This window comes from Delftia sp. CH05 (assembly GCF_009827015.1).
GTDB lineage: Bacteria > Pseudomonadota > Gammaproteobacteria > Burkholderiales > Burkholderiaceae_C > Comamonas > Comamonas tsuruhatensis.
The window spans coordinates 1-56,618 of sequence record NZ_WUMG01000028.1 but is presented as its reverse complement, the minus strand read 5'-3'; the positions used below and the strand labels follow the sequence as shown (position 1 = coordinate 56,618).

General features: G+C 68.1%; 49 protein-coding genes and 1 tRNA gene. 37 read left to right on the top strand and 13 right to left on the bottom strand.

All coding sequences use genetic code 11. The features are described 5' to 3' along the window. Positions 1–131: 131 nt before the first annotated feature. Positions 132–1,043, bottom strand: coding sequence for a DMT family transporter (locus tag GRX31_RS19955; protein ID WP_160854397.1), 912 nt, complete (start codon positions 1,041–1,043; stop codon positions 132–134). A 14-nt stretch (positions 1,044–1,057) separates the two neighbouring features. Here GRX31_RS19955 and GRX31_RS19950 point away from each other — a divergent pair, with 14 nt between their 5' ends. The 22 genes from GRX31_RS19950 (at position 1,058) to GRX31_RS19845 (ending at position 19,557) form a co-directional block, all read left to right on the top strand. Beyond that, positions 1,058–1,627, top strand: coding sequence for a helix-turn-helix domain-containing protein (locus GRX31_RS19950; RefSeq protein WP_026062195.1), 570 nt, complete (start codon positions 1,058–1,060; stop codon positions 1,625–1,627). A 452-nt stretch (positions 1,628–2,079) separates the two neighbouring features. Then, positions 2,080–2,901: a beta-ketoacyl synthase chain length factor gene (locus GRX31_RS19945; protein WP_160854395.1), complete on the top strand. Its 822-nt coding sequence runs from the start codon at positions 2,080–2,082 to the stop codon at positions 2,899–2,901. Then, positions 2,894–3,664 (top strand): lysophospholipid acyltransferase family protein, encoded by a 771-nt coding sequence (locus GRX31_RS19940; RefSeq protein ID WP_160854393.1) that lies wholly within the window; start codon positions 2,894–2,896, stop codon positions 3,662–3,664. The genes GRX31_RS19945 and GRX31_RS19940 overlap by 8 nt, the downstream gene beginning before the upstream one ends. After that, positions 3,657–3,917 (top strand): phosphopantetheine-binding protein, encoded by a 261-nt coding sequence (locus tag GRX31_RS19935; RefSeq protein WP_088165059.1) that lies wholly within the window; start codon positions 3,657–3,659, stop codon positions 3,915–3,917. Before GRX31_RS19940 ends, GRX31_RS19935 begins: the two co-directional genes overlap by 8 nt. 38 nt (positions 3,918–3,955) lie before the next feature. After that, positions 3,956–4,216 carry an acyl carrier protein gene (locus tag GRX31_RS19930; RefSeq protein WP_017406831.1) on the top strand — a complete coding sequence of 87 codons (261 nt, stop codon included), beginning with the start codon at positions 3,956–3,958 and terminating at the stop codon, positions 4,214–4,216. A gap of 14 nt (positions 4,217–4,230) precedes the next feature. Further along, a complete protein-coding gene (locus GRX31_RS19925; protein WP_160854392.1) occupies positions 4,231–4,782 on the top strand; it encodes a hypothetical protein in 552 nt (183 codons plus the stop codon). A gap of 7 nt (positions 4,783–4,789) precedes the next feature. After that, on the top strand, positions 4,790–6,556 hold the full coding sequence (locus tag GRX31_RS19920; RefSeq protein ID WP_160854391.1) for an ApeI family dehydratase: 1,767 nt from the start codon (positions 4,790–4,792) through the stop codon (positions 6,554–6,556). Beyond that, positions 6,553–7,317, top strand: a complete 765-nt coding sequence (locus tag GRX31_RS19915; RefSeq protein ID WP_074923619.1) for a glycosyltransferase family 2 protein — start codon at positions 6,553–6,555, stop codon at positions 7,315–7,317. The genes GRX31_RS19920 and GRX31_RS19915 overlap by 4 nt, the downstream gene beginning before the upstream one ends. Further along, entirely contained in the window at positions 7,314–8,291 is a 978-nt protein-coding gene (locus GRX31_RS19910; RefSeq protein WP_160854390.1) for an LpxL/LpxP family acyltransferase, read from the top strand. The genes GRX31_RS19915 and GRX31_RS19910 overlap by 4 nt, the downstream gene beginning before the upstream one ends. 23 nt (positions 8,292–8,314) lie before the next feature. Further along, on the top strand, positions 8,315–8,755 hold the full coding sequence (locus GRX31_RS19905; protein ID WP_017406826.1) for an acyl-CoA thioesterase: 441 nt from the start codon (positions 8,315–8,317) through the stop codon (positions 8,753–8,755). Beyond that, positions 8,752–9,456, top strand: coding sequence for an outer membrane lipoprotein carrier protein LolA (locus tag GRX31_RS19900; RefSeq protein WP_237426733.1), 705 nt, complete (start codon positions 8,752–8,754; stop codon positions 9,454–9,456). Before GRX31_RS19905 ends, GRX31_RS19900 begins: the two co-directional genes overlap by 4 nt. A 9-nt stretch (positions 9,457–9,465) precedes the next feature. Beyond that, a complete protein-coding gene (locus GRX31_RS19895; RefSeq protein WP_202396652.1) occupies positions 9,466–11,841 on the top strand; it encodes an MMPL family transporter in 2,376 nt (791 codons plus the stop codon). 14 nt (positions 11,842–11,855) lie between these two features. Beyond that, a complete protein-coding gene (locus tag GRX31_RS19890; RefSeq protein WP_046239891.1) occupies positions 11,856–13,106 on the top strand; it encodes an NAD(P)/FAD-dependent oxidoreductase in 1,251 nt (416 codons plus the stop codon). A 65-nt stretch (positions 13,107–13,171) separates the two neighbouring features. Continuing rightward, positions 13,172–13,768, top strand: coding sequence for a DUF3261 domain-containing protein (locus tag GRX31_RS19885; protein WP_160854389.1), 597 nt, complete (start codon positions 13,172–13,174; stop codon positions 13,766–13,768). Continuing rightward, positions 13,765–14,976: a beta-ketoacyl-ACP synthase gene (locus tag GRX31_RS19880; RefSeq protein WP_160854388.1), complete on the top strand. Its 1,212-nt coding sequence runs from the start codon at positions 13,765–13,767 to the stop codon at positions 14,974–14,976. The genes GRX31_RS19885 and GRX31_RS19880 overlap by 4 nt, the downstream gene beginning before the upstream one ends. 12 nt (positions 14,977–14,988) lie before the next feature. Continuing rightward, a complete protein-coding gene (locus tag GRX31_RS19875) occupies positions 14,989–15,468 on the top strand; it encodes an ApeP family dehydratase (protein WP_061287592.1) in 480 nt (159 codons plus the stop codon). Continuing rightward, positions 15,465–16,208, top strand: a complete 744-nt coding sequence (locus GRX31_RS19870; RefSeq protein ID WP_160854387.1) for a 3-ketoacyl-ACP reductase FabG2 — start codon at positions 15,465–15,467, stop codon at positions 16,206–16,208. Before GRX31_RS19875 ends, GRX31_RS19870 begins: the two co-directional genes overlap by 4 nt. Further along, positions 16,205–17,464: a beta-ketoacyl-ACP synthase gene (locus tag GRX31_RS19865; protein WP_160854386.1), complete on the top strand. Its 1,260-nt coding sequence runs from the start codon at positions 16,205–16,207 to the stop codon at positions 17,462–17,464. Before GRX31_RS19870 ends, GRX31_RS19865 begins: the two co-directional genes overlap by 4 nt. Further along, positions 17,461–17,856, top strand: coding sequence for a hypothetical protein (locus tag GRX31_RS19860; RefSeq protein WP_160854385.1), 396 nt, complete (start codon positions 17,461–17,463; stop codon positions 17,854–17,856). The genes GRX31_RS19865 and GRX31_RS19860 overlap by 4 nt, the downstream gene beginning before the upstream one ends. A gap of 47 nt (positions 17,857–17,903) precedes the next feature. Beyond that, on the top strand, positions 17,904–18,338 hold the full coding sequence (locus tag GRX31_RS19855) for an excinuclease ATPase subunit (RefSeq protein WP_337193955.1): 435 nt from the start codon (positions 17,904–17,906) through the stop codon (positions 18,336–18,338). Position 18,339: 1 nt separating this feature from the next. After that, positions 18,340–19,092 (top strand): 4'-phosphopantetheinyl transferase family protein, encoded by a 753-nt coding sequence (locus GRX31_RS19850; protein WP_160854384.1) that lies wholly within the window; start codon positions 18,340–18,342, stop codon positions 19,090–19,092. A 168-nt stretch (positions 19,093–19,260) separates the two neighbouring features. Beyond that, on the top strand, positions 19,261–19,557 hold the full coding sequence (locus GRX31_RS19845; RefSeq protein ID WP_202396651.1) for an addiction module antidote protein: 297 nt from the start codon (positions 19,261–19,263) through the stop codon (positions 19,555–19,557). Between the two features lie 74 nt (positions 19,558–19,631). Here GRX31_RS19845 and GRX31_RS19840 read toward each other — a convergent pair. The 6 genes from GRX31_RS19840 to GRX31_RS19815 all read right to left on the bottom strand — a co-directional run bounded on the left by GRX31_RS19840 (position 19,632) and on the right by GRX31_RS19815 (position 29,814). Then, positions 19,632–19,707, bottom strand: a tRNA-Thr gene (locus GRX31_RS19840). Positions 19,708–19,733: 26 nt separating this feature from the next. Further along, the gene (locus GRX31_RS19835; RefSeq protein WP_012205101.1) at positions 19,734–20,741 is read right to left on the bottom strand and encodes a class 1 fructose-bisphosphatase; all 1,008 of its coding nucleotides are present in this window, start codon (positions 20,739–20,741) and stop codon (positions 19,734–19,736) included. 198 nt (positions 20,742–20,939) lie between these two features. Continuing rightward, a complete protein-coding gene (gene pepN, locus GRX31_RS19830) occupies positions 20,940–23,666 on the bottom strand; it encodes an aminopeptidase N (protein ID WP_160854382.1) in 2,727 nt (908 codons plus the stop codon). A gap of 78 nt (positions 23,667–23,744) precedes the next feature. Next, positions 23,745–24,849, bottom strand: a protein-coding gene (gene prfB / locus GRX31_RS19825; protein WP_126312227.1) for a peptide chain release factor 2 whose coding sequence is annotated in 2 segments (ribosomal slippage) — positions 23,745–24,767 and positions 24,769–24,849 — 1,104 coding nt in all. Because the reading frame shifts where the segments join, the coding sequence is not laid out codon by codon here. A 292-nt stretch (positions 24,850–25,141) separates the two neighbouring features. Next, the gene (locus GRX31_RS19820; RefSeq protein WP_016450622.1) at positions 25,142–26,992 is read right to left on the bottom strand and encodes a methyl-accepting chemotaxis protein; all 1,851 of its coding nucleotides are present in this window, start codon (positions 26,990–26,992) and stop codon (positions 25,142–25,144) included. A gap of 233 nt (positions 26,993–27,225) precedes the next feature. Further along, positions 27,226–29,814: a sensor domain-containing protein gene (locus GRX31_RS19815; protein ID WP_047327589.1), complete on the bottom strand. Its 2,589-nt coding sequence runs from the start codon at positions 29,812–29,814 to the stop codon at positions 27,226–27,228. Between the two features lie 227 nt (positions 29,815–30,041). On the opposite strand from GRX31_RS19815, the gene GRX31_RS19810 reads away from it, so the two are divergent. The 6 genes from GRX31_RS19810 to fhuE all read left to right on the top strand — a co-directional run bounded on the left by GRX31_RS19810 (position 30,042) and on the right by fhuE (position 38,364). Next, positions 30,042–30,554, top strand: a complete 513-nt coding sequence (locus GRX31_RS19810; protein ID WP_016452940.1) for a sigma-70 family RNA polymerase sigma factor — start codon at positions 30,042–30,044, stop codon at positions 30,552–30,554. Beyond that, positions 30,533–31,537, top strand: a complete 1,005-nt coding sequence (locus GRX31_RS19805; RefSeq protein ID WP_160854380.1) for a FecR domain-containing protein — start codon at positions 30,533–30,535, stop codon at positions 31,535–31,537. Before GRX31_RS19810 ends, GRX31_RS19805 begins: the two co-directional genes overlap by 22 nt. An 89-nt stretch (positions 31,538–31,626) precedes the next feature. Next, positions 31,627–34,107, top strand: coding sequence for a TonB-dependent siderophore receptor (locus GRX31_RS19800; protein WP_160854378.1), 2,481 nt, complete (start codon positions 31,627–31,629; stop codon positions 34,105–34,107). A 126-nt stretch (positions 34,108–34,233) separates the two neighbouring features. Continuing rightward, a complete protein-coding gene (locus GRX31_RS19795; RefSeq protein WP_043791465.1) occupies positions 34,234–34,716 on the top strand; it encodes a sigma-70 family RNA polymerase sigma factor in 483 nt (160 codons plus the stop codon). A 5-nt stretch (positions 34,717–34,721) separates the two neighbouring features. After that, a complete protein-coding gene (locus tag GRX31_RS19790; protein ID WP_160854376.1) occupies positions 34,722–35,705 on the top strand; it encodes a FecR domain-containing protein in 984 nt (327 codons plus the stop codon). Between the two features lie 124 nt (positions 35,706–35,829). Continuing rightward, positions 35,830–38,364, top strand: a complete 2,535-nt coding sequence (gene fhuE, locus GRX31_RS19785; protein WP_160854374.1) for a ferric-rhodotorulic acid/ferric-coprogen receptor FhuE — start codon at positions 35,830–35,832, stop codon at positions 38,362–38,364. A 128-nt stretch (positions 38,365–38,492) separates the two neighbouring features. Here the strand turns inward: fhuE and GRX31_RS19780 are convergent, their stop codons facing one another. Next, positions 38,493–38,750 (bottom strand): hypothetical protein, encoded by a 258-nt coding sequence (locus GRX31_RS19780; protein WP_046986446.1) that lies wholly within the window; start codon positions 38,748–38,750, stop codon positions 38,493–38,495. A gap of 3 nt (positions 38,751–38,753) precedes the next feature. Beyond that, the gene (locus GRX31_RS19775; RefSeq protein WP_160854372.1) at positions 38,754–39,125 is read right to left on the bottom strand and encodes a hypothetical protein; all 372 of its coding nucleotides are present in this window, start codon (positions 39,123–39,125) and stop codon (positions 38,754–38,756) included. A 493-nt stretch (positions 39,126–39,618) separates the two neighbouring features. Between GRX31_RS19775 and GRX31_RS19770 the strand changes: the two genes are divergently transcribed. The 8 genes from GRX31_RS19770 to GRX31_RS19735 all read left to right on the top strand — a co-directional run bounded on the left by GRX31_RS19770 (position 39,619) and on the right by GRX31_RS19735 (position 50,986). Beyond that, the gene (locus GRX31_RS19770) at positions 39,619–40,974 is read left to right on the top strand and encodes a sigma-70 family RNA polymerase sigma factor (RefSeq protein WP_160854370.1); all 1,356 of its coding nucleotides are present in this window, start codon (positions 39,619–39,621) and stop codon (positions 40,972–40,974) included. Between the two features lie 132 nt (positions 40,975–41,106). Then, a complete protein-coding gene (locus GRX31_RS19765; protein ID WP_160854368.1) occupies positions 41,107–43,602 on the top strand; it encodes a TonB-dependent siderophore receptor in 2,496 nt (831 codons plus the stop codon). A gap of 204 nt (positions 43,603–43,806) precedes the next feature. Further along, entirely contained in the window at positions 43,807–44,142 is a 336-nt protein-coding gene (locus tag GRX31_RS19760; protein ID WP_049801421.1) for a DUF3649 domain-containing protein, read from the top strand. 1 nt (position 44,143) lies between these two features. After that, entirely contained in the window at positions 44,144–45,859 is a 1,716-nt protein-coding gene (locus GRX31_RS19755) for a PepSY-associated TM helix domain-containing protein (protein ID WP_160854366.1), read from the top strand. Further along, the gene (locus GRX31_RS19750; protein WP_034392642.1) at positions 45,856–46,233 is read left to right on the top strand and encodes a DUF3325 domain-containing protein; all 378 of its coding nucleotides are present in this window, start codon (positions 45,856–45,858) and stop codon (positions 46,231–46,233) included. Before GRX31_RS19755 ends, GRX31_RS19750 begins: the two co-directional genes overlap by 4 nt. A gap of 49 nt (positions 46,234–46,282) precedes the next feature. Continuing rightward, on the top strand, positions 46,283–47,515 hold the full coding sequence (locus tag GRX31_RS19745; RefSeq protein WP_160854364.1) for an efflux RND transporter periplasmic adaptor subunit: 1,233 nt from the start codon (positions 46,283–46,285) through the stop codon (positions 47,513–47,515). Then, positions 47,515–49,527 (top strand): ABC transporter permease, encoded by a 2,013-nt coding sequence (locus GRX31_RS19740; RefSeq protein WP_160854362.1) that lies wholly within the window; start codon positions 47,515–47,517, stop codon positions 49,525–49,527. Before GRX31_RS19745 ends, GRX31_RS19740 begins: the two co-directional genes overlap by 1 nt. A gap of 1 nt (position 49,528) precedes the next feature. Next, the gene (locus tag GRX31_RS19735; RefSeq protein WP_160854360.1) at positions 49,529–50,986 is read left to right on the top strand and encodes an efflux transporter outer membrane subunit; all 1,458 of its coding nucleotides are present in this window, start codon (positions 49,529–49,531) and stop codon (positions 50,984–50,986) included. 70 nt (positions 50,987–51,056) lie between these two features. Here GRX31_RS19735 and GRX31_RS19730 read toward each other — a convergent pair whose 3' ends face one another. The 4 genes from GRX31_RS19730 to GRX31_RS19715 form a co-directional block, all read right to left on the bottom strand. Continuing rightward, positions 51,057–52,331, bottom strand: a complete 1,275-nt coding sequence (locus GRX31_RS19730; RefSeq protein ID WP_016446718.1) for an acyl-CoA dehydrogenase family protein — start codon at positions 52,329–52,331, stop codon at positions 51,057–51,059. Between the two features lie 79 nt (positions 52,332–52,410). Then, a complete protein-coding gene (locus tag GRX31_RS19725; RefSeq protein WP_160854358.1) occupies positions 52,411–53,496 on the bottom strand; it encodes a phosphotransferase in 1,086 nt (361 codons plus the stop codon). A 145-nt stretch (positions 53,497–53,641) separates the two neighbouring features. Then, positions 53,642–54,361 (bottom strand): Crp/Fnr family transcriptional regulator, encoded by a 720-nt coding sequence (locus GRX31_RS19720; RefSeq protein ID WP_012205125.1) that lies wholly within the window; start codon positions 54,359–54,361, stop codon positions 53,642–53,644. Positions 54,362–54,531: 170 nt separating this feature from the next. Then, entirely contained in the window at positions 54,532–56,070 is a 1,539-nt protein-coding gene (locus GRX31_RS19715) for a 3-hydroxyacyl-CoA dehydrogenase (protein ID WP_160854356.1), read from the bottom strand. Positions 56,071–56,191: 121 nt separating this feature from the next. Here GRX31_RS19715 and GRX31_RS19710 point away from each other — a divergent pair. Next, positions 56,192–56,618: type IV pilus assembly protein FimV (locus GRX31_RS19710; RefSeq protein ID WP_442874091.1), on the top strand; the 427-nt coding region annotated here is incomplete at its 3' end.

Below are 56,618 nucleotides of genomic sequence, written 5' to 3'. Positions count from 1 at the left end.
GAAGCCATTTGTTGTGAGGCCTTGACTCTAGGGACGGCTGCCTCAAGGGCGGATTGTGTTTGCGTACAACGCCATCAAGGCCGCATCAAGGCAGCACCGGGACAGCACCACGGATGTCGCCCCCGTCCCTCTCAAGCCGTGGATGCTCCAGCCTTGCGCCGGCTCCATTTCAGCTCGCTGACCAGCACCCCGCCCACGATCAGCACTGCCCCCAGGATGGCCAGCCCCGGCAGCCGGTCGCCGGCCATGCGCCCCACGATGCCGGCCCAGACCGGCTCGCTGGCATAGATCACGGTGGCGCGCGTGGGCGACAGGGACTTCTGGGCCCAGTTCATGGTCAGCTGGATCAGGATGCTGGCGCAGGCCATGGCCACGGCGGCCGTCAGCCAGATCCACGAGAAATCCGGCACCGACTCGCCAGCCACGGGCATGGCCAGCAGCGCCATGGTGCCGGCCGCCAGCAACTGCACCGTGGTCACGCGCCGCGCATCGACCTTGCCCGCGAAATGCCCGATCAGGAGCACCTCGGCCGCAATCGCCAGCGTGCTCAGCATGGTCGCCATCTCGCCCACGTTCAACTCCATTCCCCCGGACTCGGGCCCCGCCACCAGCATCAGGCCCGTGAAGGCCAGGCCGATGCCTATCCAGCTCATCAATCGCGGCGGCTTGCCCATCACCAGCCATTGCAGCAGGGGCACGATGGGCACATACAAGGCGGTCAGAAACGCCGACTTGCTGCTGCTGATGGTCTGCAGGCCGAAGGTCTGCAGACCATAGCCCAGAAAGATGCTGGCGCCGATGGCCGTGCCTGCGACCAGCTCGGTGCGCGTGAGCCCGGCCATGACCTTGCGGAACACCACCAGCCCGATCAGACCCGCCGTGACGAAGCGCAGGCCCACAAAGAACAGCGGCCCGCTGTGCTGCATGGCCAGGTGGACCACGAGAAAGGTGCCGCCCCAGACCATGGTGACGGCAATGAGGGCCAGCTCCTGCCGGCTGAGTAGCGGCGTGCGCGAACTGTGAGAAGATGACGTGTGCAACATATTGCGCAGATCATATGAGAAATATATTGCACAGCGCTGGCGAGCGCTCCGATGTCCTGGCTTTCGTCAGCGAAAACCTGCGCCGCCTTCGCCAGCGTGCAGGACTGAGCCAGGCGGCCCTGGCCGAGGCCGCAGGCCTGAGCCGACGCATGGTTGTCCAGCTCGAGGGCGGCGACACCAACATCAGCCTCTCCAGCCTGGACCGGCTGGCCGATGCGCTGGGCGCCAGCTTCATAGAAATCGTCAGCGACCCGGCCGCGCAGCGCCTGCGCATGGACGCCATGGCCTGGCGCGGCACCCGGCCCGAAAGCCAGGCCATGCTGCTGGGCAGCGTGCCCGCCACGCGCGAGGCCCAGCTGTGGTCCTGGTCCCTGGGCCCCGGCGAACGCTACCAGGCCGAACCCGACCCGGAAGGCTGGCACGAGATGATCGTCGTGGTCGAAGGCCGCCTGCTGGTGGACCTGAGCGAAGGCCCCATGACGATTGAAGCGGGCGACTACGCCATCTACGGCAGTGCCCAGGACTACGCCTATGTGAACCTGCACGAAGGCGTGACGCGGTTCATTCGGAATGTGATCTCCTGAGGGGGGAGCCTTCTCCTCCCGGTCCATGCTCGCTCCAGCCCGGCCGGCTTCGGCCCGTGCGCTGCGCGCGCCAGCCGTATTGGCGGGTACCTAGAACAGGGGAGGCCGGCCCTTGTTGCACTGCGTACGCCCCACGGGCGACGGAGCCCCTTTCTGGTCGGGCACAAGCGCCTGCAGCGTGCCCACCTGCGTGGCCGACGGCTGGACGGCCATATCGGCATTGGCCGTGGGCGTGCCGCACTGGCGCCGCGCCGCAGCTCAGGAGCAGCCGGCGCATTGGGCAGGAGAGCCGTCGGCCACGATGCCGTCGTACCCATGGGACCGACGCTGCGCCCGCTGTCGCCAGTAGCACTTAAGTAACAGATATTGAAAATAGATACTATTGAATTTTTTGTTTCAATAGTTAAGATGCATCGGTTTTTTGTCAGAACAACGGCCGGTAGCGATCGGGCGTGAAATTCAAACATCGGCATCAGAGGGAGATTTGCGTGCGCCACGTTTTTGCGATTCGGGTGTGGTCGGCGCTCGCGCCTGGACTGCAGGAGCCTGCCCAGTGGCGGCAGTGGGCACGTCAACCCATCCTGCCGCAAGGGCAGGTGCATCCGGATCTTGCCCATGTTTCACCCATCGTCCGCAGGCGCTTCGGGCGATTGGCGCGATGCGTAGTCATCCCTGCCGACGCCGTTCTGGCGCAGGCTGCAGTGGCAGATTTGCCCGTGGTCTGGGCTTCGCGCTACGGCGATGCCGAAAAGTCCCTTGACTTGCTGCAAACGCAGGCCCTGGGGCAGGCTTTGTCTCCCACGGCATTCGGCCTGGCGGTGCATAACGGCATTGGCGCCCAGCATTCCATTTTGCGAGGCATGCGTGCCAATGCCTTGTGCGTGGCGTCCACCGATTGCGCGCCGGAAGCGGGCATGGTCGAAGCATTGGGCTTGCTGCACGAAGGCGCGCCGCAAGTCATGCTGGTCTGCTATGACGCGCCACTGCCTGCTCCGTATGACGGCTTCCACACAGAGCCCCAGGTGGTATTCGCCTGGGCGGTCTTGGTGCAATGGGCAGTACCCGGGGAGTCCGGTTTCCAGTTGAGCAGGCAGCCCGGCATGGACGCCGCGCAGCCGGAACCGGACCACGCGCCGCATTTGCAGCATTTACCGCACGGGTTGCAGGTGTTGCAGTTTCTGTTGCACGACGGCCAGGCATCCCTGACAGGCCCGCAGCGCCCGGCACAGCGCCGTGGCGCAGGTACATGGCGATGGGAGCGCGCTCATGGCTGAGTGGCTCAATCGTCAGTGGCGCCTGGCGGCCACCGGCCTGTGCTTTGCCGTGTTCGGCCTGGGTGGGCTGGTGGTGCGCTGCGTGGTCTATCCGGCCTTGCTGCTGACCGTGCGCCAGCCGCAGTCGCGCCAGTGGGTGGCCCAGTCGGTGATCCATCACAGCCTGCGCTGGTTCGTGGCCCTGATGGCGGGCGTCGGCGTTCTGTCCTATGAAGTGCACGGCCGTGAACGTCTGCAGCGGCGCGGCCTGCTGATTCTTGCCAATCACCCATCGCTGATCGACGTGGTGTTCCTGATCTCCTTCGTTCGCCATGCCGATTGCATCGTCAAGGCGGCGCTGGCAGGCAACCCTTTCACGCGCGGCCCCATCCGGGCGGCCGGCTTCATTGCCAACAGCCGTGGCGAGGGCCTGCTGCAGGACTGCCTGCGCTCGCTGGCATCCGGCAACAACCTGATCATCTTTCCCGAAGGCACGCGAACACCGCTGCACGGCAAAGTCCGGCTGCAGCGCGGCGCGGCCCATGTGGCGGTCAGAGGCCGCATCGATATCACGCCGGTGCACATCCATTGCAGCCTGCCCATGCTGACCAAGGGCGCGCCGTGGTGGCAGGTGCCGCCGCGCAAGCCCCACTTTTTCATCGAAGTCCGTGACGACATCGGTATCGAGGCCTTTTGCCAGGGCGCTGCCAGCGACTCCGTGGCGGCCCGACATGTCACGGACCACCTGTCCGCACAACTATTCAAGGAACCGTCCCGTGCCTGAGCTTGAGCAAGAAATCAAAGAACTCATCATCGAGTCCCTGGCGCTGGAGGACATCACGCCGCAGCAGATCAATGCGGGCGAGCCCCTGTTTGTCGAGGGCCTGGGACTGGACTCCATCGACGCGCTGGAGCTGGGCCTGGCGCTGCAAAAGCGTTTCGGCGTGAGCCTGTCCGGGGACTCGGAACAGACGCGCCAGCATTTCCGCAGCGTCCAGGCGCTTGCTGCCTTCGTGGCGGCCCAGCGCACGCACTGAGTGCGGCCCTCCGCGCAGACCGCAGCAAAGACATTTTCATGAACAAAGAAACCATCTACGAACGCATCGTCGAAATCCTGACGGAAACCTTCGATATCGAGGCGGAGCGCATCACGCCCGAAGCCCGGCTCCATGACGACCTGGACATCGACAGCATTGATGCCGTGGATCTGATCGTCCAACTGAAGCCTCTGGTCGGCAGGCGGCTCAATGCCGAGGCCTTCAAGTCGGTGCGCACCATCCAGGACGTGGTGGATGCGCTGCATCAGCTGATGCAAGAAGACAGCGCCGTCGCCTGAGGAACACGCCTGCCATGCGCAAAACCGCGACAGGCCTTGTGCTGCTGGCCACGGTGCTCTATCCGCTGGCCGTCTATGCCGCGTTGGGGCGTGTGGCTGCGCACTGGATTGCCGCCGCATTGGTGGTGCTGGCGCTGGCGCGTGCCTGCAGCAGCCGCGAAGGATTTTGGTGGGTGGTCGCTGCGGGGGCGGCGGCGCTGTCTGCCGCCTCGTGGTGGCAGGGCAATGGCCTGGCGCTCAAGTTCTATCCGGTGCTGGTCAATGCCGTCCTGCTGGCCGGCTTTGGTTGGAGCCTGTGGTTTCCGCCGTCGGTGGTGGAGCGCCTGGCCCGGCTGCGGCAGCCTGATCTGCCTGCGCCGGCCGTGCGCTACACCGCCCGGGTGACGGCCGTTTGGTGCGTCTTCTTTGTCTGCAATGGCGCAGTGGCGGCCGGTACGGCTCTGTATGGCAGCGACGAGGCCTGGGCCTTGTACAACGGTTTGATCGCCTATGGGGCCATGGGGCTGCTGATGGCGGTGGAGTGGCTGGTGCGCCAGCGTGTGCGCAGGCGCCATGGACATGTGTGAGGCAAGGATGACGGCCACAAAGAGCGAACAAGGTCTGGCACTGGCATGGGTGGCATTGGCGCAGGTGGCACTGCCGCAGTCCAGGGACGCAGGGCATGTGGTGGCAAGGCCGCAGGATGCGCCGGTCACGCACGCGCAATGGGTCGATGCTGTCCGGGCGTGGTGCGCGGCCTTCCAGCGTGTGCAAGGGGCGGAAGTGGCCTTGTACTGCGGCAATCCGCTGACCTTTGCCGCTGCGCTATGGGGTGCATGGCACGCGGGCAAGACGCCGGTGCTGGCCAGTGACCTGCATGCGCACACGCTGTCGGCGCTGCTGCCCCAGGTGGCGGCCTGCGCGGGCGAGTTGCCCCAGGCCCTGGTGCCTGATGCCGCTGGCGCGGACGGCGTGGTACTACAGCCCCTGGACATGCAAAAGGCGCGCGTCGTGCTGTTCACGTCCGGCTCCACGGGGGTGCCCGAGCGCATTGAAAAGCGGCTGTCGCAGCTGGATGCCGAAGTGCAGGCCCTGCAGGCCGTGTTCGGTGCCGGCATGGCGCAGGAGCCGCACGTGCAGGTGCTCTCCACCGTGGCGCACCATCACATCTACGGCCTGCTGTTCCGCATTCTGTGGCCGCTGGCGGCGGGCCGCGCCATGGGCACGCATCTGGCGCACTATCCCGAGGATCTGGTGCAGCCACTGCAGCAGGCGCCGCGCAGCCTGCTGGTATCGAGCCCCGCCATGCTCGGCCGCTTGCCGACGCACCTGGACTGGTCGCAGGCGATGGAGCGGCTGGGCGGTGTGTTTTCCTCCGGCGGCCCACTGGCCGAGAGCGCCTCGCAGCACACGCTGCAACTGCTGGGCCATTCGCCCACCGAAGTCTTCGGCAGCTCTGAAACGGGCGGTATCGCCTGGCGCCGCCGCGCAGAACACGGCGAATCCTGGCAGGCCCTGCCTGGCGTGGAGCTGCGCCTGTCGGACAGCGGGCTTCTTGCCGTGCGCTCGCGCCATCTGCCTGATGCGCAGCTTTGGTGGGAGACGGCCGACCGTGCCTTGCCCGGCACCGACGGCCTGGGCTTCGTGCTGCAGGGGCGTGCAGACCGCATTGTGAAGATTGCCGAAAAGCGGGTGTCCCTGACCGCCATGGAGCGTGTTCTGGAAACCCATGGTGACGTCCGGCAGGCCAGGGCCGTGGTGCTGGAGCAGCCGCTCGGCGTCAGCGGCATGGCTGGCGGCGCGCCGCAGCGCGTGGGCATGGTGGTGGAGCTGTCCGAAGCGGGCTGGCAGGCGTTGCAGCAGCAGGGCCGCCGCGGCATGGGTCAGGCGCTGCGCTTGCTGCTGCAACCCTGCGTGGACCGCGTGGCCTTGCCGCGCCACTGGCGTTATGTGGAGCGCATGCCCATGAATGCGCAGGGAAAGACCACGCATCACAGCCTGCTGACCTTGTTCAATCCCGTGATTCCCGTGCCGGCATGGCAGGAACGCAGCGCGCAGCGCGCCACGGCGCAATTGCTGGTGCAGCCCCGGCTGCGCGTGCTGGAGGGGCATTTTCCCGAGGCATCCCTGGTGCCCGGCGTGGCGCAACTGCATTGGGTGGTGAGCCTGGCGACCCAGGCCTTCGGCCTGGAGCACGGATTTGCCGACGCGCAACTGCTCAAGTTCCAGCAGCCCATCCTGCCCGGCGATACGGTGCAGATGCAGCTGCAGTGGCAGCCCGAGAAAGGCTGGCTGCAGTTCGAGTTGAGTTCCGCGCGGGGCGTGCATGCCAGCGGCCGCCTGCTGGAGCGCAGGCCATGACGGCACCTGGCTTTCGCCCCACGGCCCTGATCCCCGTCTACAACCACCCCGACACGGTGGGGGGGATGGTTCGGGGCTGCCTGCGCGCAGGCCTGCCCTGCCTGCTGGTGGACGACGGCTCGGAGCCGCGCTGCGCCGCCGTGCTGGATGCGCTGGCAGCGCAGCACGCAGGGCAGGTCCAGGTGCTGCGCCTGGCAAGCAACCAGGGCAAGGGCGCCGCCGTGATGGCCGGCCTGCGCGCCGCGCTGGCCCAGGGCTGCACGCATGCGCTGCAGATCGATGCCGATGGCCAGCACGCTGTCAGTGACATTCCCGCCTTCCTGGCGCTGGCCCGTGCCCACCCGGGGAGCATGGTCTGCGGGGCACCCGCCTATGACGCCAGCGTGCCCAAGGCGCGTCTTTATGGCCGGTACCTCACCCATGTGTGGGTGTGGATCAACACCTTGTCGTTGGACATTCGCGATTCCATGTGCGGCTACCGCGTGTATCCGCTGAAGACCACGGTGGCGGTGCTGGACCGCTCCCGCATGGGGCGGCGCATGGAATTCGACACCGAAGTGCTGGTGCACCTGCACTGGCGCGGCGTGGCCTTCGTGACCTTGCCCACGCCCGTGACCTATCCCGCCGATGGGCTGTCGCACTTCAGGGTCTGGAGCGACAACCTTCGGATCTCCGGCATGCACGCGCGCCTGTTCGGCGGCATGCTGCTGCGCAGCCCGCAACTGTTGGCGCGCCGACTGCGAACGCGGGGGGCGTCATGAGCGGGCCTTCCACACGCAGCCCGCACCACTGGGCGCAGATCGGCGAAAGCACCTGCGTGGGCGGCATGTGGCTGCTCTACCAGCTTCACCGCTGGCTGGGCCGCTGGCCCTTTTTGCTGTGCCTGTATCCGGTCGTCGGCTACTACTGGCTCACGCGCCCGGTGGCGCGGCGCGCTTCCCTGCAGTACCTGCAGCGCCTGCAACACGCGCATGGCCTGTGGCCGCGCGGGCCGGGCTGGGTGCACGGCCTGCGGCACTTTGGTGTCTTTGCCCAGGTGATCCTGGACAAGCTGCTTGCCGTAACGAACAGCTACCGCACCGAGCACGTGCGTTTGGAGGGGCAACAGCCCTTGCTGGACCTGATGGCCCGCGGGCAGGGGGCCGTGCTGGTGACCGCGCACATGGGCTGCATCGAGCTGTGCCAGGCCCTGGCCCGGCAATGCTCTGGCCTGCAACTGACCATCCTGGTGCATACCCGGCATGCCGAGCGCTTCAACCGCCTGCTGCGCCGCATGGCGCCGGACAGCGGGGTGCAGCTGCTGCAGGTCTTGGACTTCAACATGGCCACCGCCATGGCACTGGCCGACCGCGTGGCGCGCGGGGAGTTCATCGCCATTGCCGGTGACCGCGTTCCTGTGCATGAGAGCAAGACCACGCAGGCCCTGTTTCTGGGCCATGAGGCCGCCTTCCCTTGCGGGCCCTACATCCTGTCTGCCCTGCTCAAGTGCCCGCTGTATTTCATGGGCTGCGTGCATGAGGGGCGGGGCTATGCCGTCGAGTTCGTGCCGCTTGCCGCCCAGGTTGAACTGCCGCGTGCGCGGCGCGCGCAGGCGCTGGCCGGCTATGCCCGGCTCTACGCCCGGCAGCTTGAACGCCTGCTGTGCAAGGCGCCTTATGACTGGTTCAACTTCCTCCCGTTCTGGGAGCAGGGCATGCCTGCACCTGCACCCACGCATCCTCTCAACCATGGGTAATTTGCCCTTCACGCGGAGCCTTCATGGCCACTGACCAGGAAATCGCCTCGCGCGAGCGGCTGAGCTACGAGATCGAAGTCACGCCGGCGTTCTACGACATCGACGTGATGGAGATCGTCTACCACGGCCACTACGTGCGCTATCTCGAACTGGCTCGCAGCGCCTTGCTGGCCCACTTCGACTACGACTATCCCCGCATGCGAGACTCCGGCTACGGCTGGCCCGTGGTGGACATGCGTCTCAAATACGTGCGCCCGGCGCTGTTCGGACAAAAGCTCCGGATCAAGGCCACCATCACCGAGTGGGAAAACCGCCTGCGCATCGACTACCTGATCAGCGATGCCGCCACGGGCGAGAAAGTGAACACGGCCCACACCACCCAGGTGGCCGTGGACATGCGCACGCGCGAGATGTGCTTTGTCTGCCCTCCCGTGCTGTGGGAACGGCTGGGGGTGCAGCCATGACTGCCCGAGGGACGCGCCTGGCTGCATGGGGCATGGCCTGCGCCCTGGCCTGCACCTTGTCTCTTCCGGCTGCCTTGCAGGCCGCGCCTGCTGCCGGTGTTTCCGGCGTTGGCGACGGCTCCCAGACCGCCCCGGCCTCCCAAGTGTCACAGCAGGCCCTGTTGGCCCAGGTGCGTGAGCGCGTGCAGAGCGCGCCTGTGGTGCGTGGTCAGTTCACGCAGCTCAAGACCGTGCAGGGCTTCAGGCAGCCGCTCAAATCCTCGGGCGACTTCGTCGTGGCACGTGGCAAGGGCATCGCCTGGCAGGTGCGACAGCCCTTTGCCTCGACGCTGATCGTCAGGCCCGACAGCCTGCTGTCGCGCGGCGCCGATGGCAGCACGGCCGTGCAGATGCGCGCGCAGGACGAGCCTGTGCTGCGCACCATCAATGCCATGCTGTTTGCCGTGGTGTCGGCGGACCTGGCGCAGCTCACCCACTACTTCGAGGTCAGCGGCCAGGTGCAGGGTGCCGGCTGGAGTCTCCACCTGGTGCCGCGCGACCCCGTGCTGGCCCAGTGGCTGCAGGCGGTGGACCTGAGCGGCCAGCAGTTTGTGCAGTCCGTGCAATTGCAGGAGGCGCGCGGCGACCGCAGCCAGATCCAGATGGCGAACCCCGTTGCCGAGCAGGCGCTGCGTGCGCAGGATGCCACCCTGTTTGACTGAGCCCGCGCCATGAGCACCAGTCCATCCCTCGCGCACGACACCGGCAGCCAGGACCGTCCCGGCCTTCTGTGGCGTGCAGCCGCATTGGCCTGGCTGCTGGCCGTGCTGGTGGTGGCCGTGCACCAATGGCATTTCTGGCATGGCCAGCGCATGGACACCGATGTGCTGGCACTGCTGCCGGTCAATGAACAGGCGCCCGAGGTGACGCGCGCCACGCAGCAGCTGGCCGACCAGTTGTCGCGCCAGGTCACCGTGCTGTTGGGTACGCCCGACTGGGCCGGCAGCCGACAGGCTGCACAGCAGTTGCGGCAAAGCCTTTCACGTCAGGCGGCCGCGCCGCTGCGCGAACAGGCGCTGGCGCAGCAGGTCTCCATGCAGGCGGCCCTGGATTTCTACCAGCCCTGGCGCCAGTCCCTGCTTACGCCGCAGCAGCGCGACCGGCTGCAGCACACGCCGGGTGAGGTCCTGGTGCAGCAGGTCCTGCAGGACCTGTACCAGCCCGGCCTGCAGGCGCGGTTGACCGACTGGATTCGTGATCCCCTGGGCCTGTGGACCCCCTGGTGGACGGCGCGCGCTGCGCAAAGCCATGCGCGGCCGCGCGACGGTGAGCTGTGGGTGTCCGGGCAGGGGCAGCAATGGGTGCTGCTGCAGTACGCGCTGTCGGGCTCGGCGTTTCGCCTGTCAGGCGAACCCGTGCTGCAGAACGCGCTGCAGCAGGCCCTGGCCGATGTGCGCCGGCAATGGCCCGATGCGCAACTGCTGGTGGCCGGCGTACCGCTGCATGCCGAGGCAGCGGCCACGCAGGCGCATGGCGAGATCAACACCATCGGCTGGGGCTCCCTTGCCGCTGTCCTGCTGCTGGCGTGGCTGGCATTTCGCGCCGTGCGCCCGATGGCCCTGGTGGGCCTGTCCCTTCTGATCGGCACGGCGGTGGCGCTGAGCGTGACGGCGGCCCTGTTCGGCCAGGTGCATTTGCTGACCCTGGTGTTCGGCGCCAGCCTGGTGGGTGTGGCCGAGGACTATGGCATTCACTACTTTGCTGCCCGGCAGGGCGCCCCACGGCGCACGCCGCATGCGCTGATGCGTTCCCTGCTGCCGGCACTGTGGCTGGCGCTGGGCACCAGCGTGATTGCCTACCTGGCACTGGGCGTCGCGGCTTTCCCGGGACTGCGGCAGATGGCCGTTTTCTCCGTGGTGGGACTGGCCGCCGCCATGTTGACCGTGGTCTGCTGGTTCCCCTGGCTGGACCGGGGCCACATGCCCGCCAGCCCCGCTGCACGGCGCATAGGCCTGAGCCTGATGGCCTGGCCGCGCTGGCGCGCAGCGCTGCCGGGTTCGGTGGTGCTGTGTGCCGCCATGGCGGCCTGGCTGGCGTGGGGTGGGCGCCTGAACATCCAGGACGATGTGCGCCAGCTGCAAAACGGCGCGCCTGCCCTGGTTGCCCAGCAGCGCCAGGTGGGTGACATGCTGGGCCTGCCCAGCCCGGCCCAGTTCTACCTGCTCGACGGGGCCAGCGACCAGGAGCTGCTGCAGCGCGAGGAGCTGCTCAAGCAGCGGCTTGATGTGCTGGTGCAGCATGGTCAGCTTGCCGGTTACACGGCTGTGTCCGACTGGGTGCCTTCCGCCCGGCGCCAGAGCGAGGATCTGGCCCTGGTGCGCCGTGTCGAGGAGCAGGTGCTGCAAGGGATCAATGCCCAATTGGGCGAGTCTTTCAGTGCGCCTGCCGCCGCACCGGTGCAGCCCCTGACCGTGCAGGCCTGGCTGGAGCAGTCCATCTCCGCGGCGGCCGGCCCCCTGTGGCTGGGCGAGCGCGATGGCCGTTGGCGCAGCATGCTCATGCTGCGCGGCGTGGCCGGTCAGGCCGCACTGCCAGGGCTGGCGCAGGCAGCGCATGGGCTGGAGGGCGTGGTCTGGGTGGACAAGCCCGCCGAGATCTCCGGCCTGCTGCAGCGCTATCGCCTGTCGATGACGCAACTGCTGGTGCTGGGCCACGGCCTGGTGCTGGCGGCTCTGTGGCTGCGCTTTGGCAGCCAGGCCTGGCGAGCCTGGCTGCCCACCGTGCTGGCCAGTCTGGCGGTGGCGGTGGTCCTGTCCGTCTGGGGCCAGCCCTGGCAGCTTTTCAACGTGCTGGCGCTGATGCTGTTGCTGGGCGTGGGCATCGACTACGGCATCTTCCTGCAGGAGCACGAGGACGATCCCCACGCCTGGCTGGCCGTGGTGATCGGCGCGGCCAGCACCTGGCTGTCATTCGGCCTGCTGGGCCTGTCCCAGACGCCGGCCTTGCGGGCCTTTGGCGTCACGCTGATGCTGGGCCTGCCGCTGGTGCTGGTGCTGGCGCCGCTGTTTCGCGCGCCGCCGCAGGCGCCTGCCGGCACCTCTCTCTGAAAAAGACACCGTACATGCAACGTACCGAACAGACTGAAATCCTGATCATTGGCGCCGGCCCCTCCGGCGCCGTGGCGGCGGGCCTGCTGCGCCGGCAGGGGCGCCGGGTGCTCATCCTGGAGAAGGAAGAGTTCCCGCGCTTTTCCATTGGCGAGAGCCTGCTGCCGCAAAGCATGGCCTACATCGAGCAGGCCGGCATGCTGCAGGACGTGGTGGAGGCGGGCTTCCAGCACAAGAACGGCGCGGCCTTCGCCCGGGGCGATCTGCGCACGGCCTTCGACTTCCGTGACAAGTTCTCCTGCGGATGGGGCACGACGTACCAGGTGCAGCGCGCCCATTTCGACAAGGTGCTTGCCGATGCCGCCCAGAAGGCGGGCGCCGAGATCCGCTATCGCCATACGGTGACCGGCGTGGACGTGGCAGGCGCCCAGCCGCAGGTCACGGCCCGCACGCCGCAAGGCGAGGAATATGTGGTGCAGGCCCGCCATCTGCTGGATGCCAGCGGCTTTGCGCGCATCTTGCCGCGCATGCTGGGGCTGGAGCGGCCCTCCGGTTTTCCCGTGCGTGCGGCCCTGTTCACGCATGTCGAGGATCGCATCGCGGCACAGGACATGGACCGCGACAAGATCCTGATTTCCGTGCATCCCGAGCACCGGCATGTGTGGTTCTGGACCATTCCGTTTTCCAATGGCCGCAGCTCGCAGGGCGTTGTCGCCACGCCCGAATTCCTGGAGCGCCATGCGGGCTCCGAGGTCGAGCGCCTGCGCGCCATCATTGCCGAGACGCCCAGCCTCGCGCAGGTGCTGCGCAATGCCCGGTGGGACACGCCGGGTCGTTCGCTCACGGGCTACTCGGCCAATGTGACGGCGCTGTGGGGCCCGGGCTATGCCTTGCTGGGCAATGCGGGCGAGTTTCTGGACCCGGTGTTCTCCAGCGGCGTGACCATTGCCCTGAAGTCGGCCAGCCTGGCCGCCGACTGCATCGCCCGCAGCTGGCAGGGCGAGGCGGTGGACTGGCAACAGGACTATGCCCAGCCGCTGCAGGCAGGTGTCGATACCTTCCGTGCCTTCGTGCAGGGCTGGTACGACGGCAGCTTCCAGGACGTGATCTTCCACCCGTCGCATGCGCCGGACATCCGCCGCATGATCTCGTCCATCCTCGCCGGCTACGCCTGGGATGGACGCAACCCCTATGTGGCCGAGCCAGAGCGCCGCCTGAACGTGCTGAGCCAGCTTTGCCAGCCCGCGCAGGGGGTGATGGCATGAGGCGGCTGCGTCTTTTCCCGGCTTTTGCGCGCCAGCGTGCACCAGCCTTGTTCGCGGTGTGCTCCGTGAGCGCTGCCATCATCACGGCCAGCGCGTTGGCAGGCTGCTCCACCGCACCAGAGGCGCGTGCACCGCAGGGCAATGCCACGCCGCCGCGGCTGGCATTGCCGCCGGCTGCGCTGGGCTGCGCGCTGGCTCTGCAGCAGCATCTGGTGGTGCAGGCGCCTGGCCAGCCCGCGCAGGAACTGGACGCGCTGCTGGAGGTCGATGCGCAGACGGTGCGCCTGGCGCTGGTCCACCTGGGGCAGCGCGTGGGCGTGATCGTCTGGAATGGGCGGCAGCTGCAGGCCGAGCTGTCACGCTGGTGGCCGGCGCAACTGGCGCCGGCGCAGGTGCTCGGCGACATGCAGCTGGCGCTGTGGCCGGTGGACGCCATTGCGCGGGACTTGCCCGCGTCCTGGATGCTGCAAGAGGTCGGAACACCCAGCGGATCGGCCAGCGGCTCGGCCAGACGCCTGTCTCACCAAGGGCAGACGCGCGTCGAGATCCGGCCTGCCGGCGGCGATGCATTCGAGATCGTGTATGCCGCAGGCGCCTGGCAACTGCGCGTTGCCTCGCCCGGCGGCATGCGTCCCTGTGCCAATGCAGGGGAGGGCGCATGACCGCGATCACCCCGACGGCACAGGCCGTGTTTGTGCAAACCCTTTCAGCCACCAGCGCCCTGGGCGCCGATGCGGCCGGCCTGCGCGCCGCATTGTTCGCCACCCAGGCCCCCGACAGCCTGCAGTGCAGCGACCGCTACAGCCCGGGCCGGCACCTGCCGCTGGGCTGCCTGCCGCCCCATGTGGTGCTCCCCACGCTGGACTGGGCACCGCCGCCGCAGCGATCGCGCAACAACGCCCTGGCATGGCACACCGCCCAGGGCGTGCGCGGCTCGGTGGAGCACGCCTTGTCGCGCTGGGGCCCGGCGCGTGTGGGCGTGGTGGTGGGCACCAGCACGGCCGGCGTGCAGGAGGGCGAAGCCGCCGCCGCCCATTGGCAGGCACAGGGCCGGTTCCCGCAGGACTTTGATTACGCCTTGCAGGAAATGGGCAATGTGTCGGAGTTCCTGGCCCAGCACCTGGGCATCCAGGGGCCGGCGCACACCCTCTCCACCGCCTGCTCCTCCGGGGCCAAGGCGTTGGCATCTGCCGCGCGCTGGCTGCAGGCCGGCCTGGTCGATGCCGTGCTGGCCGGCGGGGTGGATGCGCTGTGCGCTTTCACCGTGGCCGGTTTCAGCGCGCTGCAGGCCGTGTCGGACAAGCGCTGCAACCCGCTGTCTGCCCGGCGCAGCGGCATCAACCTGGGCGAGGGCGCGGCGTTCTTCCTGCTGACGCGAGAGCCAGGCCCCGTGCGTCTGGCCGGTTGGGGCGAGACCCAGGATGCCCACCACATGTCGGCCCCCGACCCATCCGGCCAGGGCGCCATCCAGGCCATGGAGCAGGCGCTGCGGCGTGCGGCCATGCGGCCTGGTGACGTGGACTACATCAACATGCACGGCACGGCCACGGTGCACAACGACGCCATGGAAAGCCTGGCCATTCACAGCGTGTTCGGCGAAGCAACGCCCGTGAGCTCCACCAAGCCGCTGACCGGCCACACCCTGGCGGCGGCCGGGGCGCTGGAAGCGGCCATGGCCTGGCACCTGCTGCACGACAACCCGCAGGGCCGGCTTCCTGCGCACTGGTGGGATGGCGAGCAGGCGCCCGAACTGCCCGCCCTGGCCGTGGTCCGCCCGGGCATGGCGCTGGGGCGTGCGCCCCGGGCCGTGCTCAGCAATTCCTTTGCCTTTGGCGGCAGCAACTGCGCCCTGCTGCTGGCCGCTGCCTGAGGAGCCATCGAGATGAACGCATTTCTACCGATTGAAAACTACGTGCCCCATCGCGGCGTGATGCTGCTGCTGGACTGCCTGCTCGATGCATCCGCCGACAGCGCCCATGCGCAGGTCACCGTGCCGCGTGATGGCCTGTTTCTGCAGGACGCCGGCATGCCCGCCTGGGTGGGGCTGGAGTACATGGCCCAGACCGTGGCCGCCTGGGCCGGCTGGCAGGCGGTGCAGGCCGGGCGGCCCGTCAAGCTGGGTTTTTTGCTGGGCACGCGCAAGTTCCAGGCGGCCTGCGCACATTTTTCCCCGGGCAGCGTGCTGCGCGTGAGCGTGCACTGCGAACTGGTGGGCACCAATGGCCTGGGCATGTTCGATTGCCGCATCCAGCCCCTGGGCGAGGACCGCGTGCTCGCCCAGGCCCGCATATCCGTTTACGAACCAGACAATGGCAGCGCATTCATACAGGCGCTGGAGCAAGAAGGAGTTGGACAAGCATGAGTGCAATCGCCCAGCCAGCCACGGTGCTGGTGACCGGGTCGAGCCGGGGCATAGGCCGGGCCATCGCCCTGCGCCTGGCGCGCGATGGTTTCGACATCGTGGTCCATTGCCGAAGCGGCCGCGAGCAGGCCCTGCAGACGGTGGCCGACATTGCCGCGCTGGGCCGGCAGGCCCGCGTGCTGCAGTTCGATGTGGCAGACCGTCCTGCCTGCGCTCAGGCGCTTGAGGCCGACATGGAACAGCACGGCGCCTACTACGGCGTGGTCTGCAATGCCGGCATCGCCCGGGACAATGCCTTCCCTGCCATGACGGGCGAGGAGTGGGATGCCGTGGTGCATACCAACCTGGATGCGTTCTACAACGTGCTGCACCCGGTGGTCATGCCCATGGTGCGCCGCCGCAAGCCGGGGCGCATCGTGACGCTGGCTTCGGTCTCCGCCCTGATGGGCAACCGGGGCCAGGCCAACTACAGCGCGGCCAAGGCCGGGGTGATCGCTGCGACCAAGTCCCTGGCCGTGGAGCTGGCCAAGCGCGAGATCACGGTCAATTGCGTGGCGCCCGGCCTGATCGACACGGAAATGGTCAGCGAGGAAGTGCTCGAACATGCCTTGGCGCTGATTCCCATGCGCCGCATGGGCACGGTGGACGAGGTGGCAGGTGCGGTCTCCTTCCTCATGGGCGGCGAGGCCTCGTACATCACGCGCCAGGTCATCTCCGTCAATGGAGGGATGGTGGGATGAGCGCAGCAAGCAAACGGCGTGTGGTCGTCACGGGCGTGGGTGCCCTGAGTCCGCTGGGCCACGACTGGGCCACGGTGCGGGAGCGACTGCGCACCGGCAAAACCGCTATCCGGGTGATGGACGAGTGGGCTGCCTATGAGGGCCTGAGCACCCGGCTGGGCAGCACCGTGCCGCCCTTCGATCTGCCGCCGCACTACAACCGCAAGTCCATGCGCAGCATGGGCCGCGTCGCCCTGATGGCCACGCGTGCCAGCGAGCTGGCGCTGGCCGATGCCGGCCTGCTGGGCAATGCCTTCGTCAAAAGCGGGCACATGGGCGTGTCCTATGGGTCGTCCGCCGGAACGCCCTCGGCCATCGGCGACTTCGGCCGCATGATGGCCGACAAGAGCACCGAGGGCATCAACGCCAACACCTACATCAAGATGATGTCGCACACGGCGGCGGTGAACATCGGCGTGTTCTTCGGAACCACGGGCCGCGTCATCACGACGTCCAGCGCCTGCACCTCGGGCAGCCAGGGCCTGGGCTATGCCTTCGAGGCCATTCAGAGCGGCAAGCAGCTTGCCATGCTGGCCGGCGGGGCCGAGGAGCTGGATGCCACGCAGGCGGCAGTGTTCGACACCCTGTTTGCGACCAGCGTCAAGAACGACAGCCCCGAGTGCACGCCACGTCCCTTCGACGCCCGGCGCGACGGCCTGGTGCTGGGAGAGGGCGCCTGCACCTTGGTGCTCGAAGAGCTGGAGCATGCACTTGCCCGGGGCGCCTGCATCCGGGCCGAGCTGATCGGCTTTGCCAGCAACTCCGATGGCACCCATGTGACGCAGCCCAACGCCGCCACCATGGCCCAGGCCATGCGCATGGCGCTTGATGACGCGGGGATCGAACCTTCGGAGGTCGGCTACGTCAACGCCCACGGCACGGCCACGGACCAGGGGGACATTGCCGAATCGCAGGCCACCCGCGAAGTGCTCGGTAGCCAGGTGCCCATCAGCAGCCTCAAGGGTTACATGGGCCACACGCTGGGCGCCTGCGGCGCGCTGGAAGCCTGGATGAGCATCGAGATGATGCGTGAAGGCTGGTTTGCAGCCAACGCCAATCTGCAGCAACCCGATCCGCGCTGCGCCGATCTGGACTACGTCATGGGCGAGCCGCGTGCCTTGCACACCGATATCGTCATGAGCAACAACTTTGCCTTTGGCGGCATCAACACCTCATTGATTTTTCGACGTTGGAAGCAACAGGAGCCAGTGAAATGAAACAGACGAGAACCGCCGCCATTGTCCTGGTCCTTGCCCTGGCCGCAGGCAGCGCGGTGGCACGAAGCACGGACATCTATGAACCCCCGGCGGTCATGTGGACCGCCTCGCCCGAGACTACGACGCAGCCGTTGCACGATCGCATCGTGGTGGCGTCGAAGTCGCTGGGCTGGGTGGTGGTCGGCGACGAGCCGGGCCGCCTGGAGCTGCACTACGACAAGCAAGGCAAGCACCAGGTCAACATCGCGGTGCACTACAACACAGATACCTACCGGATCAGCTATTTGCACAGTGTGAATCTGAATTACTCGGAAGGCGATGGCAAGCGGGAGATCCATCCCAACTACAACCGCTGGGTCCGGAATCTGATGAAGAAAATCAGTACCCCGTAATCCATCGCTGTCCCTGTTCCATGCTTTTTTACAGAGAGGGAGTTTCCATGAGAAAGATGATCTTGGCAGCCATGGCGCTGGTGGCCGCAACGGCGGTACATGCCCGCAATGAAGCAGTGATGCTGCCGCTGGCCGACGTGGTGAAGCTCGGCCTGGAGCAGGGCAAGCTCGACGGCAGCGTGAGCTTTCACCTGTCCGGTGCCAGCACGCCCGCCATCTCCGAAAAGCTGGGCGATGACGTGTCCAACAAGAAAACCAACGGCGTGGGCAAGGACGATGCCACGGCCTGCAACTGGGCAGCGCTGTCTGCCCTGATGGCCTTCGAGGCCAAGGCCAAGCAAAAGGGCGCCAACGCCGTGGTGGACCTGCACAGCTTCAACAAGAAGCAATCCACCCGGGACCCGGTCAATTTCGAATGCCGCGCAGGCAATGTGATGGCCGGCGTGACCTTCAAGGGCACCTATGCCTGCGTAGGCCGGTGATTTGAGCGCGCCGGCCGCCTGCGCCTTGCTGCTGGGGGCGCAGGCGCCCTTGTGGGCCAATGCGCAGTCGCTGGCTGCGGGCTGGCTGACGGACTCGGAGCGGGAGCGCCATGCCGGCATGCGCGAGGCGCGTCAGCGCGAATTCATCGCCTGCCGCTATGCCATGCGCCTGCTGCTGGCCGGCGGGCACGATGCCGCATCGACCTGGCGGCTGGCAGCGCCCCGCAATGCTGCACCCCACGTGGATCAAGGCGGGGAGGGCGGCATTTTTGGAGCGCAGCCCCGTTTGAGCCTCTCGCACAGCGCCGGCTGGCTGGCCTGCGCCGTCGCACAAGGCCCGGTGGGCGTGGACATTGAGCGGCGGACAGAGCGCCGCCAGCGCGACGTGCATGGCATGGCCGAGATGGTGTGCTCCTCGCCCGAACGCGCGTGGCTGCACGCGCAGGACGGAGCCCGCCTGCAGCACAGCCTGGTGCAGCTGTGGAGCCTGAAGGAGGCCTATTTCAAGAGCCTGGGCCAGGGCCTGGACTTTGTCCGGATGCGGCAGCTTGCGTGGATACCCGTCTCCGCTGCGCTCGACATGGCTGGGCCGCCCCTGGCCCACGGCCGTCTGTGGCAAGGCCGGGATTGCGATGCACAGGCCGTGTGCCTGGCGCTTTGCATGCCTGGGCCCCTGCCCGAGGTGGCTATATCAGGAAGCGAAGAAGTGCATTGGCAGCCCGCTGCGGATTGGCGACTTGTCGTGCTGGCCTGATGGCACAAGACCCATGTCCAGCTGCAGAAATTCTGACCACTGGGGTGGTTTCGCCGTTAGCTTTGCGTGTTACGTGCTGGTAGCTATGTTGGGTGGTGGCGACAAGGCAACCCAGCAGGTGGACATTGCGGCTGCAATTGCCCTGTCCAAGACCCTGGAGAACTGACCATGACCAAGATTGCTGACCTTCCCACCTTTGACATGGCCGAGCACCTGAAAACCGATGAGGACGTGGCTGTCTATCTGTCCTTGGTGCTGGAAGAAGATGACCCCTCCGAACTGGCCCATGCCCTTGCCGTGATCGCACGCACGCGCGGCATGAGCGAGATAGCCAGTGCCAGCGGTCTGACCCGGGAGGCTTTGTACAAGGCACTGCGGCCGGGCAGCCAGCCTCGGTTTGACACCATCCGTCGCGTCTGTGGCGCTCTTGGCGTGCGTCTGGTGGCTCAGCCTATCCGCACCTGATCATTGTTGCTGGAATGCACTCAGAGTGCCCAACGAAAAAGCCCCAGACTCTTGCGAATCTGGGGCTTCTTGTTTGGTGCCGGAGAAAGGAATCGAACCCTCGACCTTCTCATTACGAATGAGCTGCTCTACCAACTGAGCTACACCGGCGACAGACAAAAATTATAACGGCAAATTCATGCCTCGGAATGGTATTGCGTCACTTTTTCGACTTCGTTCTTCGAGCCGAGGATGACGCTCACACGTTCGTGCAGCTGCGTGGGCTGGATGTCGAGGATGCGCTGCTTGCCGTTGGTAGCGGCGCCGCCGGCCTGTTCGACCAGCCAGGCCATGGGGTTGGCTTCGTACATCAGGCGCAGCTTGCCGGGCTTGTTGGGCTCGCGGCGGTCCCAGGGGTACATGAAGATGCCGCCGCGGGTCATGATGCGGTGCACGTCGGCCACCATGGAGGCGATCCAGCGCATGTTGAAGTCCTTGCCGCGCGGGCCTTCCACGCCGGCCAGGCATTCGTCCACGTAGCGCTTGACGGGGGTGTCCCAGTGGCGCATGTTGGACATGTTGATGGCGAATTCCTTGGTGTCCTCGGGGATGCGGATGTTTTCCTGCACCAGCACGAAGGAGCCTTGCTCGCGGTCCAGCGTGAACATGGAGACGCCGTCGCCCACGGTCAGCACCAGGGTGGTCTGCGGGCCGTAGATGCAGTAGCCGGCCGCTACCTGCTGGGTGCCGGGCTGCATGAAGTCCTGCTCGGTCACGCCGGGGTGGCCTTCGGGCTTCTTGAGCACGCTGAAGATGGTGCCGATGGAGACGTTGACGTCGATGTTGGACGAGCCGTCCAGCGGATCGAACATCAGCAGGTACTCGCCGTGCGGGTAGCGGTTGGGCACCAGGTAGATGCCTTCCATTTCCTCGGAGGCCATGGCCGCCAGGTGGCCGCCCCATTCGTTGGCCTCGATCAGCACCTCGTTGGCGATGATGTCCAGCTTCTTCTGGACTTCGCCCTGCACGTTCTCGCTGCCGGCCGTGCCCAGCACGTCGCCGATGGCGCCCTTGTTGACGGATTGGCTGATGCGCTTGCAGGCGCGGGCCACGACTTCCAGCAGCAGGCGCAGCTGGCCGGGGATGAGGCCGTCCACGCGTTGCTGCTCGACCAGGTAGCGGGTCAGGCTGACGTTTTTCTTCATGGGTTCAACTCCTAAAAATCCGGGAGCAGATGCGGCATGGCGTATGCATCTGCTGATGAACAGCATTTCAGTGATTCCTGGCTTGCAGCATAAAACCGGCGCTGCTCAAGCCAGGGACACCGAGGAAGAGCCGCCTCGCACCGAGGGTGTCGTCCCCCTGCAAGGGGGAAGGCGCGAAGCGACTCAGGGGGTGGCTCGTCAATCCGCGAGGGCGCGGGTGACGACTTCACGCACGTCGTTGCTGAGTTCGGCGCGAGCCGCCACGCGGGCGATGGCTTCACGTGCAGCGGTGCGGTAGGGCTCGGCCAGCTTGCTCCAGCGGTCCAGGGCACGCGCCAGGCGGGCGGCGACCTGGGGGTTGATGGCGTCCAGCTCGATGACGCGCTCGCTCCAGAACACGTAGCCCGCCGCGTCGGCGCGGTGGAAGGCGCCGGGATTGGCGCTGCAGTAGCTGAAGATCAGGCTGCGCGCGCGGTTGGGGTTCTTGATCTGGAAGTCGGGGTGCTTCATCAGCTGCTTGACGGCCGGCAGCACGTTGCCGCCACGGTCGCAGGCGCCGCCCTGCAGCGCGAACCACTTGTCCAGCACCAGCGCATCGTGCTGGAACAGCTTGTGGAAACGCGCCAGGGCCTGGGCGGCCAGCGGGTGGCCGCTTTGCACCAGTGCCGTCAGGGCGCTCATGCGGTCGGTCATGTTGCCTGCGTCCTTGAAGCGCTGCAGCGCCTTGCCGGGCCAGACCGTGTCGCCCGAGGCGCGCGCGGCCAGGCACAGCATGGACAGTGCCATGCCGGACAGGGCGCGGCGGCCGGAGCTGACGGGGTCGGGGCGGTAGGCGCCGGTGTCGCTGTGCTCCTGCCATGCCTGCTGCCAGTCGGCCTGCAGTTCGGTGGCCAGTTGCTGGCGCATGGCTTCGCGCACGGCGTGCACGCGCTGAGGATCGACCACGGCCAGCTGCTCGGCAATGTAGCTTTCGCCGGGCAGGGTCAGCATCAGTTCCTTGAAGGCCGCATCCAGCTGCGGATGGCGCAGCACGCCGCGCATGGCCTCGACGAAGGAGGCCGGCAGCAGGGCAGCGGCGATCTGGCCGCTGGCGTCTGCCGTGATGGAGGTGTCGCCAATGGCCTGCAGCGCGATGCGCAGGCCCAGGCGCTGGCCGGCTTCCCAGCGGTTGAAGGCATCGCTGTCATGGGCCAGCAGGGTCAGCAAGGCGGCATCGCTGTCGCTTTGCTGCAGCACCACGGGGGCGCTGAAGCCGCGCAGCAGCGAGGGCACGGGCTCCTGGTCCACGTCGGTGAAGACGAAGCTGTGGCTGGGTTCGGACAGCACCAACAGGCGGCTGTCGCCGGCTGCCTGCGCATCTTCGCCCTGCAGGCGCAGGGTCAGCGCGCGGCCGTCCTGGCCCAGCAGGCCCATCTGCACGGGGATGACGAAGGGCAGCTTCTCTGCCTGGCCGGGCGTGGGCGCGCAGCTTTGGCTCAGCGTCAGCGTGTAGGTGCGGGCGGCCGCGTCATAGCTGCCTTCGGCGCGCAGCTGTGGCGTGCCGGCCTGGCTGTACCAGCGCTTGAACTGGTCCAGGCGCCGGGCCAGCTCGCTGTCGGGGTTGGCGTCGGCCATGGCCTGGGCGAAGTCGTCGCAGGTCACTGCGTGGCCGTCATGGCGCTCGAAATACAGCTTCATGCCCTTGGCGAAGCCTTCGCGGCCCACCAGGTTGTGCTGCATGCGCACGACCTCGGCACCTTTTTCGTAGATGGTGACGGTGTAGAAGTTGTTGATCTCGATGTAGCTGTCGGGCCGCACCGGGTGGGCCATGGGGCCTGCATCCTCGGGGAACTGGGCGGTGCGCAGCACGCGCACGTCCTCGATGCGCTTGACGGCGCGTGCCGAGGGGCTGCCCGCCATGTCCATGCTGAATTCCTGGTCGCGGAAGACGGTCAGGCCTTCCTTGAGCGACAGCTGGAACCAGTCGCGGCAGGTGACGCGGTTGCCGGTCCAGTTGTGGAAGTACTCGTGGCCGACGACGGACTCGATGTTGGCGTAGTCGGTGTCGGTGGCCGTGGACTGGCTGGCCAGGACGTACTTGGTATTGAAGACGTTCAGGCCCTTGTTCTCCATGGCGCCCATGTTGAAGTCGCTGGTGGCGACGATCATGAAGCGGTCCAGGTCCAGCGACAGGCCGAAGCGGGCCTCGTCCCAGGCCACGCTGGCCATGAGGGAGTTCATGGCGTGCTCGGTCTTCTCCAGGTCGCCGGGGCGCACGAAGACCTGCAGCAGGTGGTCGCGGCCTGCGCGGCTCTTGATCTTTTGCTCGCGCGCAACCAGGTTGCCGGCGACCAGGGCGAACAGGTAGCTGGGCTTGCGGTGCGGATCGGCCCACTTGGCGAAGTGGCGGCCGTCTTCCAGCGCGCCTTGCTCGACCAGGTTGCCGTTGGACAGCAGCACCGGGTACGCGGTCTTGTCGGCGCGCAGCGTCACGGTATACATGGCCATCACGTCGGGACGGTCCAGGAAATAGGTGATGCGGCGGAAACCCTCGGCCTCGCACTGGGTGAAGAACGTGCCCTGGCTCACATACAGGCCCATGAGCTTGGTGTTCTTGGCGGGCGCGCAGGTGGTGAAGATTTCCAGATCGACGGGGTCGCCGCCCTCGGGCAGGTTCTCCAGCACGAGCTGGTCGCCGTCCATCTTGAACGAGGTGCCGCCGCCGTTGACCAGCACGCGCGCAAGGTTCAGTTCATCGCCGTCCAGGCGCAGCGGCTGCGCCGGCACCTCGGTGTTGCGGCGCACGCGCATCTTGTTGAGCACGCGGGTCTTGGCCGGATCGAGATCGAAGGTCAGGTCCACGGTGTCGATCCACCAGGCAGGAGCCTGGTAGTCGGCGCGGTGGATGGCGGTGGCAGGGGCCTGCCCGTCACGCAGTTGCAGCATACAGATTCCTTCCTATGCCAATATCAGGGGACAGAGTTCAAGCCCCTGTGCGGCCGGTGCCGCCCAGGGGCTTGAAACTCAGAGGCCTTGCTTGAGCGAGGCTTCGATGAAAGCGTCGAGGTCGCCGTCCAGCACCTTCTGGGTGGCCGAGATTTCGACGTTGGTGCGCAAATCCTTGATGCGGCTGTTGTCCAGCACGTACGAGCGGATCTGGTGGCCCCAGCCCACATCGGTCTTGGTGTCCTCCAGCTTTTGCTGCTCCACCATGCGCTTTTGCATCTCGTGCTCGTAGAGCTTGGAGCGCAGGCGCTGCCATGCGACGTCGCGGTTGCTGTGCTGGCTGCGGCCATCCTGGCATTGCACGACGATGCCGGTCGGGATGTGCGTCAGGCGCACGGCCGAGTCGGTCTTGTTGATGTGCTGGCCGCCGGCGCCCGATGCGCGGTAGGTGTCGGTGCGCACGTCCGAGGGGTTGATCTCGATCTGGATCGAGTCGTCGATCTCGGGATAGACGAACAGCGAGGCAAAGCTGGTGTGGCGGCCGCCCGAACTGTCGAAGGGCGACTTGCGCACCAGGCGGTGCACGCCGGTTTCGGTGCGCAGCAGGCCGTAGGCGTACTCGCCTTCGATGTGGATGGTCGCGCTCTTGATGCCGGCGATGTCGCCCGGCGTCTCTTCCTCGACCGTGGCCTTGAAGCCCTTGCGCTCGGCGTACTTCAGGTACTGGCGCAGCAGCATGCCGGCCCAGTCGCAGGCTTCGGTGCCGCCGGCGCCGGCCTGGATGTCCACGAAGCAGTTCAGCGGATCGGCTTCCTTGCCGAACATGCGGCGGAACTCCAGTTCCTCGATCAGGGGCTGCAGCTTGGCGGTCTCGCCCTCGATGGTGAGCAGGCCGGTCTCATCGCCTTCTTCCTTGCTCATCTCGAACAGCTCGGCGTTGTCGGCCAGCTCGGTGGTGAGCTTTTGCAGCGTCAGCACGACGCCGTCGAGCAGCTTCTTTTCCTTGCCCAGTTCCTGGGCCTTCTTGGGGTCGTTCCAGACGCTGGGATCTTCCAGCGAGGCATTTACCGTGCGCAGTCGTTCGTACTTTGCATCGTAGTCAAAGATACCTCCGTAGATCTGCCGTCCGCTGCGACAGATCTTCGAGGGTGTTGCCGATGAGGTTGATGCGTTCTGCTTCCATGATGTGTTCCGTCTTCTGATGAATGTGTTCTTGGCTGAATCGCCGATTTTCTCATGCTGGGGCACCGTGCCGGGCCAAGCGCCTGTCGCGCGGGGCTGCGGGAGGGCGGCAGACTGGCGAGGGCTTTCAAAACAAGGGCTTGCAGCGGTCGATCATGGCAGATTTGAAGGGCTTGGCCATGGCAGGGGCGTGATCCGCCTGCGAGGCGCCCGGAAAAAAGGCCCGGCCAGCAGGAGCTGGTCGGGCCTTGGCCGGTGTGTCCGCCCCCGGGCGGGGCGGGTGAAAACCTGGTTCAGAAGGTTTCCCAATCGTCGTCGGAGGCCGTGCTGGCCGCCTTGGCCTTGGCCCTGGCAGGTGCGGTCACGGCAGGCCGGGCCGGCTGCGCCGGCTGGGCCGGGCGCGCGGCGCCTGCCGGAGCAGGGGGTGCACCGGCCGCAACAGTTGCAGAAGGCAGGGCGGCCGATGCGCGTGCGGGCACAGCGCCTTTGGGAGCGGCAGGCGCCAGATGCGGACGGGGCGCCGCCGGTGTTTGGCGGGGCGCTGCCACGGCGGCGGCGTGGCTGACACCGCGGCTGCTGCCCAGCATGCCGGTGGACGGCGAGAGCTTGAACACGCTCACCACCTCGGCCAGCGCCTTGGCCTGGGCCTGCAGGGCGCCGGTGGCCGCCGCCGATTCCTCGACCAGGGCCGCGTTCTGCTGGGTCATCTGGTCCATCTGCGTAACAGCCTGGTTGACCTGCTCGATACCGGCCGTCTGCTCATGGCTGGCGGCCGAGATCTCGCCCATGATGTCGGTCACGCGGCGCACGCTGGCCACGATCTCCTCCATGGTCTTGCCGGCCGAATCGACCTGGGCGCTGCCTTCCTCGACCTTGCCCACCGAGTCGTCGATCAGCTGCTTGATCTCCTTGGCGGCGGCGGCCGAGCGCTGGGCCAGGGTGCGCACTTCCGAGGCGACGACGGCAAAGCCCCGGCCCTGGTCGCCGGCGCGGGCCGCTTCCACGGCGGCATTCAGCGCCAGGATGTTGGTCTGGAAGGCGATGGAGTCGATGACGCCGATGATGTCCACGATCTTGCGCGAGGCATCGTTGATGGCTGACATGGTCTGCACCACCTGGGCCACGGCCGTTCCGCCGCGCACGGCGACCTGGGACGCGGCGGCGGCCAGCTGGTTGGCCTGCTGGGCGTTGGCGCCGTTTTGCTTGACGGTGGAGGTCAGCTCCTCCATGGAGGCGGCGGTCTGCTCCAGCGAGCTGGCCTGCTCCTCGGTGCGGGCCGACAGGTCCTGGTTGCCCGATGCGATCTGGCCGCTGGCCGTGGCGATGGAGTCCGTGCCCTGGCGCACCTGGCCCACGATGCGTTGCAGGCTTTCGTTCATGTGCTGCAGGGCCAGCAGCAGCTGGCCGGTCTCGTCCTTGCCATGCACCTCGATGCGGCTGCCCAGGTCGCCTGCGGCCACGGCCTGCGCCAGGCTCACGGCCTGCTGCAGGGGGCGCGCCACGCTGCGGGCGATCAGCAGGGCCATGGCCAGGCCGAAGACCACGGCGCCCACCAGCAGGGCGATCACCCACCAGCGCGCAGCCGTGAAGATGTCGTCACCGGCCTGGTTGGCATCTTCGATGCCCTGGGCGTTGAGCTTGATCAGTTCATCGAGCTTGCTGTTGATGGCGCGGCTGGTCTTGACCGAATCGCCGCGCAGCAGCTCGGATGCCTCGTCGGTGCGCAGGGCGTGGGACAGGTCCACGATCTTTGCCGTGTGCTGCGCGTACTGGCCCAGGTCGTCCTTGATGCCGGCCATCAGCTCGCGCTCGCGTGCCGTATTGGCATAGCGCTCGAAGGCCTGCTGGTTCTTCAGCAGCTCGGACCACAGCGCAGGCATGTTCTTGTCGTAGACGGCCATCTCTTCCATGGAGGTGGCCAGCACATGCTGCATGGTCTGCGAGCGGTAGCGCTGCAGCTGGTAGCGCATCTCCAGGAGCACGCGCTCGGCAGGCATCCAATGGTGGGCCAGGTCGGTGGCGGTCTGGTTGACGCGGTCCAGCTGGACCACGGAGAACAGGCCCAGGCCTGCGGTCAGCAGCAGCAGGGCGATGAAGGAGGCCAGCAGCTTGGGGGCCAGCTTCAGATTGCGGAAAAACATCATGGTGGGGGAGTGCCGTATGGCGAAGAGCGGAAGCGGATGAGCGGCTGGGGCTGGGAGTCGGCGGAAACGGTGGCGATCTGTGGCGATCAGCGGGGCCGACACTCAGCCGCCGCCATGCCGCAGATATCGGTCACTTGCCGGCGAGGCTTAGGGAAAAATAGGTCCAGTCCGAATATTTATTGCGGATTGTTACTTTTGCCGGCCAAGGTCTCCGCGCGCATGGCCTGGTCCGCTCACACGTCCGTCGTCAGGCCGGCCTGCGCGCTCGATGCCTGCAGCCACCGCTCCAGATCAGCGGCCGGCAGCGGGCGCGAGAACAGATAGCCCTGTGCCACCGGATAGCCCTGTTCGCGCAGGATGGTGTTCTGCGCTGCCGTCTCCACGCCCTCGGCCACCACGGTCAGGTGCAGGCTGCGGCCTATGCCCAGGATGGCGTTGCTCAGCGCCTGGGCGGCCTCGTCGTGCTCCAGGTCGGCGACGAAGCTGCGGTCCAGCTTGAGTTCGCTGACCGGCAGGCGCCGCAGGTAGCTGAGGCTGGAGTAGCCCGTGCCGAAGTCGTCCATGGACAGGCGCACGCCCTGGGAATGCACGGCCTGCAGCGTGCGCATGGTGCCCGGGTTGGTGTCCAGCAGCAGGCTTTCGGTGATCTCCAGCGTGAGGTCCTGCGGCTTGAGCGCGTTGTGCTCCAGGGTGTCGGCAATCATGCGCGGCAGGTCCAGGTTGTGAAAGCTCGTGGGCGAGAGGTTGACCGACATGGCCGGCACGTCGATGCCCCGGCTGCGCCACTCGCCCAGCTGGCGGCAGGCCTCGCGCAGTGCCCAGGTGCCCAGCTCGCCGATCAGGCCGCATTCCTCGGCCAGCGGAATGAAGCGTGCGGGCGAGATCTCGCCGAATTCCGCATGGCTCCAGCGCGCCAGGGCCTCCACGCCGTAGAGGCGCCCGTCCTTCAGGTCGAGCTGGGGCTGGTAGTGCAGGCGCAGGCCGCCGCTGCGCAGGGCGTCGCGCAGCGCCGTCTCCAGCACCAGGCGCTCCTGGGCCAGGCGGTTCATCTCGGGGCTGAAGAAGCTGTAGAGCCCGCGCCCGCCGGATTTGGCCTGGTACATGGCCATGTCGGCGCGGTGCAGCAGGGTCTCCATGTCGCGCCCGTCGGCGGGAAACACGGCAATGCCGCAACTGGCCGTGCTGGCCAGGGACACGTCGTCGATCATGCAGGGCTCGCCAAGTGCCGACTGCAGCCGCTCTATCACCTCGGCCGCCTGCGCACCGCCGCAGTGTGGCAGCACGATGACGAACTCGTCGCCCGACAGCCGCCCGGCAATGTCACCCGTGCGCAGCTCCGCCTGGATGCGCTGGGCCACGCTGCACAGCAGCCGGTCGCCGGCCGGGTGGCCCAGCGAGTCGTTGACCTGCTTGAAACGGTCCAGGTCGATGAAGACCACGGCCAGCTCGTGGCCCTCGTGCGACGCCACGGACAGCGCCTGCTCGGCCTGGGCCAGCAGCAGGCTGCGGTTGGGCAGGGTGGTCAGCCCGTCGTAGAAGGCCAGCTGCCGGATGCGGCGGCGTGCCTGCTCGCGCTCCAGCGCCAGCGCGCACAGGTCGGTGCAGGCCTCCACCAGCCGCTGGTGGAAGGGATCGGGGCCGGGCCGGTTGAAATGGCGGTAGTAGAAGGCAAAGGTGCCGGCCACGCCGCCCTGCAGCCCGCAGATGGGCGTGGACCAGCAGGCCGTATACCCCAGCGGCAGGATGAGGTGCTTGTAGTCGGCCCACAGCGGGTCGGTGGCGATGTCGCCCACCAGCACGGGCCGGTTGTGAAAGGCCGCCGCGCCGCAGGAGCCGACATTGGGGCCGATGGGCACGCCGTCCAGCGCCGCCGAATAGGAGGCCGGCAGGCTGGGCGCGGCCAGCGGATGCAGGCGGTTCTGGTCATCGACTTCCAGCACCGAGACCGCGATATCGGGCGCAATGCGCTCGACCTCGCGGCACACCAGGTCCAGCACCTCGGTCAGCGGCTGGTCGCGGGCCATGGCCTCCAGGGCGCGCCGCTGCAGCACCTCATGCATCTTGGCTTCGGTAATGTCGGTGATCACCGTCACCGTGGTCTGCAGCCGCCCGTCCGGCCCCATCACGGGATTGGCCTGGGCGCTGACCCAGTAGCGCTCGCCGTCCTTGCCCACCAGGATCTCCTCACGGTACACGGGCTTGCCCGCGTCCAGCTCGGCACGGTAGGCGGCCGTGAACTCGGGCGAGGCATGGGGCACCAGCAGGGCGATGGGCGCACGGCCAACCACTTCCTCGCTGGTCCAGCCGAACATGCGGCTGAAGCCCGCATTCACATAGCTGATGGTCCAGTTGCCATCGGCGATCACCACGGCCGCGTCGGTGGCGTCTGCCACCAGGGACAGGCGCCGCATGTGCTCCTGCCGCCGGCGGTCGGCCAGCATGCGGGCCGAGACATCGGTGGCAATGCACAGCACATGGCTGAGGGCGCCGGCCGCATCGAGCACGGGCGCATAGGTGGCCTCCAGCCAGCAGGTGCTTCCGTCGCGGCGCCGGTGCTCTCCCACGCGCGAAACCGTCTCGCCCGCGCCCCAGCGCTGGCGCCACTGACCGTAGGCGGCCGGGTCGGCCTGGGCCTGCGTGCACAGATCGCTGTGAAGCAGACCTTCAGCGCCCGTGGCCGGATAGCCGAGGATGGCCTCGTAGTTGGCATTGGCGCGCATCAGCCGGCCTTCGGGCGTGAATTCCGCCAGCGCCATGGCCTTGTCCAGCGTGCTCCACAGCGCCTGTTGTCCTGCCGTGCCTGCTACCCGCGTTTCGAACATGGTTCGCTCTCCTGATGGATGCTGAGCTGATGATTGATTGTTTCTAAATGATACCGATCCGGCGCAGCAGCTGGATGTCAGCCACTCTGGTCGCACTTGCTCCCACTGTTCGCCTTTGGATGGTCCGCCTTATGGCACTCTTAGGCAAGTGATTCCGCTGGTTACAATGATTTGAGAATGATTCTTGTTTGATGGTGACTCCCGCCTTCAAGCCATCGGGTCCTACCATGCCATCCGCCCCAGCCTCCACCCCCCAGCACCGAGAAGCCGCCTCCCTGTACACCGCCCACCATGGCTGGCTGCAGGGCTGGCTGCGCCGCAGGCTGGGCAACGGGGCGGATGCGGCGGACCTGGCGCAGGACACCTTCGTGCGCATCCTGGGCGTGCGCGACCTGGCCGGTGTGCAGGAGCCGCGTGCCTACCTGACCACGGTGGCCAAGGGCGTGCTCGTCAACTGGTACAAGCGCCAGGCGCTGGAGCGCGCCTACCTCGAAGCCCTGGCCGCCTTGCCCGAGCCCGTGGCGCCTTCGCCCGAGCAGCGCGCCCTGGTACTGGAGACCCTGCACGAGATAGACGCCATGCTGGACGCGCTGCCGCCCATCGTGCGGCGCACGTTTTTGCTGTCCCAGCTGGACGGCATGAAGTACGAGGACATCGCGCAGCAGCTGGAGGTCTCGCTCACCAGCGTCAAGCGCTACATGGCCCAGGCGTTTCGCCAATGCCTGGTGGCAATGGCGTGATGGAGACGCCCCTGCAAGCGCGCGTGCTCGACGAGGCCGCCGAATGGCTGATGCGCCTGCACGACAGCGGCGCCACCGACGCCGACCGCGCCGCCTGCGAGCGCTGGCGCCAGGCCGACCCACAGCATGCCCTGGCCTGGGAGCGCGCCGAGCGGCTGCTGGGCAAGTTGGGCGGCCTGCCTGCAGCGCTGGCCATGCCGGCGCTGGACCGGCCCCGAAGCCACCGCGCCCAGCGCCGCGCCGCCGTGGCCCGGCTGGCCGCGCTGCTGGCCGTGGCGCCTGCAGGCTGGCTGGTATGGAGTGCGGCGGACCAGCGCGGCTGGGGCGCCGACCTGCGCACCGCCACCGGCGAGCGCCGCACCGAGCATCTGGCCGATGGCAGCCGCCTCCTGCTGGACACGGCCAGCGCGGTGGACATCCGGTTTGATGGCGCACTGCGCCTGCTCACCCTGCGCCAGGGCGCGATTTCCATAGAAACGGCGGCCGATACCGCCACGCCGCACCGCCCCTTTGTCGTGGACATCGCCCATGGCCGGCTGCGCGCCCTGGGCACCCGCTTCACCGTGCGGCAAGAGGGGGGCTGGGCGGACGGCGGCCCCGTGCGCCTGGCCGTGACCGAGGGCGCCGTGGAGGTCACGCTGCGCGGCGCCGCCAGCCCGGCGCTGGTCGTTCAAGCCGGTCAGCAAACGGTATTGCGAGCGGGGGAGGTGACCGCGCCCCAGCCCCTGCAGCCCGAGGCCACGGCCTGGACCCACGGCATGCTGATGGCCGACGCCATGCCGCTGGCCGCGTTCTGCGCCGAACTGTCGCGCTACCGCCCCGGCCTGCTGCAGTGCGCGCCCGAGGTGCGCGCGCTGCGCGTGTCCGGCTCCTTCCCGCTGGGCGATACGGACCGGACGCTGACCATGCTGGCCTCCACCTATCCCGTCGACGTGCAGACGCGCATGCGCGGCTACTGGATCACCGTCGTCGCCAGGAACTAAAAAAATCGAGGCAGGGTGACACTTTTTCGGATCTCGGCTGGCAACGGGGAAAGAGCTTTTTTCTTCACCGCCTCCAAGGACCGATTTCCATGCCTGCCGTACCCATGCCGCATCCCGTCTTCCATCCCCTGGCGCATGCCGCCCGCCTGGCCCTGCTGGGCATGGCATTGGCCGCAGGCGCCGGGCAGGCGGCCGAACCGGCACCTGCTCCCACACCCGCTCCCGCAGCCCAGACCTACCAGATTGCGCCCGGGCCGCTGGGCCGCACGCTGGCCGGCGTGGCCACGGCGGCGGGTATTTCGCTGTCCTTCGATCCTGCGCTGACCGAAGGGCTCACCAGCCCGGCCCTGTCCGGCCACTACGCGCCGCAGCAGGCGCTGCAGCGCCTGCTGGCCGGCAGCGGGCTGGACATGGTGGCGCGCAGCGATGGCAGCTACACGCTGCGCAGGCAGGCCGCACCGGCCGGCGCTGGCGCCGGTTCCACCACGGTCCTGAACGAAGTGCAGGTGACGGCCCGCGCCGAGCGCAGCGCCACCAGCGAAGGCACGGGCAGCTACGCGGCCCGCGCGGTCACGGTGGGCAAGGGCGAGCAGGCGATCAAGGACATCCCCCAGTCCATCAGCGTGATCACGCGCCAGCGCATGGACGACCAGAACCTCCACACCGTGGACGACGTGCTGGCCAGCACCACGGGCATCACCATGTACGACAGCCCCATGGGCGGGCGCTATGTCTACTCGCGCGGCTTCCGCGTGGACACCTACCAGTTCGATGGCGTGAACCGCGCCTTCTACTACCCGCAGGCCGACAACTTCACCAGCAACGCCGCCACGCTGGACCGCGTGGAAGTGGTGCGCGGTGCCACGGGGCTGCTGCAGGGGGCGGGCTCGCCCAGCGCCGCCATCAACATGGTGCGCAAGCGCCCCCTGGCAGAGCGCCAGCTGGAGGTCTCGGCCGGTGTAGGTTCCTGGAACAACCTGCGCAGCGAGATCGATGCCACGGGCCCGCTCAACGAGGCCGGCACGCTGCGCGGGCGCGTGGTCGCCAGCCTCAATAGCCGCGACTATTTCTACGACGTGGCCAGCAGCCGCACCGGCGTGCTCTACGGCGTGCTGGAGTACGACCTCAGCTCCCAGACCCGGCTGACGGTGGGCGCCACCCACGAGCGGCTGCGCTCCACGCCGTTCTTCCAGGGCCTGCCGCGCTATGCCGACGGTGCGGACCTGCGGCTGCCGCGCTCCACCTTCCTGGGCGCGGACTGGAACCGCTGGGACAGCGAGCAGACATCGCTGTTTGCCGAGCTGCAGCACCGCTTCAACGCGGACTGGACCGTCAAGGCCACGGCAGGCTACACCCGGGAAAAGCACGACATGAAGTACGCCTTCGCCCTGGGGGCCATCCATCCCGCCACGCTGGCGGGCAACGAGATGTATGCCGGCCTGTTCGATGTCACCACCGACAACAAGACCCTGGACGTGGCGGTGGACGGCAAATTCGACGCCTTCGGCCGCCGGCATTCGCTGAGCTTTGGCGCCAACACGGGCCGCATGGTCAACGACAGCGACTATTCGCTGATCCGCATGGGCCTGCCCAACAACGTGTTCGACCCGAGCGCCGCCATCCGCGAGCCGTCCCGCGCGGAATTCCTGGCCAACCGCTATCGTGGCGATGAAAGCCGCACCCGCATGACCCAGTCCGGCGCCTACGGCGTGGCGCGGCTGGGCCTCACCGATGCGCTGACCCTGATCGGCGGCGCCCGCATCACCCGCTTCACGGGCAGCAGCAACTACCGCAACACGGGCGAGGCCTACAACGACCCGTACAAGGAAAGCGGCGTCATCACGCCCTATGGCGGCCTGGTCTATGCGCTCAATGACCAGTGGTCGGCCTATGCCAGCTACTCCGACATCTTCCAGGCCCAGAACGCCGTGACGGCGGCAGGCGACCTGCTGGCTCCCATCAAGGGGCGCAATCTGGAAGTGGGCATGAAGGGCGAATTGCTGGACGGCAGGGTGAACGCGGCCGTGGCCCTGTTCCGCATCGACCAGAAGAACCGCGCCGAAGAGGACCTGGTCAACCCCTGCTCGGCCAGCACCTACTGCTATGTCTCCGTGGGCAAGGTCCGAAGCCAGGGGCTGGATGCCGAGATCAGCGGCGAGGTGGCGCGCGGCTGGCAGCTGTTTGCCGGCTACACCTTCAGCCATTTCAAGTACCTGGACAACACCTCCAATGTCGGCGTGGAGTTCGCCAGCACCTACACGCCCAAGCACATGCTGCGGGTCTGGAGCGACTACCGCCTGCCGGGCGAATGGAGCGCCTGGAACGTGGGCGGCGGCGTCAACTTCCAGACCGCCAGCTCGCGCGCGGTGGGCGCCATCACCGACGTGCAGCCAGCCTATGCCGTGTGGTCTGCCCGCCTGGGCTACCGCATCGACCGCAACTGGTCCGTGGCACTGAGCGTGGCCAACCTGTTCGACAAGACCTACTACCAGACCATAGGCGCGCCGGCCTGGGGCAATGTCTACGGCGCACCGCGCAGCGCGACGCTCACCCTGCGCGGCAAGTTCTGAAACACGGCCAGGAGGAACGGACTGCAGCAGCAGGCGGCAGAGCTGGGCCGCAAGAGGGGCGCAGTTGCCTATAATTGAGAATTATTCTCAATCTCGGGTCGCCGCGTGTCCAGCCCATCGCCTTCCTTGTCCGCCCATGTCGAATCCCTGTACCTGGCCCACCACGGCTGGCTGCAGGGCTGGCTGCGCAAGAAGGTGGGCAATGCCTTCGACGCGGCCGATCTGGCGCAGAGCACCTTCCTCAAGGTGCTGGGCGCTAAGGGGCTGGACCAGCTCCAGGAGCCGCGCGCCTACCTGACCACCATTGCCCGCAACCTGCTGATCAACCAGGTGCGGCGCCGCGCCATCGAGCAGGCCTATCTCGATGCCCTGGCCGCCATGCCCGAGCCCGTGGCGCCGCCGCCCGAGGTCCGGCTCATGGTGCTGGAGACCCTGGTGGAGATAGACCGCCGCCTGGGCCGCCTGCCCGCGCTGGCCAAGCAGGCCTTCCTGCTGGCCCAGCTCGAAGGGCTCGGCCATGGCGAGATCGCGGCCGAGCTGGGGATTTCCGTCTCCACGGTCAAGCGGCATCTGGCCAAGGCGGCCATGCGCTGCTTCTTCCCGGAGTAGGCGGCATGCAGGCGTTCCCGTCCGCTTCTTCCCCCATTTCTGCCGAAGTGGCCCGCCAGGCCGTGCAATGGTGGCTGCAACTGAACTCCGGCCAGGCCCAGGCCCGGCAGCACGATGGCCTGCAGCGCTGGCGTGCGGCCAGCCCCGAGCATGAGGCCGCCTGGCAGCGCATCGAATCCATGGGCAGCCAGATGGCCGGCATCCCCATGCCGCTGGCGCGGGCCGCATTGGCCGCACCCGGCTCGGCCGGCAGGCGCCGTGCGGTGCAGGCGCTGGCCGTGCTGCTGGTCTCGGGCGCAGGCTCCGCAGCCGTCGTGCGCTCGCAGGCCTGGCGCGGCTGGACGGCCGACCAGGTGGCTGCCGTGGGCGAGCAGCGCCGGCTGCCGCTGCCCGATGGCGGCAGCGTGGTGCTCAACACCGGCAGCGCCCTCAACCTGCGCTACGGCGCGGCCGAGCGCGTGCTGGAGCTGGTGCGTGGCGAAATCCTCGTGCAGACCGCGCCGGACAGCCTGCACCGGCCCTTCATCGTGCAGACCGCCATGGGCGCCGTCCAGGCCCTGGGCACGCGCTTCACGGTGCGCGAGCGCGAGCCCGGCATCGAAGTGGGCGTGCTGCAAGGCGCCGTGCAACTGCGGCCCGCGCATGCCCCGCATGCCGCGCAGCGCATAGCTGCAGGAGAGCAGGGCACGTTCACGGCCCAGCAGGCCGCGCACTCCGGCGCGCTGGACACGGCGGCCAGCGCCTGGGTCGAAGGCATGCTGGTGGCCTCGCGCATGCGGCTGGAGGATTTCCTGGCCGAGCTGGGCCGCTACCGGCGCGGGCGCCTGGGCTGCGACCCGGCCGTGGCCGGCCTGCACGTCTCCGGCGCCTATCCGCTGGCCGATACCGACCGCGTGCTGGCCGCGCTGACCTCGTCGCTGCCCGTGGAAATCCATTCCTTCTCGCGCTACTGGGTGATGGTGCGGCCTGCGGCGCCGCACAAGGCATGAAGGCCTTCGCCTCTCTTTTGAAAAAAATTTGAGCTGATTTGCCGGCGACGGCTGTCAACAGAGACAGGAGCGCACCGCAGCGTGCGCCAACGCTTCTCTACAACCATTGCAACAAGGCCTTTCCATGCGCCCTCAGACCATGCGCCAGAACTCCATGCGGCAGACTGCCGCCCCCACTGTCCGCCCATCCCAGGCGGCCCCGGCGTTGCGGCCCGTGGCGCTGGCGCTGCAGGTGCTGTGCGCGGGCACGCTGGCGGGGCTGGCTGCCGCAGGCGCCCTGGCTCCGGCACAGGCCTGGGCGCAGCCGGCTGCCGGTGCTTCGCAGCAACGCCAGTACGACATTGCCGCCGGCCCGCTGGAAAGCGTGCTCAACCAGCTCGGGCGCGAGGCCGGCGTGCTGGTCACCTTCGGCTCGGCCGTCACCGAAGGGCTGCGCAGCGGCGGCGTGAGCGGGCGCTTCACCGTGGAGCAGGCACTGGACCGCGCCTTGCTGGGCACGCCGCTGGCGGCCGTGCGCTCGGCCGGCGGCGGCTACACCCTGCGCGAGATGCCCGTGGTGCCGGCCACCTCCGGCGCGGCGGGTGCTGCGGGTGCGGCAGGCGCGCCGTCCTCCCAGACACTCAGGACCGTGCTGGTCACGGCCTCGGCCCAGGTCAGCCCCACCACCGAAGGCTCGGGCTCCTACACCACGCCGGCCACGGCGGCGGCCACGGGCCTGAGCCTGTCGCTGCGCGACACGCCGCAGTCCGTCAGCGTGATCACGCGCCAGCAGATCGAGGACCAGGGCCTGCTATCGCTCAACGACGCCATGCGCAGCGTCACCGGCATCCATGTCGTCAGCTCGGACAGCGACCGCTCGGACTTCTACTCGCGCGGCTTCTACGTGGACAACCTGCAGTACGACGGCGTGCCCACCTCCATCGGCCTGTCGTTCTACGGCGAATCGGGCAACGACACCACCATCTATGACCGCGTCGAAGTGGTGCGCGGCGCCACGGGCCTGCTCACGGGCGCGGGCAATCCGTCGGCCTCCATCAACATGGTGCGCAAGCACGCCAACAGCAAGGTGTTCACGGGCTCGGCCTCGGCCAGCGTGGGCTCGTGGAACCACCATCGCGGCACGGTGGACCTGTCCATGCCGCTGACGCAGGACGGCCGCATCCGCGCACGCGTCGCCGGCATGGCCGAAGAGCGCGACTCCCATGTGGATCTCTACCACGCGCGCAAGCAGGTCTTCTACGGCGTGATCGATGCCGACCTCACGCCCGACACCACGCTCAGCGTGGGCGCCGACTACCAGGCCAACCGGCCCACCGGCTCGACCTGGGGCGGTCTGCCGCTGGTCTTCACGAACGGCATGCCGGCCGACTGGAGCACCTCCAAGACCACGGCCGCGAACTGGACGCGCTGGAACAGCACCAACAAAAGCATCTTCGCCAATCTGCAGCACCGCTTCGGCAACGACTGGAAGCTCAAGGCCAACTTCGTGCACCGCGACAGCGCCTACGACGCCAAGCTGCTGTACCTCATGCGCCAGCCCGACATCACCACCGGCCTGGGCATGGCGGCCCTGCCCAACTACTCCGAATACAGCTTCCAGCAAAACAGCGCCGACCTGCAGGTGACGGGCGGCTGGGAACTGGGCGGGCGCCGCCATGAGGCCGTGGTCGGCCTGACCAGCAGCCGTGCCCGCGAACACAAGGCCGGCCATGCGCGCACCAGCCCCCTGCAGGACGTGGGCAACTACTACCAATGGGACGGCTCCTATGCCGAGCCCACCTGGGGGCCGCTGACCACCAGCAGCCTGGACCACACGCGCCAGGACGCGCTGTACGGCGCGCTGCGCCTGTCGCTGGCCGATCCGGTCAAGCTCATCGTGGGCGGGCGCCAGAGCAGCTGGAAGGTGCGCAGCCTCAGCGAGGTGCGCGACCACAACGTCTTCATCCCCTACGCAGGCCTGGTGCTGGACCTGAGCGAAGGCTTCTCGGCCTATGCCAGCTACACCGACATCTTCCAGCCCCAGAACTACCGCGACCGCGGCGGCAGCTACCTGGACCCCGTGGCGGGCAAGAGCTTCGAGATCGGCATCAAGGGCGAGCACCTCAACGGCAGGCTCAACAGCTCGCTGTCCGTCTTCCGCATCCAGCAGGACAACGTGGCCCAGCTGGACGAAGGCCAGGTCGTGCCCGGCACCACCGACTTCGCCTACTACGGCGCCAAGGGCGTGACCAGCAAGGGCTTCGAGGCCCAGGTCTCGGGCGAACTGGCCACGGGCTGGAACCTGTCGGCCGGCATTGCCCACACCGTCGCGCGTGACGCCCAGGGCCTGTCCATCAACGCCTGGGCGCCCAAGACCCAGGCCCAGCTGTTCACTTCCTACCGCCTGCCCGGTGGATGGAATCAGCTCACCGTGGGCGGCGGCCTGCAATGGCAAAGCCGCACCCGCGCCAGCGTCTTCGTGGCAGGCAATGACCTGGTCTTCGAGCAGAAATCCTTCGCCACCGCCAGCCTCATGGCGCGCTATGCCTTCAGCCCCAGGCTCTCGCTGCAGCTGAACCTGAACAACCTCTTCAACAAGAAGTACTACGTCAACATCGACGGCCAGGGCCAGTTCGGCACGCCGCGCCAGGCCATGGCGGTGCTGAACTACAAGTGGTGAAGCTTTCCCTGTGAGGATGGGGTGGAGTTGGCGCGGCAGCAGCCGAGGACGGCGGTGCGGGCCGCTGGCGCCCATTGCGGAGCCAGCAGCCCTTGCAGAGCCATTGCGGGGTAGGCGGCGGATGGGGGCTACACCACGCGCCGGGCCTCCACCTTCACATGGCCGGCCAGCAGGTCGGCGCTGTCGCGGATGGCGCGCAGCGCATGGGCCAGGGCCTGCTGGCTGTGGTGCTCCTGCGGTGCATGCACTGCCGCCAGGGCCAGTTGCGCCAGGGCCGAGATCTCGGTGCAGTTTTCCTGCACGCTGCTGTGGATCTCGGTGATGGCGCTGGTCAACTGGTGCAGGCTGGGGGGTTGTGTTCTGGGGATGTCCTTGTCCATGGCCATGCCTCAGCCCTGCGGGCGCACCGGCTCATGGGTGCGGCATCCGAGCAGTTGCGCCATGGCTTTGGCGGCTGCCTCGGCCGCTTCGGCGCGGCGCATCTCGGCCGCGTCTTCGAATCCGCAGCCCATGGCCTGGGCCTCGGTCCCTGCGTAGTCGGCCAGTGTCTCGGCGCTGTCGCGGATGCTTTGCAGGGCGCGGGCCACCACGTCCATGTGGCGATGGCCCTTGGGCGTCTCCAGCCATGCCAGGGCGAGCTGGGCGATGGAGGAAATCTCTGCACAGCCTTGCTGCACTAGATGGTCCACCTGGGTGAGGGCGTTGGACAGCTGCCGGGTGCTGTGGCTGTCTGTGGTGGGGGAGGGCTGGGCGGGGGTCATGCCTGGGCCCTCCGTGTGGAAAGGGCGGCGCCAAAAGAGGGCGTGCAGGCGAGTGCGAGAGAAACGGCGTTCATKGTTCCGTACTCCTGTGTGAGATTTGAAACCGCCAATTCCGCGTTTTGAAGCACGGAAAAGGTGGACGGGATGTTCAAAACACGCACACAGACGTGCGGGCAGCCTTGCGGACAGCCCCATCCCGCCCGTAACCGTTGGGACGAGCGGGCGGGAGCCCACTTGCCAGGTGTTCAGACGTGACGAGGCCTTCTTTCGGGAAGGCTCAGCCGCTGTGTGGTGAAGGTGTTTTGAAGCACCGGCCCCGTGACAGGGGGCCGGTGCGGATGATAGCGCGTGCGGCGTGCGCTAAGTCGCTTCGCGGCCCGTTGCACCTTGCGATCGCGCCCTTTCAGGGATGGCCCAGGAACCGCTGAAAGAGCCCGGCATGCATTGCTTTTATTGAGAATGATTCTTCTTTGCGCGGTTATGATCCAGCCCCATGGATTTGTCCGCCTCCTTCACCCGCGCTCTGCTTTCCGGCTTTGACCGGGCCTATGCCGACCTGGTGCGTGCCGCCACGCGCAGCACGGGCAGCCGCGAGGAGGCGGGCGACCTGGTGCACGACACCTGGCTGCGGCTGGCGGAACACGCGCGCAGCGCCCCGGCCGAGGCCGCAGACCTGGCCGGGGCCGCGAATCCGGCCCAGTTGCCGCGCGACGCCGCGGCCTATCTGGCCGTGATGGCCCAGCACATGGCGCTGGATGCGCACCGCCGCCGCCAGCGCCATGCCCGCTACCTGGGCGAGGCGGCAGTCCATGAACAACTGGCGCCCAGCCATGCGCCCGATGTGGCCGATTCCGTCATGTACCGCCAGGCGCTGGCCGTGCTGGAGTCCGCCTTGCACAGCCTGCCCGAGCGCTGCCGCGCCGCCTTCATCGCCCACCGCGTGCAGGGCGAGCGCCAGCCCGAGATTGCCGAGCGCCTGGGCGTCAGCCTCAACACCGTGGAGCGCGACCTGATCCAGGCCAGTGCCTGCATAGAGGATGCGCTGCACCGCTGGCGCGGTACGCGGCCCGGCAGCGCCGTTGCACGACATGCGGGTCGGCGGCGCAGCCTGGCCGCGCTGCTGGGCGTGGCCGGTTTCGGCCTGGGCGGCAGCCTGGGCTGGCAGCAATGGCGGCACTACCGCGACACGCATGTGCAGTGGCAGGCCGGCTGGTCCAGCCTGCGCGGCCAGCAGGTGCGCCATGGCCTGCCCGATGGCTCCAGCCTGCTGCTGGACGCGCTCAGCAGCGCGCAGGTGGAGTATTTCGCCACGCGGCGCGTGGTGCAGCTGACACAGGGCGCGGCCTTCTTCGAGGTGGAGCGGGACGAGGACCGGCCCTTCACCGTGCAGGCCGGCGGCGTGCGCGTCACCGTGCTGGGCACGCGCTTCGGCGTGGAACTGGCCACGGGCGCCCAGGGGCAGGAGCGGGTCACGGTGCAGGTGGAGTCGGGGCGTGTGCGCGTGCAATCCGACGCGGATGGCGGGCGCTTCTATGAATTGTCTGCAGGCCAGGGCCTGCGCATGGAAGGCACGGTGGCCACGCAGACCCGGGGCGATGCCGGGCAGGCAGCCTCCTGGCGGCATGGCGAGCTGGTGTTTGCCGATGCCACGCTGGGCGAGGCCCTGGCGCGGCTGTCACGCTATGCGCCGTTCGACCTGCAGGCCACGCCCGAGGCCGCGCGCCTGCCGCTGAGCGGGCGCGTGCGCATCGCCACGGCCCATGCCTGGGTGCGGGCGCTGCCCCATGCGCTGCCGGTGCAGGTGCGCAGGCAGGCCGATGGCGGCCTGCTGGTGGCCACGGCGGGCTGAGGCGTGATGGTGGCAAGAGCAACTGCATGCGCACGGCAGCGGGGCGCACATTATTTTTCAGGAGTTTTCCTGGCCAGTCGTCATGGCAGTGATCCCTGTGGGTCCCTTCCATCACTGCCAAGGACGATTTCCATGCATCCGCTTTTCCCTTCTTCGGGCGCCTGCCGCGCCGCCCTCCATCCGCTGGCCCATGCCGTGCTCTGCCTGGGCCTGGCCATGCCGCTGCAGGCGGCGCTGGCCCAGCCGGCCGCACAGACGCTGCGCTTCGACATAGCGGCGCAGCCGCTGGCCAGCGCGCTGGACCAGTTCGCGCGGCAGGCCGGGCTGCAACTGGTGTTCACGCCCTCGCTGGCCGCCCAGCGGCAGGCGCCGGCGGTACGGGGCGAGCTGCCGCTGCGCCAGGCGCTGGATGATTTGCTGGCCGGCAGCGGCCTGCAGGGCCATGTGCAAGAGGGCACGCTGACCGTGCAGCCCGTCGCCGCCATCGAAAAGACGCTGGCCGAAGTGCGGGTGAGCGCGCGCCGGGCCATCGACGGCACGACCGAGGGCACGGGCTCGTACACCAGCCGCGTGACCAGCATCGCCTCCAAGACGGACCAGTCGTTCCGCGAGATCCCGCAATCGGTGTCGGTGATCACGCGCCAGCAGCTCGACGACCGCCGCATGACCGACATCCGCGACGCGCTGGCCGCCACGCCCGGCATCACCACCAGCCAGATCAATTTCGACTCCACCTATTTCTATTCGCGCGGCTTCCAGATCGACAGCATGCAGATCGACGGCGGCGCGCCGCTGAACATCGCCCAGTACACCTACAGCGTCAACCAGAGCATGGACTTCTACGACCGCGTGGAGGTGATGCGCGGCGCCTCGGGCCTGCTGGGCGGCGTGGGCGATCCGGGCGGCATCATCAACATCGTGCGCAAGAAGCCGCTGGCCGAGCCGCGCTTCGTGGTGCAGCAGTCCATCGGCAGCTGGAACAACTACCAGACCATGGTGGATGCCACGGGGCCGCTGGCCCTCGATGGCCGGGTGCGCGGCCGGGCCGTGCTGTCCTACCAGGACACGGACCAGTTCGTGGACATCAAGCACACGCGCGCTCCCCAGTTCTACGGCGTGGTCGAGGCGGACCTGACGCCAGACACCCTGCTGACCGTGGGCATGAGCCGCAGCAAGATCCGCACGCGCGGCGATGGCGGCGGCGACGTGCCGCGCTACAGCGACGGCAGCGATATCGGCCTGCCGCGCCACACCAGCTTCACCCAGCCCTGGGCCACGGGCCGCAAGGACAACAGCGAGCTGTTCGGCGCGCTGGAGCACCGCTTTTCCGCGCGCTGGAAGGGCAAGCTCAACCTGACCCGCAGCAAGTCCAGCTATGACGGCTCCACGGTGTTCGGCTACGGCGCACTGGACCCCGCAACCGGCCTGGGCGTGAACTGGAACGGCGGCGGCCACTACCTCTACGAGAACCGGCAGACCGTGCTGGACGCCAGCCTGGCCGGCAGCTTCGACCTGGGCGGGCGCACGCACGAAATCCTGCTGGGCATGGACCGGCAGAAGGTGGAGAGCTTCTGGAACGTGGGCTATTCCACCGATGCCACGGGCGTGGAGCCCATCGATGTCCACAACCCCGGCGCCTGGCGCCCCGCGCCGGCCGGCGAGATCTCGCGCCGCTACAACCCCTGGGGCCAGGACCAGTCGGGCGGCTATGGCGTATTGCGCCTGCATCCGACGGACCGCCTGCATGTGATCGTGGGCGCGCGCTATGCCAAGTACCGCTTCAACCAGGTCTATGAGTCGCTGAATGCGGCGGGCCAGTGGGAATTGGCATCGGGCAGCCGCTTTTCCGAGCCGGCCAAGTTCACGCCGTATGGCGGGGTGATCTATGACCTGAACAACCAATGGTCGGCGTATCTGAGCTATTCCTCGATTCTCAAGCCGCAGGCGCTGTCCAAGTCGGGGCCTCCTCCGGGCAATTCGCTGGACCCGGTCAAGGGCAAGAGCTATGAGGCCGGTTTCAAGGGCGAATTGGCCGATGGCCGGCTCAATGCCACATTCAGCCTTTTCAACGTGGTGCGCACGGGCACGGCGGTGACGGATACGCGCTATCCGAGCAATCACGAGGAATGGTCGGGCAATTGCTGCTTTCTGCCGCAGGGCAAGGTGACCAGCCGCGGCTTTGACGCCGAGATCGGCGGCGAGCTGCGCCCGGGCTGGCAGATCGCGGCCGGCTACACCTACACCACCACGCGCGACAAGACCGAGGATGCGCCCTACAGCAGCATCACGCCGCGCCATCTGCTCAAGCTGTCCACGGCCTATGTGCTGCCGGGCGAGCTGTCGCGCTGGAAGATTGGCGGCAGCGCCCATATCCAGAGCAAGCACCATGTGCGCGATACGCTGTATGACGCCGACTGGAATGAAGTCGGCCGCTACAACTTCACCCAGGGCGGCTATTCGGTCATCAATGCGATGGTGCAGTACCGGATCGATCCGCGCTGGACGGTTTCCCTGAATCTCAACAATATCTTTGACAAGACGTACTACCAGACCGTGGGCTATGCGAGCGGCGGCAATTTCTATGGAAAGCCGCGCAATGCGGTGCTGACGCTGCGCGGCACCTTCTGAGGGCCGGGGCGGGGTCCAGGAGGGCCCACCCCAGTCCGACCCAGGCCACTGGCCGCAATGGCGAAAACCATTGCGGCTGGCCTTTTTTTCGATCTCGTTTGTCATGTATGAGGAGGGCCTTGAGGCCGCCGCATCACGGCATCCGTTTTGGCCCCTTGTTTGCACGCATTCGTGCGTTCCTGTGCTTATCCGAATACCCATTACATGCCCCAATCCCAACCCGCTGATCCTGCAGATATCACCCAGGCCGACAGGCCCGTCCATCCGGGCCTGCTTGTCCTGTCCCGCCTGCTGGCCGCCGTCTTCGGCGGCTATGCGCTGGCCAGCGCGCTGGCGGCCTTCCTGGCCGCTGCGCTGCCCGGCGCGCGTGTCGATGCCGTGATCGCCGGCATGCAGTGGAGCTTTGCGCTGCACGCGCTGGCGGTGATCTGGGCGTTCTCGCCGGTTTCGGCGGGCCGGGTCTGGCTGGGGTTGCTGGTGCCTGCGGCGCTGATGGGCGGCGCCGCGCTGCTGCTGGCGCGCAATGGCGCGGGAGGCTGAGATGGCCAAGGCGCAGATCAGCAAGGTCCCCGGCAGCGGCGCTGCCACGGGCGGTTTCCGCCAGGCCCAGGCCTGGCTGCATACCTGGTGCGGGCTGTGGTTTTCGTGGCTGCTGTTCGCGGTGTTCCTCACGGGTTCGCTGGCCGTGTTCCAGGAAGCCATCACGCACTGGATGACGCCCGAGCACCATGCCGAGGAGGCGGCCGAGGCGGCAGCGCGCGCCGCCGCGCCGGCCGGGCAGGGTGCGGACCTGGGCCAGCGCCTGGCCTGGGGCGCGGCCTACATGCAAAAGCACCACCAGGGCGCGCAGATGTGGGAGATCTGGCCGTCCGACGACAAGGGCGGTGGCGACCTGCGTGTCTACTGGTTCGACGCCAACCGCCAGTACGCCGATGCCGAGCTGGACACCGCCACGGGCGAGGAAATGGGGGCCGGCCACGGCCACGGCGCTGCGCGCGCCACCATGGGCGGCAACCATTTCGTGGACTTCCACTATGAACTGCATGCAGGGCAGGTGGGGCTGTGGGTGATAGGCATTGCCGCCATGGCCATGCTGGTGGCCCTGGTCAGCGGCGTGGTCACGCACAAGCGCATCTTCAAGGACTTCTTCACCTTTCGCGCACGCAAGGGCCAGCGCAGCTGGCTGGACGCGCACAACGCCGTGGCGGTGCTGACGCTGCCCTTCCAGTTCATGATTGCCTATACCGGCATCGCCATCTCCAGCCTGAGCTTCATGCCCGTTGGCGTCTGGACGGTCTATGGCACGGACCAAGCCGCCCGTACGGCCTTCATCGCCGACATGAACGAGGCCGGGCCGCCTGCGCTGTCCGGCAAGCCCCTGGCGGTGCCCGATCTGGAGCCCTTTGCACGGCGCGGCCAGGAGCTGATGGGCCAGGCGGTGCGCGCGGTGGTCATCGACCATCCCGGCGATGCATCGGCACGCATCGGCGTCTACGGCTGGAACAGCGATGACCGTGCGCATCAGCGCCTGAGCCCCAATTCGGGCATGGCCATGTTCTCGGCCGCCACGGGCGAGGTGCTGCAGGTGCGCCTGCCCGGCGGCGCCGACGGCGGCACCCCCTCGCTGGCCCAGGCGGTCATGGGCGGGCTGCACATGGTCAAGTTCGGCGGGCTGGCCATGAAGTGGCTGTACTTTCTGTGCGGCCTGGCGGGCGCGGCCATGATGGCCACGGGCGCCATCCTCTTCATGGTCAAGCGCCGCAGCCGCCACCAGGGCGAGTTCGGCAGCGCCACGGCGCGCGTGTACCGGCTGATTGAGGGCCTGAACGTGGCGGCCATCGCCGGGCTGGGCCTGGGCTGCATCGGCTACCTGTGGGCCAACCGCCTGGTGCCCGTGGGCCTGGCGCACCGCGATGACTGGGAGCTGGCCGTGTTCTTCGGGCTGTGGGGCCTGGCGCTGATCCATGCGCTGGCCTGCGCGCCAGCCACGGCCTGGCGCCAGCAGATGGGCCTGCTGGCCATGCTGTGCCTGCTGCTGCCGCTGCTCAACTGGATCACCGTGGGCGAGCCGCTGTGGGCCCACATGCTGGAGGGCGACTGGGAAAGCGCCGGGGTGGAGCTGTTCTGCCTGGCCACGGGGCTGGCGGCCGCCTGGGCCTGGCGCTGGCTGGCGCGGCGCGGCGCGGGTGCCGCCGCCAAGGCAAGGACGGCCAAGGGGCAGGCCGCCGTGGCCGGCCCCTCGGAGGTGCAGGCATGAGCACGTTGCACGCATCCCTGGCCGCACTGGCCCTGGCCTTTGCAGGCATGGCGGCCCTGGCCTTTGCCATGGACCGCCACTACGAACAATTGACCGGCGCACGCGAGCTGCCGGCCCGCCGTGGCCCGCAGTTGCGCGGCCTGGGCACGGCGCTGCTGGCGCTGGCCCTTGTGCCCGTTCTTTCGGGCTGGGGCGGCACGGTGGGCACGGTGGCCTGGCTGGGCTTTGTGTCCGCCGGCGCGCTGATGGCCGTGGCCCTGATCAGCGCCCATGCGCGCTGGGCGGCGCGGCTGGCCTGGTTGGCTGGCGTGCTTGCCGTGGCGGATTTGGCGTGGATTGTTTTCAGTTTCGGTACTACGGGGTTTTTCAGATGAGTTTCCTGCTTTCGTTCCAGTTCGGGGTGTGTGTGGTCGGGAGGCAAGCATGACGCGCACGCAGCAACGCTGGAAAGCCATCGCCGTGGCGGTGGTCCTGTTGGCGGCGGCCGGGGGCGCGGCCGCCTGGTGGTCCAGCCGGCCTGCCGTGGCCTACCAGACCGAGACCGTGGCGCGCACCGATATCGAGTCCACCGTCACGGCCATCGGCACGCTGCAGCCGCGCCGCTATGTGGACGTGGGCGCCCAGGTGTCGGGCCAGGTCACCCGGCTGCGCGTGGAGCCCGGCGCCCAGGTGGAGAAGGGCGCACTGCTGGTGGAGATCGACCCCAGCGTGCAGCGCGCCACGGTGGATGCGGGGCGTGCCTCGCTGGCGGGCCTGCGCGCCCAACTGGCCGAGCAGCAGGCGCTGCGCAAGCTGGCCGAGCAGCAGCTCACGCGCCAGCGCCAGCTGGCCCGCGACGGGGCCACGCGCGAGGAAGACCTGCAGACCGCAGAAGCCAACCTGGCCGCCGCCGGTGCCCGCATGGAGCATCTGAAGGCCCAGATCGACCAGACCCAGGCCACGCTCAAGGCCGACGAGGCGCGCCTGGGCTATACGCGCATCTACGCGCCCATGGCGGGCACCGTGGTGTCGGTGGAGGCGCGCGAGGGCCAGACGCTGAACGCCACCTACCAGACGCCCAACATCCTGCGCATTGCCGACCTGTCGGCCATGACGGTGTGGACCGAAGTGTCCGAGGCCGACGTGCGCCGCGTGCGCGACGACATGCCGGTGTACTTCACCACGCTGGGCGGCGCCGACCAGGCCAGGCCCCGGCGCTGGTCCAGCAAGGTGCGCCAGGTGCTGCCTTCGCCCTCTACCAGCCAGGCGCCGGCCGGCGGCAATGCGGGCCAGGCGCCTGCGCCCGCCACCAAGGCCGTGGCCTATACCGTGCTGTTCGATGTGGACAACGAGGACGCCGAGCTGATGCCCCAGATGACGGCCCAGGTGGTCTTCGTCACCGGCCAGGCCGCGCAGGCACTCACCGTGCCGCTGATGGCCGTGGCCGACAAGGCGGGAACGACTGACAAGGCGGAAAAGGCAGAGAAGGCCGAGAAGGCCGGCAGCACGCAGACCGTGCGCGTGCTGGACGCCAAGGGCCAGCCCGAGCAGCGCACCGTGCGCCTGGGCGTGCGCAGCCGCCACCAGGCCGAGGTGCTGGAGGGCCTGCAGGAAGGCGAGCGCGTCATCGTCGGCGAGACGCCTCTGGACCGTGGCCCGCGGTGGCTGCAATGGTGATGGCGCAGGGCATGCAGGCCGGCGCGCCGCTGACCGCACCGCTGATAGAGCTGCGCGGCATCACCAAGCACTACGGCGGCGGCGACAGCGGCCAGCCCGCCGTCACCGTGCTGCACGGCATCGACCTGGAGATACGCGCGGGCGAGTTCGTGGCCGTGGTGGGCAGCTCGGGCTCGGGCAAGTCCACGCTGATGAACATCCTGGGCTGCCTGGACCGGCCCAGCGAGGGCAGCTACCACTTCCAGGGCCAGGACGTGGCCACGCTGGACTCGGATGCGCTGGCCTGGCTGCGGCGGGAGGCCTTCGGCTTCGTCTTCCAGGGCTACCACCTGATCGCCAGCGAAAGCGCCAGCGAGAACGTGGAAATGCCTGCCATCTACGCGGGCCTGCCCAAGGAAGAGCGCGTGCGGCGCGCACGTGCGCTGCTGGAGCGCCTGGGCCTGGGCTCGCGCCTGGGCAACCGGCCCAACCAGCTGTCGGGCGGGCAGCAGCAGCGCGTGTCGATTGCGCGTGCGCTGATGAACGGCGGCCAGATCATCCTGGCCGACGAGCCCACGGGCGCGCTGGACTCGCACAGCGGCGCCGAGGTCATGGCCCTGCTGCGCGAGCTGGCCGATGCGGGCCACACCATCATCCTCATCACCCACGACCGCGCGGTGGCCTCCCAGGCGCGCCGCGTGATCGAGATCAGCGACGGCCGCATCACCAGCGACAGCCGGCGCGACGATGCCGCCAACGCGGTGAATGCGGCAAATGCGGCGAATGCGGGCGCCGCTGCCCTGCCGCTCACGCCGCAGCGCGGCAGCGCCGGCGCGCCCTGGCTGGCCGAGCTGTTCGAGGCCGCGCGCAGCGCCTGGCGCGGCATGCGCATGAACCGCGTGCGCACCAGCCTGACCTTGCTGGGCATCGTCATCGGCGTGGCCTCGGTCATCGTGATGCTGGCCATTGGCGAGGGCGCGCGGCGCAAGGTGGTCGAGCAGATGGGGACCATGGGCACGGCCATCCTCTACATGGGCAGCAAGCCGCCGGCCACGGGCGGGCCGGCCGGGCAGATGACCGAGGAAGACCTGGCCGCCGTGCGCGAGCTGCCCGAGATACGGCGCGTCATGCCCGTGATCGGCGACCCCATCACCGTGCGCTACGGCAAGGCCGACAAGCAGATCTACGTCTTCGCGGCCAGCGAGGAGATGCCCCTGGTGCACCACTGGAAGGTGGCCCAGGGCCGCTACTACACCGAGGCCGAGGACCGCGACCTGGCGCCCCTGGTGGTCCTGGGCCACAAGGCGCACCAGCATTTCTTCCCCGACACGCCCAACCCGCTGGGGCGCCAACTGATCATCGGTACATCGGCCTTCGAGGTCATCGGCGTGATGAGCGAGCGCGGCGCGGACTCGGGCGCGCAGAACTATGACGACATGGTCTTCATTCCCTACCGCTCGGGCCGGGCGCGCGTCTACCAGTCGCAGACCCAGCCCGACTATGTGGTGATCGAGGCCATGTCCTCCGACGTGGTGCACGAGGCGGAGGAGGCCATGCGCAAGCTGCTGCTGGCGCGCCACGGCGGGCGCGAGGACTTCGGCATCGGCAACGCGGCCGCGCGCATCCAGGCCGAGGCGGCCACGCGCCAGAGCATGGCGGTGATGCTGGGCCTGATTGCCGCCGTCTCCCTGGTGGTGGGCGGCATCGGCGTGATGAACGTGATGCTGATGACGGTGCGCGAGCGCACGCGCGAGATCGGCATCCGCATGGCCACGGGCGCGCGCCAGCGCGACATCCTGCGCCAGTTCCTGACCGAGGCCAGCCTGGTCACCTTCGTGGGCGGCACGGTGGGCCTGCTGGCCGGCCTGGCCGTGGGCGTGGTGCTCATCGTGGCGGGCGTGCCCGTGGTGTTTTCGGTGCGCGCCATGCTGGGCGCCTTTGCATGCGCCGTGGTGACGGGCCTGGTGTTCGGCTACATGCCGGCCAAGACGGCGGCGCGGCTGGACCCGGTGCGCGCGCTGGCGGGAGAGTGAGATGAAAGACATGAACGACAAGACGCTGGGAAATGCGCGCCTGGGCTGCATCGCTCTCGCGCTGCTTGCCCTGGGCGGCTGCGCCGCGCAGCAGACGGTGCCGGACAGGACAGCGCCTGCGCTGGCCGCTTCGTGGAAGCAGCAGGGCGAAGCCGTCCCTGCCTCTGTTTCACCGCAGTGGTGGCAGGCTTTTGGCAGTGCGGAGCTGGGCGGCATGGTGCAGGCCGCCCAGGACCAGAGCCTGGACATGGCTGCCGCCATGGCCCGCGTGCGCCAGGCCGAGGCGGCCACGCGCCAGGCAGGCGCGGCGCTGCTGCCGTCGCTCAGCGGCGAGCTGCGCGCCCAGCGCATGAACCATGCACAGGTGGCGGGCGGGCAGGCCAGCGTCTACGGCGCTGCGCTGACGGCCTCGTATGAGGTGGACTTCTGGGGCCGCAACCGCGCCACGCGCGATGCGGCGGCGGCGGCCTGGCAGGCCAGCCGGTTCGACCAGGACACGGTGCGCCTCACGGTCACCGCCCAGGTGGCCCATGGCTGGCTGCAGGCCGTGGCACTGCGTGAGCGCCAGGCCATTGCGGCGCGCAACGTGGCCAATGCCGAGCGGCTGCTGGGCCTGGTGGAGTCCCGCGCGCGCGCAGGCGCCGCCACCCAGCTGGAGCTGGCCCAGCAGCGCGGCCTGGTGGCCAGCCAGCGCCAGGCCCTGGCCACGCTGCGCCGCCAGGGCGAGGATGCCGATGCCACGCTGGCCGTGCTGCTGGGCCAGGCCCGCCGCCCCGCGCTGGCCACGGATTCGCTGCAGGCCCTGCAGCTGCCCGAGATCGGCGCAGGCCTGCCCACGCAGCTGCTGCAGCGCCGCCCTGACATTGCCAGTGCTGAGGCGCAACTGACCGCCGCCAGCGCCAACCTGCAGGCGGCCCGCGCGGCGCTGTGGCCCCGGCTGACCCTCACGGGCAGTGCAGGCACCAGCGCTGGGCGCGCCAGCGACTGGCTGCGCGAGCCGGTCTATTCGCTGCTGGCCGGACTGGCCGGCCCCATCTTCGACGGCGGTCGTCTGGTGGCCGAGCGCGATGGCGCCCAGGCCCGGCGCGAGGAGCTGCTGGCCGGCTATTACAAGTCCATCGTCGCGGCCTATGGCGATGTGGACCTGGCGCTCAACGCCGTCCACGGCCTCAAGGCCCAGGCCGAGGCCCAGGCCGAGGTGCTGGCCCAGGCCCGCCAGGCCGTGTCGCTGGCCGAGCTGCGGTACAAGGCCGGGGCGGAAAGCCTGCTGTCCCTGCTGCAGGCCCAGACCACGCTGTACGCGGCCCAGGACGAGGCCGTGCTGCAGCGCCTGCTGCAGCTGCAGGCGCGCGTGGCGCTGTACCGCGCGCTGGGCGGGGGGTGGGAGGCGCCTGCCATGGGCGCTGAAATGCCGGAAAGGCAGGCACAAAAAAGCCAGGAGGCATTGCCACCTGGCTGAGAGGGAAGGGCCAGGGCCGCCACCCGGTCCTGCCGGGTGTGCGGCCTGAGGCCTCAGGCTTGAAGCCTGCTCAGCTGCCGCGCGTGATGGGCACGCCGGCATCCTTGCCGTAGGCGCCGTACTTGCCCAGCTCCCACTTGGCGATGGCGTTGCGGTGCACTTCGTCCGGGCCGTCGGCAAAGCGCAGCGTGCGCGCGTGGGCGTAGGCGCTGGCCAGCGGGAAGTCGTCGCTCATGCCGCCGCCGCCGTGCACCTGCATGGCCCAGTCGATGACCTGGCAGGCCATGCTGGGGGCCACCACCTTGATCATGGCGATCTCGCTGCGTGCCACCTTGTTGCCGGCGATGTCCATCAGCCAGGCGGCCTTGAGCGTGAGCAGGCGCGCCATGTCGATGCGGCAGCGTGCCTCGGCGATGCGTTCCTGCGTCACGGTCTGCTGCGCCACGCTCTTGCCGAAGGCGATGCGCGAGCTGGCGCGCTTGCACATCAGCTCCAGCGCGCGCTCGGCCAGGCCGATCAGGCGCATGCAGTGGTGGATGCGGCCGGGGCCAAGGCGGCCCTGGGCGATCTCGAAGCCACGGCCCTCGCCCAGCAGGATGTTGCCCACGGGCACGCGCACGTTCTCGAAGTACATCTCCATGTGGCCGTGCGGCGCATCGTCATAGCCCATGACGTTGAGCGGGCGCACGATGCGGATGCCGGGCGCGTCGCCGGGCACGATGATCATGCTTTGCTGCGAGTGCTTGGGCGCATCGGGGTCGGTCTTGCCCATGGTGATGAAGACCTGGCAGCGCGGATCGCCGGCACCCGAGATCCACCACTTGTGGCCGTTGATCACGTACTCGTCGCCCTGGCGCTCGATGCGGGTGCAGATGTTGGTGGCGTCGGAGGAGGCCACCTCGGGCTCGGTCATGGCGAAGGCCGAGCGGATCTTGCCGTCCAGCAGCGGCTTGAGCCAGCGCTCCTTGAGTTCGGTGCTGCCGTAGCGCGCAATGGTCTCCATGTTGCCGGTGTCGGGCGCAGAGCAGTTGAACACCTCGCTGGACCATGGCACGCGGCCCATGATCTCGGCCAGCGGCGCGTATTCCTGGTTGGTCAGGCCGCCGCCCTTGTAGCCTGCGGCCTCGGCGCTGTCCACGGGCAGGAACAGGTTCCACAGGCCTTGCTCCCGGGCCTTGACCTTGAGCTTCTCGATGGTCTGCAGCGGCGTCCAGCGCTTGCCTGCGGCGGTGTTGGCTTCCATCTCGGCGGCATAGTCCTTTTCGCCGGGATAGATGTGCTCGTCCATGAACTTCAGCAGGCGTTCCTGCAGGTCCTTGGTCTTGGGCGAATATTCAAAGTCCATGGATGCGCTCCTTCTCTTGGCTTGTCGCTTGTGGTGGAAACGGGGTGATCGGTGAGTGTTGGGGGCTGGTCTGGATGGCTCAGCTGCGCTGGGCGAAGGACCAGGCCAGCTCGGCCATGGGCCGGGCGGTGTCGCCGGAGGCCTTGGCCTGGGCGCTGGAGGCCGTGCCGGCCTCCACGCGCTTGGCGATGCCCTGCAGGATGGCCGCGATGCGGAACATGTTGTAGGCCATGTAGAAGTTCCAGTCGGCGCGCAGCGTGTCCACGTCCTTGAGGCCCGTGCGCTCGCAGTAGCGGCGGATGTATTCCTCTTCGCCCGGAATGCCCAGGGCCGCCAGGTCCTTGCCTGCGATGCCCCGGCCCAGCGTGGCGGGGATGTGCCAGCTCATGCAGTGGTAGCTGAAGTCGGCCAGCGGGTGGCCCAGGGTGGACAGCTCCCAGTCCAGCACGGCGATGACGCGCGGCTCGGTGGGGTGGAACATGAGGTTGTCCAGGCGGAAGTCGCCGTGCACGATGGACACGCGCGAGGCATCCAGCGCGCTGGCCGGCATGTGGGCGGGCAGCCATTGCATGAGCTGGTCCATCTCGGGGATGGGCTGGGTGACCGAGGCCACGTACTGCTTGCTCCAGCGGCCGATCTGGCGCTCGAAGTAGTTGCCGCTCTTGCCGTAGTCGGCCAGGCCCTGGGCCGCGAAGTCCACGGTGTGCAGGGCCGAGATCACGCGGTTCATCTCGTCGTAGATGGCGGCGCGCTGGGCCGGCTCCATGCCGGGCAGGGACTGGTCCCAGAGCACGCGGCCTTCCATGCACTCCATGATGTAGAAGGCGCGGCCGATGATGGACTCGTCCTCGCACAGCGCATACATGTGGGGCACGGGCACGTCGGTGCCGGCCAGGCCCTTCATCACGCGGAACTCGCGCTCGATGGCATGGGCCGAGGGCAGCAGCTTGGTCACGGGGCCGGGCTTGGAGCGCATCACGTAGCTGCGTCCCGGGGTGATCAGCTTGTAGGTGGGATTGGACTGGCCGCCCTTGAACATCTCCACCTGCAGCGGGCCGGCAAAGCCCTGCACATGGCCCTGCATCCAGGCGGTGAGCGCGGGCACGTCGAATGCGTGCTGGTCGGAGACGGCGCGTGTGCCTACGAAATGGTCGAAAGTGCTCATGGGGCAGTCAGTCCTGTGATCGGTTCGAGAATCGGTTCAACAAACGGGAACAGCCGCGCAGCACGGGCGCGGCAAGGCACCGGCCGGCGAGAGCGTCCGGTCGGTGCAAGAAAAGGGGAGGGGGCGCGGCGCGAGCCGCGCAGGCTCAGGCGTCGGGCGCGGCGATGCGCAGCAGCGTGTCGCGGTCGCAGACCACCAGGCCGCCCGGCTCGATGCGGATGGCGTTCTCGCGCTCCATGGCCTTGAGTTCCTGGTTCACGCGCTGGCGCGAGGCGCCCAGCAACTGCGCCAGTTCCTCCTGCGCCAGGTGCAGGCCGATGCGGATCTCGCTGCCATCCGACAGGCTGGTCACGCCATAGCTGCGCACCAGGTGCAGCAGCTGCTTGGCCAGGCGCGCGCGCAGCGGCAGGGTGTTGAGGTCCTCGACCAGGCCGTAGAGCTGGCGGATGCGCCGTGCATGCAGGCGCAGCATGGCTTCCGAGAACTCCACATGCATGGACAGGATTTTCTTGAAGTCGGTCTTGGACACGCACAGCAGCGTGGTCTCGCCGTGCGCATAGGCATCGTGCGTGCGCTTGTCCCCATCCAAGATGGCCACGTCGCCGAACCAGATGCCCGGCTCCACGTAGTCCAGCGTGATCTGCTTGCCCGTGATCGAGGTCGAGCTCACGCGCACCGCACCCCGGGCGCAGGCGATCCATTCCTCGGGCGGTTCTCCGCGTGCGCAGATGAGCGTGCCATCTTTGAACCGTTTGACGTAAGCGCATCGAAGAATGTCGTGCCGAAGCGATGGAGAAAGTGATGAAAACCAGCGACCGGAATTTATCGCTTCACGTTCTTCGATGGTAAGAATCGGGTCGTCCATGGCCTGTCTTTTGCGTGACTGATGACGGTCACATTGTCGCGTGTGGGACCGCCGCGGCGCAGCATGCCGCCGGCGGGCCTGTCACTTCGGTGTCTGGGCCTGCCGAAAACGGGGCAGGGCGGCGAAAAAAAGGCGACCCGTCGTGCGTCGGGTCGCCGGCTTTGCAGGGCTTATGGCTCCTCGTGCGTGAGGCTCAGCCCCAGCGCGCCACGGCGGCGCAGCCAGGGGCTGGGGCGGTAGCGCGGATCGCCGTAGACGGTCTGCAGGTTGAACAGGACCTCCAGCATGTTGGTGGGGCCCCAGCGGTCGCCCATGGCCAGCGGGCCCATGGGATAGCCCAGGCCCAGGGTCACGGCCTTTTCCAGGTCGGCCGGGCTGCCGATGCCCTGCTGGCAGATGTCGCTGGCGATGTTGACGATGGAGCCCACCACGCGCTGCGTGACGAAGCCGCCGCTGTCGCGGATCACGCTCACGGCCTTGCCGTCGCTGGCAAAAAGCGCATGGGCGGCGTCGCGAATGTCGGTGCGCGTGGCCGGCGTGGTGGCCAGCACGCGGCGGCGCGTGTCGGCGTCGGCGATCAGCATGTCGATGCCCATGGTGCGCGTGCAGTCCAGCCGCTCCACGGCAGCCACCGTGGTCACGTCCAGGCCCAGCGGCGCCACCAGGATCAAGGCCTGCTCGGTCGGTGCCTGCGCGGTTTCAATGCGCGCGCCCAGGCTCTTGAGCAACTGGTAGATCTCGTTGCGCCGGGCCGCGCGTGCCGACACCCAGACCGGTGGCAGCGTCTGCACCTGCGGCACGGCAGGCTCGGCAGGCTGCTCGGCGCGGCCTTCGGCATAGCGGTAAAAGCCCTGGCCGGTCTTGCGGCCCAGCAGGCCGGCCGCCACGCGCTGCGCGGCAATGGGGCTGGGGCGGTAGCGCGGCTCCTGGTAGTACTGGTGGTAGATGTGCTCCATCACGGCATGGGTGACATCCAGGCCGGTGAGATCCATCAGCTCGAACGGGCCGAGCTTGAAGCCCACCTGCTCGCGCAGGATGCGGTCGATGGTGGCGAAGTCGGCAACGCCTTCCTGCACGATGCGCAGCGCCTCGGTCACATAGCCGCGGCCCAGGTGGTTGACCAGGAAGCCCGGCGTGTCCTGCGCACGCACGGGCGTGTGGCCGAAGCTGCGCGCGAACTGCGCCAGCGTGGCGCAGGTGGCCTCGTCCGTGGCCAGGCCGCGCACGATCTCCACCACCTTCATCAGCGCCGCCGGGTTGAAGAAGTGAAAGCCGGCAAAGCGCTGCGGGTGCTCGAGCGCCGTGGCCAGCGTGGTGATGGACAGGGCCGAGGTATTGCTGGCGATGAGGGTCCCGGGCGCAACGATGGCCTCCAGCTCGCGCAGCAGCGCCTGCTTGGCATCCATGCGCTCGACGATGGCCTCGATCACCAGGTCGCAGTTCCTGAACGCATCGAGACCGTCCGCCACCGTCACCCGGGCCTTGCAATCTGCGGCCTGCTCACTTGTTATTTTTTGTTTCTTCTCAAGCAGGTCCCACAGCGCAAACAGCTGTTGCTGCGCTTGCGCGGCAGCGCCCGGGCGAGCGTCCTGCAGCAGCACGCCGGCGCCTGCCTGGGCGGCCAGCTGGGCAATGCCTTGCCCCATGATGCCTGCGCCTATCAATCCGACGTTCCTGATAGGAGAAATGTTGTTTTGGATCATGTACATAGAGGAGGTGTCCTACAGGTGTCTATGCAAAAATGCAAGCGTTCAAAGAAAGGCTGATGTGAGAATTTGTAGCACCATTCTCGGCGTCGCCCTGTCCTCCATGGCCTGGAACGCGTCCGCATTGTCGTTGGGCAGTCCCCGGGGCAACGTGGTGCTGGGCGCTCCGTTCGACCTGGTGGTGGGCTTGCAGCCCGATAGCGGAAATGACGCCGGCAGCTCCTGCGTGCGCGCCGAGCTGCTGGCCGGTGACAGGCCCATCGAATCCTCGCGTGTGCGCGTCAGCCCGACCACATCGGGCAAGGCCGTTCGTGTGCAGGCCAGCTACACAGTGGACGAGCCTGTGGTGACGCTCAAGCTCTGGGCCGGCTGCGAAGGCGGCGGCATCAGCCGCAGCTATACGCTGCTGGCGCAGCTGCCCGAGTCGGTGGATGCCACGGGCAATCAGCCCATCAATGTGCGGGAACTGGCGGCAGCCCAACCGGCGCTGGCGGCCGCGGGTGCCGGTGCTGCAGGTGCAGCGGGGGCAGCGGGGGCAGCGGGGGCAGCGG

Excerpts from the sequence above, each read along its gene's own strand:
- GRX31_RS19895 (WP_202396652.1), top strand. The coding sequence starts at position 9,466 with ATGAGCACCAGTCCATCCCTCGCGCACGACACCGGCAGCCAGGACCGT.
- fhuE (WP_160854374.1), top strand. The coding sequence starts at position 35,830 with ATGCGCCCTCAGACCATGCGCCAGAACTCCATGCGGCAGACTGCCGCC.
- GRX31_RS19745 (WP_160854364.1), top strand. The coding sequence starts at position 46,283 with ATGACGCGCACGCAGCAACGCTGGAAAGCCATCGCCGTGGCGGTGGTC.
- GRX31_RS19755 (WP_160854366.1), top strand. The coding sequence starts at position 44,144 with ATGGCCAAGGCGCAGATCAGCAAGGTCCCCGGCAGCGGCGCTGCCACG.
- GRX31_RS19925 (WP_160854392.1), top strand. The coding sequence starts at position 4,231 with ATGCGCAAAACCGCGACAGGCCTTGTGCTGCTGGCCACGGTGCTCTAT.
- GRX31_RS19890 (WP_046239891.1), top strand. The coding sequence starts at position 11,856 with ATGCAACGTACCGAACAGACTGAAATCCTGATCATTGGCGCCGGCCCC.
- GRX31_RS19855 (WP_337193955.1), top strand. The coding sequence starts at position 17,904 with ATGAGAAAGATGATCTTGGCAGCCATGGCGCTGGTGGCCGCAACGGCG.
- GRX31_RS19940 (WP_160854393.1), top strand. The coding sequence starts at position 2,894 with ATGGCTGAGTGGCTCAATCGTCAGTGGCGCCTGGCGGCCACCGGCCTG.
- GRX31_RS19715 (WP_160854356.1), bottom strand. The coding sequence starts at position 56,070 with ATGTACATGATCCAAAACAACATTTCTCCTATCAGGAACGTCGGATTG.
- GRX31_RS19730 (WP_016446718.1), bottom strand. The coding sequence starts at position 52,331 with ATGGACTTTGAATATTCGCCCAAGACCAAGGACCTGCAGGAACGCCTG.
- pepN (WP_160854382.1), bottom strand. The coding sequence starts at position 23,666 with ATGCTGCAACTGCGTGACGGGCAGGCCCCTGCCACCGCCATCCACCGC.
- GRX31_RS19805 (WP_160854380.1), top strand. The coding sequence starts at position 30,533 with ATGCCTGGTGGCAATGGCGTGATGGAGACGCCCCTGCAAGCGCGCGTG.
- GRX31_RS19865 (WP_160854386.1), top strand. The coding sequence starts at position 16,205 with ATGAGCGCAGCAAGCAAACGGCGTGTGGTCGTCACGGGCGTGGGTGCC.
- GRX31_RS19845 (WP_202396651.1), top strand. The coding sequence starts at position 19,261 with ATGACCAAGATTGCTGACCTTCCCACCTTTGACATGGCCGAGCACCTG.
- GRX31_RS19725 (WP_160854358.1), bottom strand. The coding sequence starts at position 53,496 with ATGAGCACTTTCGACCATTTCGTAGGCACACGCGCCGTCTCCGACCAG.
- GRX31_RS19920 (WP_160854391.1), top strand. The coding sequence starts at position 4,790 with ATGACGGCCACAAAGAGCGAACAAGGTCTGGCACTGGCATGGGTGGCA.
- GRX31_RS19910 (WP_160854390.1), top strand. The coding sequence starts at position 7,314 with ATGAGCGGGCCTTCCACACGCAGCCCGCACCACTGGGCGCAGATCGGC.
- GRX31_RS19900 (WP_237426733.1), top strand. The coding sequence starts at position 8,752 with ATGACTGCCCGAGGGACGCGCCTGGCTGCATGGGGCATGGCCTGCGCC.
- GRX31_RS19790 (WP_160854376.1), top strand. The coding sequence starts at position 34,722 with ATGCAGGCGTTCCCGTCCGCTTCTTCCCCCATTTCTGCCGAAGTGGCC.
- GRX31_RS19875 (WP_061287592.1), top strand. The coding sequence starts at position 14,989 with ATGAACGCATTTCTACCGATTGAAAACTACGTGCCCCATCGCGGCGTG.
- GRX31_RS19775 (WP_160854372.1), bottom strand. The coding sequence starts at position 39,125 with ATGACCCCCGCCCAGCCCTCCCCCACCACAGACAGCCACAGCACCCGG.
- GRX31_RS19815 (WP_047327589.1), bottom strand. The coding sequence starts at position 29,814 with ATGTTCGAAACGCGGGTAGCAGGCACGGCAGGACAACAGGCGCTGTGG.
- GRX31_RS19820 (WP_016450622.1), bottom strand. The coding sequence starts at position 26,992 with ATGATGTTTTTCCGCAATCTGAAGCTGGCCCCCAAGCTGCTGGCCTCC.
- GRX31_RS19770 (WP_160854370.1), top strand. The coding sequence starts at position 39,619 with ATGGATTTGTCCGCCTCCTTCACCCGCGCTCTGCTTTCCGGCTTTGAC.
- GRX31_RS19750 (WP_034392642.1), top strand. The coding sequence starts at position 45,856 with ATGAGCACGTTGCACGCATCCCTGGCCGCACTGGCCCTGGCCTTTGCA.
- GRX31_RS19720 (WP_012205125.1), bottom strand. The coding sequence starts at position 54,361 with ATGGACGACCCGATTCTTACCATCGAAGAACGTGAAGCGATAAATTCC.
- GRX31_RS19930 (WP_017406831.1), top strand. The coding sequence starts at position 3,956 with ATGAACAAAGAAACCATCTACGAACGCATCGTCGAAATCCTGACGGAA.
- GRX31_RS19740 (WP_160854362.1), top strand. The coding sequence starts at position 47,515 with ATGGCGCAGGGCATGCAGGCCGGCGCGCCGCTGACCGCACCGCTGATA.
- GRX31_RS19780 (WP_046986446.1), bottom strand. The coding sequence starts at position 38,750 with ATGGCCATGGACAAGGACATCCCCAGAACACAACCCCCCAGCCTGCAC.
- GRX31_RS19955 (WP_160854397.1), bottom strand. The coding sequence starts at position 1,043 with ATGTTGCACACGTCATCTTCTCACAGTTCGCGCACGCCGCTACTCAGC.
- GRX31_RS19905 (WP_017406826.1), top strand. The coding sequence starts at position 8,315 with ATGGCCACTGACCAGGAAATCGCCTCGCGCGAGCGGCTGAGCTACGAG.
- GRX31_RS19915 (WP_074923619.1), top strand. The coding sequence starts at position 6,553 with ATGACGGCACCTGGCTTTCGCCCCACGGCCCTGATCCCCGTCTACAAC.
- GRX31_RS19860 (WP_160854385.1), top strand. The coding sequence starts at position 17,461 with ATGAAACAGACGAGAACCGCCGCCATTGTCCTGGTCCTTGCCCTGGCC.
- GRX31_RS19835 (WP_012205101.1), bottom strand. The coding sequence starts at position 20,741 with ATGAAGAAAAACGTCAGCCTGACCCGCTACCTGGTCGAGCAGCAACGC.
- GRX31_RS19870 (WP_160854387.1), top strand. The coding sequence starts at position 15,465 with ATGAGTGCAATCGCCCAGCCAGCCACGGTGCTGGTGACCGGGTCGAGC.
- GRX31_RS19800 (WP_160854378.1), top strand. The coding sequence starts at position 31,627 with ATGCCTGCCGTACCCATGCCGCATCCCGTCTTCCATCCCCTGGCGCAT.
- GRX31_RS19950 (WP_026062195.1), top strand. The coding sequence starts at position 1,058 with ATGAGAAATATATTGCACAGCGCTGGCGAGCGCTCCGATGTCCTGGCT.
- GRX31_RS19880 (WP_160854388.1), top strand. The coding sequence starts at position 13,765 with ATGACCGCGATCACCCCGACGGCACAGGCCGTGTTTGTGCAAACCCTT.
- GRX31_RS19760 (WP_049801421.1), top strand. The coding sequence starts at position 43,807 with ATGCCCCAATCCCAACCCGCTGATCCTGCAGATATCACCCAGGCCGAC.
- GRX31_RS19810 (WP_016452940.1), top strand. The coding sequence starts at position 30,042 with ATGCCATCCGCCCCAGCCTCCACCCCCCAGCACCGAGAAGCCGCCTCC.
- GRX31_RS19735 (WP_160854360.1), top strand. The coding sequence starts at position 49,529 with ATGAAAGACATGAACGACAAGACGCTGGGAAATGCGCGCCTGGGCTGC.
- GRX31_RS19765 (WP_160854368.1), top strand. The coding sequence starts at position 41,107 with ATGCATCCGCTTTTCCCTTCTTCGGGCGCCTGCCGCGCCGCCCTCCAT.